The following is a 55716-nucleotide window of genomic DNA, read 5'->3' as shown; positions in this document are numbered from 1 at the left end:
GGCGCGGCTGCGCGTGCGTCGTGATCGCCCACCGGCTGTCCACGGTGCGCGACAGCGACGAGATCGTGGTCCTGGACCACGGCAGGGTCGTCGAACGCGGGCGCCACGAGGACCTGATCGCCGCCGCGGGCGCCTACGCCGCACTCGTACGGGAGCGCTGACGTGTCCCTTTCCCCGACGACCCGGCAGGATCCCGTCGTCCACGCCCTCGGCGGCCTCGGCACACCCGTCGACTGCACCGGGCTGCGCAGCGTGCCCCTGGAGGGGCCGCACGTCCTGTGGCTGGTCGCCGCCGGCGGACTGGACCTGTTCGCGGTCGACGCGGCACGGCAGGGCAACTGGCACTTCCTCGGCCGTCTGGAGGCGGGCAGTCTGCTGCTGGGCCCGGTGGAGGGCCCGCAGCACACCCTGGTGGGCCGGCCGGCCCAGGACTGCGCCCTGCGCCGGATCGCCCTGCGGGAGCTGTCCGGCACCGCCGCGTCCCCGCCGTACGAGGGGTACGGCGAGGACGACGCGTACCACTCCCCCGGTGCCGGGGCCGGCCCTCTGGAGCACGCCTTCGCGCTCGGTACGGCCCGCAGCCTCGGCGTGCTGTTCGAGGCGCCGCTCGACGGACGCGCCTCGGACGACGGGGCGCCGGCGGAGGCCGCCGACGACATGCTGTGGATGCCGGTCCCGCCGGGCAGCGTCCGGTACGGCGCCGACTGGGGCGCGGACGCGGCGGCCGACCTGCTGGTGGACGGTGCGCTGTGGCAGCGGATGGTCAACCAGCAGTACCGGCTGCTGTCGGCGGTCGACCGCTGGATCGAGCGGGCGGAGCGGGCGCACGAGGACCGGGCGGCCGCCGGCATCAAGGCGGGCGAGGCCGTCCGCGCCCAGGCCGACCAGGCGCTGCTGGCGTCCATCGGCGGCCCGGACCGGGCGGGGCGCAGGACCGGCGGCGGGGCCGCGGGGGACGACGCCACGTTCGCGGTGTGCCGGCGGGTGGCGCGGGCGGCCGGGATCACGCTGGTGGAGCCGGCGAGGAACGGTCCGGCGGCCGACGAGCGCACCGGCCCGGTGGAGCGCATCGCCGTCGCGTCACGGGTCCGCACGCGCGCGGTCCGGCTCGACGGGCGCTGGTGGCGCACGGACTGCGGACCGCTGGTCGGCCGCTGGGCCAGGTCGGGCGCGCCGGTGGCCCTGCTGTGGCGGCGCGGCCGGTACGAGGCGGTGAACCCCGCCTCGGGGCTGCGGATCCGCCTGGACGCGGAGAAGGCGGCGGAACTGGAGCCGCGGGGTGTGATGTTCTACCGCCCGCTGCCCGAGCGGCCCCTGTCCGCGTGGGGGCTGCTGCGGTTCGGCATGCGCGGCACGGCCGGCGACGTCCGCCGCCTCGCGCTGGCCGGCCTGGTGACGGTCTGCCTCGGCGCGCTGGTGCCGGTCGCGACCGGGCAGGTCCTCGGCGCGTACGTACCGGCGGCGGAGAAGAGCCTGATCGTGCAGGTGTCCCTGGCCGTCATGGTCTCCGGTGTGGTGGCCGCGGCGTTCATGCTGATGCAGAACCTCACGCTCGTGCGGATGGAGGGGCGTGTCGAGAGCGTGCTCCAGCCGGCCGTGTGGGACAGGCTGCTGCGGCTGCCGGTGCGGTTCTTCACCGAGCGCTCCACCGGGGAGCTGGCGAGCGCGGCCCTGGGCATCAGCGCGATCCGCCGGGTGATGACCGGGGTGGCCCCGGTGGCCGTGCAGGCGACGACGATCGGCGCGGTGAACCTCGTCCTGCTGCTGTGCTACAGCGTGCCGCTGGCGCTGGCGGCGATCGCCATGCTGCTGGTCATCGGGGCGGTCTTCCTCGGCCTCGGGCTGTGGCAGGTGCGCTGGCAGCGGCGGCTGGTGGAGCTCTCGAACAAGCTCGCCAACCAGGCGTTCCAGACGCTGCGGGGCCTGCCCAAGCTGCGCGTGGCGGCGGCGGAGAGCTTCGCGTACGCGGCGTGGGCGCGCGAGTTCGCGCGCTCGCGGGAGCTGCAGCAGCGGGCCGGCCGGATCCGGAACATCACCACGGTGCTGGACGCGGTGTACCTGCCGCTCTGCTCGCTCATCATGTTCATGCTGCTGGCGGGTCCCGCGCGGGGCTCGATGTCGGCGGGTGCGTTCCTGACGTTCAGCACGTCGGTGACGATGCTGCTGACGTCGGTCACGCAGCTGACAGGGGCGCTGGTGTCGGCGGCGGCCGCGCTGCCCCTGTTCGAACAGATCAAGCCGGTCCTGGACGAGGCGCCCGAGGTGCGGGGCGCCACGGCCCAGCCCGGCACGCTGTCCGGGGCCATCGAGGCGCGCCGGCTGTCGTTCCGGTACGCCGACGACGCGCCGCTGGTCCTCGACGACGTCTCGGTCGACATCCGGCCGGGCGAATTCGTGGCGGTGGTCGGGCCGAGCGGCTGCGGCAAGTCCACCCTGCTGCGCCTGCTCATCGGCTTCGAGAAGCCCGCCTCCGGCAGCGTCCTCTACGACGGCCAGGACCTCGCCGCCCTCGACCAGGCGGCGGTGCGCCGCCAGTGCGGGGTGGTCCTGCAGAACGCGCAGCCGCTGACCGGCTCGATCCTGGACTGCATCTGCGGGGCGGAGACCTTCCCGCAGGAGGAGGTCTGGGCCGCCGCGGAGATGGCGGGTCTGGCGGAGGACATCAGGCGCATGCCGATGGGCCTGCACACCATGATCGCCGGTGGCGGCGCGATCTCGGGCGGACAGCGCCAGCGCCTGATGATCGCCCAGGCACTGATCCGCCGCCCGCGGATCCTGTTCTTCGACGAGGCGACCAGCGCGCTGGACAACGAGACGCAGCGGACCGTCATCGAGTCCACCCGGCGCCTGAACGCCACCCGCCTGGTCATCGCCCACCGGCTGTCGACGGTGTTGGACGCCGACCGGGTGATCGTCATGTCGGCCGGCCGCGTCGTCGAGCAGGGCCCGCCGGCGACTTTGCTGGGGACCCCCGGCGGCCATCTGCGTGAATTGGTATACCGCCAGATGAGCTGACCGGACCGCCCTCGAAAGGGTGGGCTTCCGCCTGCCACGCGCACGGAAGTGAAGGCACAGGGGAACCCCTGTCTCCGAATCCCGCCCGGAGAATCCGGTGCGGATCATGCGATCCGGAGGAACAGATGCTCAAGAAGGCCCTCGCCTGCGCGGCTCTCGTCGCCGCCGCCACGGCACTCGGCACGGTCCCCGCCGCCGCGCACGGAACCGACGACGACAAGAAATGCAACAGCACCTGCCAGGCCGGATTCTTCGGCGCCGACTGGAGGGGCGGCAGCTTCCACGGCCTGGAGCACGACAGCGGTGACCGCGTCTTCAGCGGCGACTTCTACGAGGGCAGCGTGATCGGCGCCCGCTGGTAGTCCCGCACCACAGGAAGCCGCCGGGCGCCAGGCCCCGCCCCGCCCCCGGCGGCTCCCGGCCGGACCCCTGCGGGGGCGGGCCGGGCACAGGAGGGGTACGGGGTGACATGGCGACAGCAACGCGAAGCGCCGGCCGGGATCTCTCCCGACCGGCGCTCGATGGTGTCCGAGGGGGGACTTGAACCCCCACGCCCGATAAAGGGCACTAGCACCTCAAGCTAGCGCGTCTGCCATTCCGCCACCCGGACAAGGTGTCTGCCGCTCCGCGGGGTGTTCCCCGCGGCGACATGGATAACTCTACCAGGGGTTCCAGGTGCCCTTCACCCGCATATCCCGTGGTCAGGGGGCCGGCGCGGGGGATCGGGGAGACCCCGGGGCCGGCGGCCCCGACGACACACGCGGGCCGTCACCGCGCCCGCGCGGAGCGTGAGGACGACGTGCCGACGTGAGCTTTATGCCGGAATCGCGCAGACCGCGCATGCTGTCACCGCTGCGGGAGCACCTGCGCGAGACCTTCTGGTTCGCGCCCACCGCCGGGCTCGTCGGTGTGTTCGCGGTCTGGCTCGCGGCGGCGGCTCTGGACACGGCGATCGTGGACGAGCTGCGCGGCCGCGGGCAGTACGCCGAGCTGGGCGCCCTGTCCACGATCACCGAGGACGCCAGGACCATCGTCACCACCGTCAGCCAGGCGATGATGACGTTCATCGGCGTGGTGTTCAGCATCTCCCTGGTGGCCGTGCAGATGGCGAGCGGCCAGCTCACCCCTCGCGTGGTGCGCCTCTTCGTCCGCCGCAGGATCAACAAGCTGACGCTGACGGTGTTCCTCGCGACGTTCCTCTTCTCGCTCCTGGTGCTCACCTCGTACGAAAGCGAGACGGACCCGCAGCGGATCGTGTCCGTGCCCCTGGTGCAGTCGGTGGTCACGCTGCTGCTCGTGGCGCTGAGTCTGCTGCTGTTCATCGCGTACGTGACGACCATGCTGCGCCTGATGCAGGTGGGGCCCGTGGTCGACCGCATCGTCCGGGAGGCACTGCGGGTGGTGCACCGGCGGCCGGCGGGCGAGCGCCATCCGGCCGGGCTGCCCCCGGAGACCGGGCGGGTGGTGCACCGCGGCCGGGCCGGGGTTCTCAGGGACGTGCACGTGGCGCGGCTGGTGCGGGCCGCCGGGCGGGAGGGCGTGGTGCTGCGGCTGATCCCGCGCGTGGGCGACTACCTGGTGCCGGGCACGCCGGTGCTCGCGGTGCACGGGGAAGCACTTCCGCGCCCCGGCGCACCGGCCGGGGGGCCGCGCTCCGGCGTGCTGCGGTCGGCGGTGTCGGTGGGGTCGGACCGGACGTTCCACCAGGATCTGGGGCTGGGACTGCGCCAGCTCGTGGACATCGCGCTGCGGGCGCTGTCGCCCGCGGTGAACGATCCGACGACCGCGGTGCAGTGTCTGGACCGCATCGTGCAGTTCCTCGCGGTCGTCGCGGACCGGCCGCTCGGGGTCGTGCACCACCGGGACCGGCACGGCGCGGTACGCCTCGTGGAGGACGCGCCCGGGTGGGAGGACCTCGTCGATCTGGCGTTCACCGAGCTGCGGGGCGCCGCCGTTGCCGGCCCCCAGGTCACGCGGCGCATGCTCGCCGGGATCGACGACCTGCTTCCGCTCGCTCCCGAGGAGCGCAGGGAGCCGCTGCTGCGGCACCGGGCGCTCCTCGCGCACGCCGTGGAGTACACCGCGCCGGAGCCCGCCGACCGCGCCTTCGCGCTGGAGCCCGACCGGCAGGGCATCGGCCGGTCGGGCCGTCGGCGCACGAGGGGGTAGCCGGCGGCCGCTGGGGCGGACGGGTGCTTGGTGCGGCTCGGCCAGCCGGGTTGCCGCGGACCTGGTCCGCGGCAACCGCGCTCCGTCAGGACAGCTGGCCGTAGTCGGGCAGCTTGAACGTCTTCTCCGCGTGGCCGCCCACGAGGTCGCTCTCCTTGTTGCCGATGTTGGCGATGATCGTGTACCCCTTCGCCTCGATCGCGGCGCGCTCGGCCGTCTTGTACACGCTCACCTCCTGGAAGAGGTCGGGCAGGTCCCGCACGTGCAGCCCGTCGACCGGGTAGCCGGCCTTCCTCAGGTTGTAGTGCGTGAGGGAGTAGATGATCCCGGGCCTGGCGGTGACGAAGAAGACGTCGACGCCACGGGAGTCGGCGAAGCGCGCGAGGTCGAGCACCGGCTTGACGGCGGCGGTCGGGTACTCCCAGAAGGGGTGGAAGTCCGTCTCCAGCGAGGTGTTGTCGATGTCGAGGACGATCGCCCTCTTCTCGGCGGAGGGTTCGGACGTGCGCTGGTCGAGGTAGGGGCGGGCGACCGCGATGACGGCCGCCACGTCGCGCTGCCAGGTGGCGTAGTCGACGGAGGCCGTGGTCGCCACGCCGGCGGAGTGGAGCTGCGGCGCGCTGTCGGTGGGCCCGGCGGTGGCGGAGGCCGCCGGGGCCGCGGTCGTGAGGAGCGCCGCGGTGAGGACCGCTGCCGTGGCCGATCTGCGGATGCGTGCATGCATGGGGGGTCTCCTGGGTGTCGGGAGGTACTCAGGGCAGCCGGGCCTCGGGGACACGGCTTTGGCATGCTCGCGCTCAATGATGGACGGAGGGCCACATTCCCTCTACCGGTCGGTAGCGGAAAGTTTGTCGGGAAGCGGACGCCCGGCCTCGGGCCGTCGGAGGGCAGGAGACCGGGCGCGGTACGGACGGATCGTCAGCAGTCCCTCTCCCGCAGGGAGTGGAGGTGGGCGCTCGCCTTGCGGGCGAACGTGAAGGAGTCGGCCGGGTTGTCGTGTTCGGCCTGCCAGTGGTGGTCGCGGCGGCCGCCGTGGGTGCGGGTGACCGCCGAGATGAACCGCTGGTAGTCGATGTCCCCGTCCCCGACGTCGACCATCCGGTAGCCGTCGCGGGCGGAGTCGTCGCGTTCGCCGTCCTTGACGTGGAACAGCGGGTACCGGTCCGGCTGCCGCAGCACGTAGTCGAGCGGGTCGAAAGGGGCGGGCGTGCCGTCGGCGCGCTTGCCGAAACGGAATCGGCCCACGTAGGCCCAGTAGATGTCCATTTCCAGGTGGACCAGGTCGGGGTCGGTCTCGGCGAGCAGGACGTCGTAGAGGCGGACGTCCGGGCGGTCGGTGGCGAAGGAGAACTCCTCGGCGTGGTTGTGCTGGTAGAACTTCATGCCGCGTTTCTTCGCCTCGGCGCCGTAGTGGTTGAACTCCTCGGCGCAGCGCTTCCAGCCGTCGACGGTCGGGCCGTAGCGCCAGGGACCGGACGCGGTGCCGATGTGCCGCAGTCCGAGGGCCTGGGCGTCGTCGAGGACCTGGGTGAGGTTCTGCGCGAAGGTGTACGCCTTGGGGTCGGAGGAGTAGTAGCCGACGTGGCTGCCGATGGCGCGCAGGCCGTGGTCGCGGGTGAGACGCTTGAGCTGGGCGAGCGTGATGGGGCCCGCCGATCCCTGTGTGTAGCCGGCGTACTCGACCTCGTCGTAGCCGTGGCGCCGGAGTTCCTCGAAGACGGCGGCGAAGCCGAGCGTGGAGACCTTGTCGCGCAGGGAGTACAGCTGGATGCCGAGGCGGCCGGGGGGCAGGACGGGGCGGCCGCGGCCCGGGCTGCCTGATCCGGCGGCGGCGGGGGTGGCTGCGGCGGGGGCGGCCGTCACGCCGAGGAGGGCCGCGGCGGTGGCCCCCGCGGCGACGCCGAGCATGCCGCGTCTGCTGAGGCGGTGGGCGAGCTCCGGGTCGGCGTCGTGCGCCGTTTTCCTGGCCGTGCGGGACATGTGGATAACTCCTCGTTGTCAGTGGAGTGTGCTTCAGTGGATGTCAGTGGAGACCGGCGAGCCGGAGCAGCAGGGACTTCACATCGGTGGCCGCGACGCGGCCCTGTACGGCGCGGGGGGTGGAGCACACGATGAGCGGACCTTCGTCATCGCTCGTGGGGAGGCGGCCATGGCTGCCGCGAATAGGTGAGGGGTCGAGGGGCACGACCGCCAGGCGGTAGCGCATGCCCAGTTTCTTGCGGGCGATCGCCGTGGCCGCCTTCAGACGCACATAGGGGTCGAGCGGGTCCATGAACAGTTCGACGGGGTCGTAACCGGGCTTGCGGTGGATCTCGACGAGCTGGGCGAAGTCCGGGGCGCGGGCGTCGTCGAGCCAGTAGTAGTACGTGAACCAGGCGTCGGGCTCGGCGACGGCGACGAGTTCCCCGGAGCGGGGGTGGTCGAGGCCGTGCGCCTTCTTCCCCTCGTCGTCGAGGAGCCGCTCGACGCCCGGCAGACCGGTGAGGGCCTGCCGGGTGGCGCCGAGGTCCTCCGGGCGCCGCACGTACACATGGGCGATCTGGTGGTCGGCGACGGCGAAGGCCCGGGAGGCCATGGGATCGAGGTACTCCATGCCGTCCTGGGTGTGCACCTCCAGCAGACCGGCGCGGCGCAGGGCGCGGTTGATGTCGACGTGCCGGTTCACCCGGGTGATGCCGTACTCGGACAGGGCGACGACCGTGCGGCCTTCAGCCGCGGCGTCGTCGAGGAGGGGGGCCATGGTGGCGTCGAGGTCGGCCGCCGCCCGGTGGGCGCGCGGGTCGTCGGGGCCGTAGCGCTGGAGGTCGTAGTCGAGGTGCGGGAGGTAGCAGAGGGCGAGGTCGGGGGTGCGGGTGCGCAGGATGTGGCGGGTGGCGTCGACGATCCACCGGCTGGAGACGATGCCGGCGCCCGGGCCCCAGAAGTGGAACAGGGGGAACGTGCCGAGCCGGTCCGTGAGTTCGTCATGGAGCGCCGGGGGCCGGGTGTAGCAGTCGGGCTCCTTGCGTCCGTCGGCGTAGTAGACGGGCCGGGGCGTGACGGTGATGTCGGTGTCGGCGCCCATGGCGTACCACCAGCAGATGTTGGCGACGGTGTAGCCGGGGTGGGCGCGGCGGGCGGCGTCCCAGAGTTTGTCGCCGGAGACGAGGCCGTTGTGCTGGCGCCACAGCAGGACCTCGCCCAGGTCGCGGAAGTACCAGCCGTTGGCGACGATGCCGTGCTCGGAAGGGAGGGTGCCGGTGAGGAAGGTGGACTGCGCCGCGCACGTCACGGCGGGCAGGACGGTGCTGAGGGGGGCGTGTGAGCCGGACCGGGCGAGCTCCTGCAGCCGCGGCATGTGATCGAGGAGACGGGGGGTGAGGCCGACGACGTCCAGGACCAGGAGGGGGGTGGGGGCGGTCATGGCAGTTCCTTGAGGCCTAGGTCGGTGAGGAGGTCGCGGGCGAGGGTCAGCTCGGCGGCGATGCCGTCGGCGAGCCGGCCGCGCGTACGGGGGCGCAGCTCCGGCGGCAGGGCCTGCCACGTGTAGGTCTCGACCTCGAGGTGGCGGGTGTGCGGGACCGGGCCGCCGACGAGCCGGGCCAGGGCGTCGCGGAGGACGTGCAGCGTGGAAGTGAGCGGCGGGGCGGGCGGGCTGTGGAGGGGGACGTGGAAGTGGGCGCGCCACGGGCTGGTGTCGGGGAGCGCGCCACCGGCGGACGCGCCACCCGAAAGCGCTTGGCCGTCGGACGCCTGGCGGTTCGAGGTGCCGGTGGGCGGCCGGGCGGTGCGCGGGGCGTCGGTGCGCAGGGCTTCCGCGAGGTCGTCGGTGCCGCGCAGGCCGGCGGGGGTGCTGGTGCGGGTCTGGTGGAGGAAGCGGGGTTCGGCGAAGGCGGCGAGTGCCGCCCGTACCTCGGGGAGGTGGGGGTGTTCGGCGTGCAGGGCCGCGGACAACTGGGCCTTGGGGATGGCGATGCCTGCGGCGACGAGAGCGTCCAGGGCGGTGTGCGGATCTTCGAAGGAGGTGGCGAGGTGGCAGGTGTCGACACAGATGCCGATGCGGGGACTGGACACGTCGGTGAGCGGGCCGATGGCGTCGGCGGTGGTCTCGATGACGCAGCCGGGCTCCGGTTCGAGGCCGATGCGCACGCACTTGCCCGTCAGTTCCTCGAGGGCGTCGAGCCGTTCGGCGAGGGTCCTGAGGGCGTGCCGGGCGGTGTCGGCCGCGGCGGCGTCGAAGGGCGCGCGCCAGGCGATCGGGAGCGTGGAGACGGACCCTTCGGTGGTGTCGTCCGGCAGGAGCGCGGCGAGGAGGCGGGCCAGGTCGGTGGTGTGGGCCAGGCGTTCGGGGCGGGTCCAGTCGGGACGGTAGACGCGGTACTTGACCTCCTGGGCGCCGAAGCCCTCGTACGGGAAGCCGTTGAGAGTGACCACTTCCAGGCCGCGGCGGTCCAGTTCGGCGCGCAGCCGGCGCAGCGCCGAGGGATCGGCGACGAGAGCGTTCGCGGCGTCCCTGGCCAGCCAGAGGCCGATCCCGAGGCGGTCGCGGCCGAGGCGCCTGCGGACGGGTTCGCAGTGGTCGCGCAGCTGGGTGAGGACGCCGTCGAGGGTTTCGGCGGGGTGGACGTTGGTGCAGTAGGCGAGGTGGACGACGGAACCGTCCGGGTGGCGGAAGCGCATGGCCGGGTCCTCTCATTCCCCGCCGCGGAGGATGGAGTTGCCCTCATGGAGCGGTCCCGGTTCGGGGAGGTCGAGTCGGAGTCGTCCGCTGAGGCCGTAGAAGGCGACGGGGTTGCGCCACAGGACCCGGTCGACGTCGTCGTCCGTGAACCCGGCCGCGAGCATGGCGTCGCCGACCTTGCGGGTCTTGAGCGGGTCGCTCCTGCCCCAGTCGGCGGCCGAGTTCACGAGGACCCGCTCGGTGCCATAGGTCTTGAGCAGGGCGACCATGCGGTCCTCGTCCATCTTGGTGTCGGGGTAGATGGAGAAACCGAGCCATGCTCCGCTGTCGGCGGCCTCCTTCACGGTGGTCTCGTTGAGGTGGTCGAGCAGGACCCGCTCCGGGGGGAGGGGGGATTCGCGGACGACGTCGAGGGTGCGGCGCAGGCCGGCCGCCTTGTCGCGGTGCGGCGTGTGGACGAGCGCGGGCAGGCCGTGGGCGGCGGCCAGCTGGAGCTGCGCGGCGAGGGCGGTGTCCTCGGCGGGGGTCATGGAGTCGTAGCCGATCTCGCCGACGGCGACGACCGGATCCTTGACGAGATACCGGGGCAGGGCGTCGAGGACGGGGGTGCAGCGGGGGTCGTTGGCCTCCTTGGGGTTGAGGGCCAGGGTGCAGTGGTGCGCGATGCCGTACTGGGCGGCGCGGAAGGGCTCCCAGCCGAGCAGCGCGTCGAAGTAGTCGAAGAAGCTGGCGGGCGAGGTGCGCGGCTGCCCGAGCCAGAAGGACGGTTCGACGACGGCGCGGACCCCGGCGTCGTACATCGCCTGGTAGTCGTCCGTGGTGCGGGAGGTCATGTGGATGTGCGGGTCGAAGATGCGCATCAGGACTCCTCCGGAGGGACGGTCAGCGCGAGGACGCGGTGGAGGTCCGGGGGGACGGGACGGCCGGCGGCGGTGCGTTCGGCGGCGTGGTCGCCGAGCATCCGGGCCAGCTCGGCGTCGCCGCGGGCACGCCGGCCGAGGGCGGCGACGGCGTCGACCGGAACACCGGTGAACAGGCACTTGAGGACGGCGTGGCGCCAGGAGTGCGCGTCGAGGTGCTCCGCCGCGTACGGGCCGACGGCGGCGGCGACCAGCCGGGTGTCGTGGGTGCGCAGCGCGTCCTCGACCAGGGGCAGCGCCTCCGGTCCCGGTACGAGTGAGGGGAGGGCGAGCAGGACGGCGCGCCGTTCGGCGGCGGTGCCGTGGCGGTAGAGGCGGGTGAGGGTGTCCGTGTCGGCACGGGCCTCGTGGAGGAGGAGGGTGCGCACGGAGTCGGCGTGTTCCTGGCCGCAGTGGCGGCCGGCGGAGGCGAACCTCAGCTCCCAGGGGGGCGGTGCGGTGTACGGGCCGGTGCCGGGTGGGGCGTCGGCGGCGTGGGCCGCTTCGGCGAGGGCCTCGTCGAGCCAGGCGCGGGCGGGGCCGTCGAGCCGGTCGTCCAGTTCCTTGCGAATCGGCGTCACGGTGCCGTCGCTCCCTTCGTGCGGAGGAACTCGATCGAGGTGCGGGCGAGTTCGGGGCCCGCGTGGGAGTGGCGGGGCAGTTCGACGACGGTGAGGCCCTGGTAACCGGTGGCGGCGAGGGCGTCCAGGACCGGCGGGAAGTCGATCTCGCCCGAGCCGAACGGCAGGTGTTCGTGGACGCCGCGGCGCATGTCCTCGATCTGGACGTGGTGCAGCCAGGGCGCGGCGGCGCGGACGCAGTCGGCGGGCGGTACGGGCTCCAGGCACTGGCAGTGGCCGATGTCCAGGGTGAGGCCGAGGAGGTGGGCACCAGGGTCGCCGAGGGTGCGGCGCAGGTGGTGGAAGTCGTCGAGGGTGGCGAGGAGGTGGCCGGGTTCGGGTTCGACGGCGAGGGGGACACCTGCGGCGGCCGCGGCGTCCAGGACGGGGGCGAGTGCCTCTTCATACCGCTTCCAGGCGGTGGCGGTGTCCGTGCCGTCGGGCGTGGTGCCGCTGAAGCAGTGCACGGCGTGGGCGCCGAGGTCGGCGGCGACCCGCACGGCACGCACCAGCAGCGCGGTGCGGGCGGCCCGCGCGTCGGGATCGGCGTCGAGGAGGGAGGGGCCGTGCTTGCGGCGCGGGTCGAGGACGTAGCGGGCGCCGGTTTCGACGGTGACACCGAGGCCCAGTTCGCCCAGGCGGCGGGCGACCCGGGCCGTGCGGTCGGCGAGGTCCGGGGCGAGGGGGTCGAGGTGCATGTGGTCGAGGGTGAGGCCGACGCCGTCGTAGCCGAGGTCGGCGAGGAGGGCCAGGGCGTCGTCGAGCCGGAGGTCGGTGAGGCCGTTGGTGCCGTAGCCGTAACGCAGCCGTGTGGGAGCGGAAGGGGAGGTCGTCGGGTGCGGGAACGTCATGTGGGGCTCACCTTCCGGGCGAGTGCGCGGGCGAGCGGGGCCAGTCCCAGGACGGCGAGTCCGGTGCCGAGGGCGCCCCCGGTACCGCCGCGGGCGGCCAGGGCGGCCTGGAGCGGAATCATGGCGCGGATGCCGCCGCCGACGGCCCGCTGGGTGAGCGGTGCCGAGGGGTTGAGCGCGGCGTGGAAGAGGGGGACGCCCGCGGTGCGGACATACGCCGCGGCGGCGAGGGCGGCGCCCGCTCGGCTCCTGCCGGCGACCGGCCCGGGGCGCACTCCTCCGGGCGCGTTGCCGGTCGAGCTTGCGGGGAGGATGCCGGGCCGGTTGCCGGGCGCGCCCCTGGGCGGGCTGCCGGTTGAGCTCGCGGGCAGGCTGCCGCTTGAGCTCCGGGGCGGGGCGAACCGGCTGCCGGGCACGCTGCCGGTTGAGCTGCCGGGCCGGTTGCCGTCCCCGCCGTACGGGGCCGTGACGGGGCGGGAGACGACGGCGCCGAGGGCGGCGGTGGCCACGAGCGCGGCGAGCGGGGCCATCGCGGAGCCGCCCTGCGCCTCGTGCCGGGAGACCGCGGTGACCGCGTAGGTGTGGGCGCCCAGCGCGGCGGCGGACGGCAGCGCGGCCAGCGCGCCTCGTGCGGCCGACCGGACGGCCCCGGCCGGTGTCGCGTTGCGTTCCGCGGGGCCGCCGCGCCGGGCGCCGGGGCTCCGGAACACCCGCGGACCCGCCGGTGAGGCCCGGCCCGCCGGTGACGCCGAAGGAGCGGTCCCGGGCGCGCGGGTCGCCGTGGCCGTCGCCGTGGCGGTGGCGCCGAGGAGGAGGTCGAGGGCGCGGGCGGCGGCCATGGTGGCGGGTGCCGCGCGGGTGTGCTTGAGGCTCAGGTCGTAGGCCCAGACCGTGGTGGCGAGGGCGGAGGCCACGGTGAGCGGGACGCGGCCCGCGCGGGCGGCGAGCGCGAGGCCGGCGGCGGTCAGGGTGGCGGAGGCGGCCAGGGCCGCGCGGGGGGTGATGCGGCCGGAGGGGAGGGGGCGGTGCGGGCGGTCGACGGCGTCCTCGTGGCGGTCGGCCCAGTCGTTGAGGGCCATGCCCGCCTCGTACAGGCACAGCGACGAGCCGATGGCGAACGCCGTGCGCCGGTTGGGGACCAGTCCGGCGGCCGCCGCGCCGGTGAGCGCGTCGCCCGGCACGGTGAAGAGGGCGGACACCCGCAGGAGTTCCGCCCATGCCCGCAGGCGCGTCCCACCCGGGCGCTTCTCCACCCCGGCCGGCAGCACCCCGGCCGACGGCACCCGCACGCCTTCGCCACGGCCGCGCCGGCCGAGCCACACCGGCAGCGGCGGTCGCAGGCGCCGCCGGGCAGCGGGACCGGCAGATCCCGACGGCATCCCGGCCCCCTGCCCCGGCGCGGGCGTCACCGGGCGTCCCGCAGGCGTGCGGCGAAGGAGAGGAGCGCCGCGTACTGGTCCGGGAGGGCCGCGGGACCCGCGTCGGGGTCCTTGAAGTAGAAGGCGAGTTCGGGCAGCGGCCCGCCGAGGCCGGCCTCGTGGGCACGGGCGAGCAGCCGGGCCAGGTCCAGGACGAGAGGGGCGGCGAGCGCCGAGTCGCAGCCCTGCCAGATGGTCTGGAGGACCATCCGGGAGCCGAGGAAGCCGTCGAAGGCGATGTGGTCCCATGCGGTCTTCCAGTCGCCGAGCGCGGGGACGTCGTCGATGTGGACCTCGCCCTCGGGGACGTGGCCCAGCACGTCGGCCAGGACGCGTTCCTTGCCGGCGTTCTTGGCGGCGGCAGCGGCGGGGTCGGCGAGCGCCGCCCCGTCGCCGCCGCCCAGGAGGTTGGTGCCGGACCAGGCGCGTACGGCCAGGGCGCGCTGCACGAACATCGGGGCGAGCACGGAGCGGAGCAGGGTCTGGCCGGTCTTGCCGTCCCGTCCGGCGTGCGGAAGGCCGCAGGTGGCGGCGGTCCCGGCGAGGGCGTCGGCGCGCAGCCCGGTGGAGGGGGTGAAGTTGGCGTAGGGGCAGCCGGCGCGGAGCGCGGCGGCCGCGTAGAGGGAGCTGGGCGGCAGCCGTACCGCGTCCGGGGCCGGCGCGGGCTCCGTGGAGGCGACGTTGATCACGACCGTGCGGGCGAGGTCGTGGCGGCGGGTGAAGGCGGTGATGTCGGAGGTGAAGGCGGTGATGAGTGCTTCGTCGGTGCGGCTGTCTCCGGGGACGGGGCCGCCGGGGCGGATCTCCGTGTCCGCCGCGGCGAGTTCCGCGCGGACGGCGGCGGCCAGGCCGTGCGGCAGGACGCCCGCCGCCGTCAGTTCCTCCGCGCGCTTCGGCAGCGGGCAGGCCGCCGTGTCGTGGCCGCCGAAGACGAGGGAGGCCGTGGGCGGGAGCCCGGAGGAGGCGAAGGGGGGTGTTTCGGTGACCATGCCCGTCGGTGGGTACAGCCCGGCGGCGACCGCCGCGCACCCCGCCACCGCGGTCGTGGCGACGGAGCCCCGCGCTCCGATGAACCAGACCCCGACCCGTCGATCAGCACGAGGTTCAGCGAACATGGCCAGCCTCCCTGGGTGTGGTGCGTTCGAGACGGCGGGCGGGGGTACGGCGCCTCCCCGCCCGCCGCCGGCTTGAGGAGCGCGGCCCTACGAGGACGAGGGCAGCTCCTTGAGTCGGATGTTGCGGAAGGACACCTGGTCGTCGGCGCCGTGGTTCTGCAGGCCGATGAAGCCGTCCTTCAGGCTCCGGGCCGGGTCGGTGTTGGTGAAGTCGTTGATTTTCACTCCGTTGAGGAAGACCTGGAGCCGCCCCCCCCGGACCCGGATCTCGTAGCTGTTCCACTGGCCGGGGGGCCGCAGCACCCGGTCCCGGGCCTTGAGGTCGGCCGACGCGAAGCCGTAGACGGCGCCGGTGGTGCGGTCGGGTGCGTCGGTGGCGTCGATCTGTATCTCGTACCCCCGGTGCACCGCCGACCACGGGTCGTCGGAGGCCGGGAAGCCGACGAAGACTCCGGAGTTGTCGTCGCCGGCCAGCTTCCAGTCGAGCTGCAGCGAGTAGGACGAGAGCTCCTTCGCCTGGTACCACATCAGCCCCATGCCGCCCTCGGTGCGCAGTTCGCCGTCCACGACGGTGAACCTGCCCGGGCCGGCCTGCTTCCAGCCCTCCGTCGAGTGCCCGTTGAAGAGGTCCCGGTAGCCGGTCCGCGGCGTGCAGTCGGCGCGGACCTGACCGGTGGCGTACCGCAGGCCGCCGAGCAGGTGCCGGCGGAAGGCGGGCTCGTCATAGGACGCGGCGGTGTGGCCGCCGCCGGTGTAGAAGGCGCGTCCGCCCTCGTAGCTCCGGCACCAGGCGATCGGGTGGTCGCCCCTCATGGTGCCGCCCTCGTAGGTGGTCTCGTCGAGGGTGGCGAGGATCCGGGCCTGGCCGCGCGGATTGGTGCGGTAGTTGTACCACTCGTCCGTGCGCTGCCAGCCGGCGGACGGCAGGTGCGCGGTCGCCGGGTGGTCGTGATCCTCGACGCGCACGGTCGCGGACTGGATGTGCGGGTGGGAGGCGAAGCGGGCGCCGACCAGCCCGCCGTAGAACTCCCAGTCGTACTCGGTGTCGGCGGCCGCGTGGACGCCCACGTACCCGCCGCCGGTGGCGACGTAGTTCTCGAACGCCTTCTGCTGGTCCGCGTCGAGGACGTCACCGGTGGTGGACAGGAAGACGACGGCGTCGTACCGGGCGAGGTTGCCGGTGGTGAACTGGCGGGGCTCCTCGGTCGCGTCGACGGTGATGTTGCTCGACGCGCCCAGCTCCTTGAGCGCGGCGGTCCCCGCCGGGATGGAGTCGTGGCGGAAGCCGGCCGTCCGGGAGAAGACCAGTACGCGTTTGGCGGTGCGGTCCACCGGCGTGCTCGACAGCTCGAAGTCGTCGATGTCGTACAGGGCGCCGCTGCCGCCCTTGAACACCAGGAACAGCTCGGTGGTCCGCCGGGGGACGGCCCGCAGCGGTACGTCGACGTCCTGGAAGGTCTCCCAGCCGCCGGTCACCGGCACCGGGGCCGAGCCCAGGAGCGTGCCGGTGGCCGAGCCGGTGCGCACCTCCAGGAAGCCGCCCGCGCCACCGGACGAGATGCGGGCGGTGAGCTTCGTCGAGCCGGTCAGGTGGTAGGGCGTGAAGGAAATCCAGTCGCCGTCGTCGATGTCACCGACGGTCCTGCCGCCGTGGGCGGTGGGCTTGTCGTACGTACGGACGCCGGACTGCGACGAGAAGTGCTCGGCCTGCCGGTGGCGGGGCTGGAGCTGTGCCTGGTCGTGGCTGGTCAGTGCGGCCTGGCCGCCGCCACCGCCGTCGGTGTACTCGGCGTCGAAGACGCCGAAGATGTTGGCGTTCGGGTCGTGCCCGCCGTCGGCGGACGTCTTGATGGTGCCGGTGCAGCCGTTGGCGGAGGTGACCGGGTGGCCGTGGCTGTCGTGGCCGAGGATGTACGTGACCTTGACCTTGGCGCAGTCGATCGTGCCGTCCTCCGGGTCGGTCACGGTCACCTTGAACGGGATCTCGTCGCCGAAGCTGAACAGCGCGCCGTTCTCCGGCAGGTTCAGCGTCACCGTGGGCGCCGTGTTGCCGACGACGACGTGCACGCCGGCCGAGCCGGTCCGCCCGGTCGGGTCCTTGGCGGTCACGGTGGCGGTGTAGGTGCCGTTCCTCCGGTAGGTGTGCGTCGGGTGGGCGGCCGTGGAGGGTGGCGTGCCGTCGCCGAAGTCCCAGGTGTAGGTGAGGGTGTCGCCGTCGGCGTCCGTGGTGCCGGCCGAGGAGAAGGCGACCCGCAGCGGCGCCTTGCCGGAAGTCCTGTTCGCCGAGGCCTCCGCGATCGGGGAGCGGCCGCCGGTGGCGTTCTCGATGCGGTACAGACCGGAGTTCTCGTCGCCGCCGAACCAGGCGGTGCCGTAGTCGAGGACGTACAGCGCGCCGTCGGGGCCGAAGGCCATGTCCATCACCTGGGTGCCGGTCCACGGCACCGGGTTGATGGACCGGACGGCGCCGTCGGCGCCGTGCTCGATGCGCTTGATCCAGCGGCGTCCGAACTCACCGGCGAAGAAGTCGCCGTCGTACGCCTCGGGGAACTTCACGGGAGAGGTGTTCGCGGGGTCGTAGCGGTAGACGGGTCCGCCCATCGGCGACTCGGAGCCGGAGCCGAACTCGGGCACCGACCCGCCGTCGTACGGGATCCACGCGGGCTCGGCCGGCGGCAGGTCCACCAGGCCGGTGTTGAGCGCGGAGTCGTTCCTGGGAGCCGCGCAGTCGAAGGCGGCGCCGGAGACCTCGGTGGCGAAGTCGTAGTCGACGTAGGGCTCGTTGGCGCCGGTGCAGAAGGGCCAGCCGAAGTTGCCCGGCTTGGTGACGCGGGCGAACTCGACCTGTCCCGCCGGACCGCGCCGGGGGTCGGCCGCGCCCGCGTCGGGCCCGTAGTCGCCGACGTACAGGACGCCCGTCTTCTTGTCGACGCTGAAGCGGAAGGGGTTGCGGAAGCCCATCGCGTAGATCTCGGGCCGCGTCCTGGCCGTTCCGGGTGCGAAGAGGTTGCCGTCGGGGACGGTGTACGAGCCGTCGTCGGCGACCTTGATGCGCAGGATCTTGCCGCGCAGGTCGTTGGTGTTGCCCGAGGTCCGCCGGGCGTCGTAGGCGGGGTTGCGGCCGGGGCGGTCGTCGATGGGGGTGTAGCCGTCGGAGGCGAACGGGTTGGAGTCGTCGCCGGTGGAGAGGTAGAGGTTGCCCTGCGCGTCGAAGTCGATGTCACCGCCGACGTGGCAGCAGATGCCGCGCGTGGCCGGGATGTCGATGACCTTCTTCTCGCTGGCGTTGTCGAGGGTGCCGTCGGCCTTGAGGACGAAGCGGGAGAGCCGGTTGACGCCTTCGTACCGGGCGAGGTCGGCGGCCGTGCCGTCGGTGGGCGCGTCACCGGCCGGGGTGTCGAGCGGCGGCGCGTAGTAGAGGAAGACGGCCCGGTTCCGCTCGAAGGCGGGGTCGAGGGCGATGCCCTGGAGTCCTTCCTCGTCGTGCGAGTAGACCGGTACGGTGCCGATGACCTTGGTGTTCCCGGCCGCGTCGGTGCGGCGCAGTTCGCCGTTCCGGGAGGTGTGCAGCACGCTGCGGTCGGGCAGTACGGCCAGCGACATCGGTTCGCCGACCTCCTCGCCGCCCTTGGCGAGGGTGACCTGCTGGAACTGCTCCTCGGCGGCGGCTGCCGCCTCGGAGGAAGCCGGTGCGGCGGGTGCGGCTGCGGCGCCCTGCCCGGCGCCCAGGGCGAACGACGTCATGGCGAGCAGGCCACCGGTGAGGAGTGCGAGCGCGTTGCGCCCGCGGAGCCGTTGTCTGTGCACGAGTGTCCTCCGGAAAAGGCCGGCCGTGAGCCGGTCGTACGGGGGCGGGATGTCCGGATGTCCGGGGACCGGCGTGCGCCGTCACGCTGGTCTGTCCTGTACACCTCAGGGACCGTAGCCGGGTTGGTCCGGTGCCGAAAGCCCTTGCGCCGCAGTTCGGTTGAACTTTTTCCCGGCGCAGGACAAAGCCGTGCAGGGGCAGGCCGGACCGGCCCGGCAGCCCCCTGGCCACCGGGCCTCGACCTGCGGTGATGCTCTAGTCGCCACCCCCGAAGGCGGCGTCGAAGGACGCGGACGGCGGGTCGAAGTCGTACCGCTTGAGGGTGGCAAGCGCTTCCGGAGCACCCGTCAGCCGGTCCATGCCGGCGTCCTCCCACTCCACCGACACCGGCCCGTCGTAGCCGATCGACCGCAGCATCCGGAACACGTCCTCCCACGGCACCTCGCCGTGCCCGGCCGACACGAAGTCCCAGCCGCGCCGCGGGTCGCCCCACGGCAGGTGGGAGCCCAGCCGGCCGTTGCGGCCGTCCAGGCGCCGCCGTGCCTCCTTGCAGTCGACGTGGTAGATCCGGTCCCGGAAGTCGTACAGGAAACCGACGGGGTCGATGTCCTGCCACACGAAGTGGCTGGGGTCGAAGTTCAGCCCGAAGGCCGGGCGCCGGTCCACCGCCTCCAGGGCGCGCTGCGTCGTCCAGTAGTCGTACGCGATCTCGCTCGGGTGCACCTCGTGGGCGAAGCGCACGCCTTCCGCGTCGAAGACGTCCAGGACCGGGTTCCAGCGCTCGGCGAAGTCCTCGTACCCCCGCTCGATCATCCGCTCGGGGACCGGCGGGAACATCGCCACCAGGTGCCAGATGGAGGAGCCCGTGAAGCCGATGACGGTCTGGACGCCGAAGGCGGCGGCCGCCCGCGCGGTGTCCGCGAGCTCCCGCGCCGCCCGCTGCCGGACGCCCTCGGGGTCTCCGTCGCCCCAGACGCGCGGCGGCACGATGGCCCGGTGGCGCTCGTCGATGGGGTGGTCGCAGACGGCCTGGCCCACCAGGTGGTTGGAGATCGCCCAGCACCGCAGCCCGTACGTGTCGAGCAGGGCGCGCCGCCCGTCGAGGTACGACGGATCGGCGAGGGCCCTGTCGACCTCGAAGTGGTCGCCCCAGCAGGCGAGTTCCAGCCCGTCGTAGCCGAAGTCACGGGCGAGCCGGCAGACCTCCTCCAGGGGCAGGTCGGCCCACTGGCCGGTGAAGAGGGTGAAGGGACGTGGCACGGCTGCGGCCTCCTAGACGGTGACGGGGGTGTAGACGGCGTTCTTCTCCGCGCTCTCCTCCACGGCCGCCAGCACCCTCTGCACCTGGAGCCCGTCCTCGAAGGACGGGGCCGGCTCGGTGCCCGAGGCGATGGCGTCCACCAGGTCGCGCGCCTGGTGGGTGAAGGTGTGCTCGTAGCCGAGGGCGTGGCCCGGCGGCCACCATGCCTCCAGGTACGGGTGGTCCTGTTCGGTGACGAGGATCCGGCGGAAGCCGGCCGACCGGGCGGGCTCGGTCTGGTCGTGGAACGACAGTTCGTTCAGCCGCTCGAGGTCGAAGGAGAGCGAACCGCGCTCGCCGTTGATCTCCAGGCGCAGGGCGTTCTTGCGGCCCGCCGCCATCCGGGTCGTCTCGAAGGTGGCCAGCGCTCCGGAAGCCAGCCGTCCGGTGAACACCGCGGCGTCGTCGACCGTGACCGCACCGCGCTCGGCACCCCCCGGCGCCGACAGCCCCGCGGACGCCCCGGCGGGCAGGGGCCGTTCCCGTACGAACGTCTCGGTGAGCGCGGAGACGCCCACCAGCCGCTCCCCCGCCAGGTACTGGGCGAGGTCCACGATGTGCGCGCCGAGGTCGCCGAGCGCGCCCGACCCGGCGTGCGCGCGCTGCAACCTCCACGTCAGGGGGAAGGCGGGGTCCACCAGCCAGTCCTGGAGGTACGCCACCCGCACGTGCCGCAGCACGCCCAGCCGCCCTTCGGCGATCATCCGCCGCGCGTACGTCATGGCCGGTACGCGACGGTAGTTGAACCCGACCATCGCCACCTGGCCGCGCGCACGGGCCCGCGCGGCGGCCGCCGCCATGGCCTCCGCCTCGGCGACCGTGTTCGCCAGGGGCTTCTCGCACAGCACGTGCTTGCCCGCCTCCAGCGCGGCGATCGCGATCTCGGCATGGCTGTCGCCGGGCGTGCAGATGTCGACCAGTTGGACGTCGTCCCGGGCGACGAGGTCCCGCCAGTCGGTCTCGGCGGCGGCCCAGCCGTGCCGGTTTGCGGCGGCCCGCACGGCGGCCGGGTCGCGTCCGCAGACCGCCGCGAGCCGGGGCCGCACGGGCAGGTCGAAGACCCGGCCCACGGTGCGCCACCCCTGCGAGTGCGCGGCGCCCATGAAGGCGTACCCGACCATGCCGATTCCCAGTGCGGGTGCCGCCTCCTGACGGTCCGCCGCTCTCTTCTGCGCCTGCGCCATACGGGTTCCTCCTCGTCGGTTGCTCGGTGGGGACGGGCCGACCGGGGTCAGCTGAAGCCCGTGGGCAGGTACTCGTCGACGTTCTCCTTGGTGACCACCGCCGAGTACAGGGTGATCGAGGCGGGGATCTCCAGCTCGGACATGCCGCCGATGCCCTTCTTCCGGCCCAGTGCCCGGGCCAGGTCGATGGCGGACGCGGCCATGGTCGGCGGGTAGAGCACCGTCGCCTTGAGGACGCCCTTGTCGGCCTTGATGGCGTCCATCGCCGACCTGGCGCCCGCACCGCCGACCATGACGAAGTCGTCGCGGCCCGCCTGCTGGATGGCCCGCAGGGCGCCCACGCCCTGGTCGTCGTCGTGGTTCCACAACGCGTCGAACCGCTGCTGGGCCTGGAGGAGCTGCGCCATCCTGGCCTGCCCGGACTCGACGGTGAACTCGGCCGCCTGCCGCGCCACCTTCCGGATGTTCGGGTAGTTCTTCAGTGCGTCGTCGAAGCCCTGGGTGCGCTGCTTGGTGAGCTCCAGGTTGTCCATCCCGGCGAGTTCGACGACTTTGGCGTCAGGCTTGTCCTTGAGCCGTTCGCCGATCCAGCGGCCGGCGTTGAGGCCCATGCCGTAGTTGTCGCCGCCGATCCAGCAGCGGTAGGCCTGGGGGGAGGCGAAGACCCGGTCGAGGTTGATCACCGGGATGCCGGCCTTCATGGCCTGGAGTCCGACCTGTGTGAGGGCCTTGCCGTCGGCCGGCAGGATCACCAGCACGTCGACCTTCTTGTTGATGAGCGTCTGGATCTGGCCGATCTGGGTGGCGGTGTCGTTCGACCCCTCCGTGATCTCCAGCGTCACCTCGGAGTACTTCTTCGCCCGCTCCTTGGCGTTGACGTTGATGGCGTTGAGCCACCCGTGGTCGGCCTGCGGGCCGGCGAAACCGATGGTGACGGGCGTGCCGGGCTTGTCGTCGGCGGCCGGGGCGCCGCCGGCGGCCGGGCCGGCGTTCTTCGGCTCGTTGCTGGTGCAGGCGGACAGCAGGGCGCCGGCGGAGGCGGCGGCGGTGAGGGTCAGCAGTCCTCTGCGGCTGGTTTCGGGCATGGTGGTGGAACCCTTTCCGTAGGGCGGTCGTGCGGAGGTGCCGGGGCGTCAGGCCCCGTCGGCGTCGCGCGCGGTACGGCGCTGGACCAGGACGGCGGCGACGATGATCGCGCCCTTGGCGATCTGCTGGACGTCGCTCTGGAGATTGTTGAGGGCGAAGATGTTGGTGATCGTGGTGAAGACGAGGACACCGAGCACGGAGCCGGCGATGGTGCCGCGTCCGCCGCTGAGCAGGGTGCCTCCGATGATGGCGGCGGCGATCGCGTCGAGCTCGTACAGGTTGCCGTTGGTGTTCTGGCCGGAACCCGCGAGGACGATCAGCAGGAAGGCCGCGATGCCGCAGCACAGGCCCGACAGTAGGTACAGATGGAGGCGCTGGCGGCGTACGTCGATTCCGGCGAGCCGGGCGGCTTCCGCGTTGCCGCCGACGGCGACGGTCCGCCGGCCGAAGGTGGTCCGGTTCAGCAGCAGCCAGCCGACGACGGTGACGGCGGCGAAGACCAGCACCAGCGGCGGTACGCCGAGGAGGTACGCGTCGGGGACGCCGAGGTCGAGGACCGACTGCACGGTGACGATCTGCGTCCTGCCGTCGGTGATCTGCAGGGCGAGCCCGCGTGCCGAGGCCAGCATGGCCAGGGTCGCGATGAAGGGCACCAGCCCGCCGTACGCGATGAGCAGCCCGTTCACCAGTCCGCAGCCCAGCCCGACGACGACCGCGGTGAAGAGGATGCCGGCGAAGCCGTACTCCTGGGTGGCGACCGTGGTGGCCCACACGGACGCGAGGGCGACGATCGCCCCGACCGACAGGTCGATGCCGCCGCTGGTGATGACGAAGGTCATGCCGACGGTGACGACCCCGATGACGGACGCCTGGGTGAGGACCAGCTGGAGGTTGGAGGTGTCGAGGAACTGGTCCGGCTTGGTGATCCCGCCGACCGCGACCAGCACGGCGAGGACACCGAGCAGGGTCAGGTTGCGGACGTCGGCCCGCCGGCCCGGCGGCCGCCCGGAGGCTCTGGCGAGGGGTGGTTCGGCGGTCGTGGCCGGCGCGGGCTGCGTCATGGCGTCGGGCTCCCTTCCATCACGAGGTCGAGTACGCGGTGTTCGTCGAGCTCCCGGGCCGGCGCCGTGTGGACGACGCGCCCTTCCCGGAGCACCAGCACCCGGTCGGCGAGGCCCAGCACCTCGGGGACCTCGCTGGAGACGAGGAGGACGGCCAGCCCCTCGTCGGCGAGGCGCCGGATGACGGCGTACAGCTCGGCGCGTGCCCCGACGTCCACCCCGCGCGTGGGCTCGTCGAGGAGCAGCACACGGCAGCCGCGGAGCAGCCAGCGGGCGAGGACGGCCTTCTGCTGGTTGCCGCCGGAGAGCGTGCGGACCGGGGCGTCGGGGTTGTCGGGGCGCAGCGACAGCTCGCGGGTGGCGCGGCGCGCGGCGTCGCGCTCGGCGGTCCGGTCGAGCCAGCCGGCGCGCGAGAAGCGGGCCAGGGACGACACGGAGACGTTGCGGGTGACCGATTCGAGCATCAGCAGGCCCTGGGCCTTGCGCTCCTCGGGCGCGAGGCCGATCCCCGCGCGGACGGCGGCACGCACGCTGCCCGGCCGCAGGGGCCGGCCGTCGACGAGGACGCGCCCGGCGGTGGGGCGGCGGGCGCCGTACACGGTCTCCAGGATCTCGGAGCGCCCGGAGCCGACGAGGCCGGCCAGGCCGACGATCTCGCCGGGCCGCAGTTCGAGGTCGACGGGCGCGAACTCGCCGTCCCGCGCCAGCCCTTCGACCGTCAGGACGGGCCGGGCGGTGGGTGCGCCCGCGGCGGGGCGGGGCTCGGGGAAGACGTACTCGACATTCCGACCGGTCATCATGGCAACGATGTCCCGGGTCGGGGTGGCCGCCGCCGGCAGTCCGCCGGCGACGGCCCGCCCGTCCTTCAGGACCGTGACGCGGTGGCCGATGCGCCGGATCTCCTCCAGCCGGTGGGAGATGTACACGACGGCCACCCCCGCCGCCGTGAGGTCGGCGACGATCCGGAAGAGGTTGGCCGTCTCGTCCGGATCGAGCGCGGCGGACGGTTCGTCCATCACGATGAGCCGGACGTCGTGGGAGAGCGCACGGGCCATGGAGACGATCTGCCGCTGGGCCGCGGACAACTCGGCCACGGGCCGGCCGGGGTCGATCTCCGCGTGGCCGAGGCGGCGCAGCAGTCCGGCGGTGGCGGCGCGGGCGCGCCTGCCGCGCACCACGAAACCGGCGGTGGTCGGCTCGTGCCCGAGGAAGACGTTCTCGGCGACCGACAGGCCCTCCACCAGATCGAGTTCCTGGTAGATGGTGGCGATGCCGAGCCGCATGGCGGCGATCGGCGACCTGAGGGTGACGGGTGCGCCGCGCCAGGTGATCTCGCCGGCGTCGGGCTGGTGGGCCCCGGCGAGCACCTTGATGAGGGTGGACTTGCCGGCCCCGTTCTGCCCCAGCAGGCAGTGGACCTCGCCGGACCTCACCTCCAGGTCGACGCCGTCGAGGGCCCGGACACCGGGGAACGCCTTGGTGATCCCGGACATGGTGAGCAGCGGTGGTTCTGGTGTTGCCATGACGAATCCCCTCGGCGGGCGGTGTGCGGTGCCGGTGAGCGGACAGGGCGGAGGATCAGGAACGGGTGCGCGTGCCGGTACGGGGGCGCGCACCCATGGCTGTGCGGGGGCGGTACGGCACCGGGTGCGGGTGCCGTCCCGTGCGGGCGGTGCCGGTGGGGTGCGGGGCGCCGGTGCGGTCGTAGGGGCGGTCGCAGGTGCTGGTGCCGGTGGTGGTACGAGGACGGGTACGGCTGAACGGCTGTGCGCTGGACGGCGGTACGGGTGCGGTGCGGTGATGCGCGGGTGCAGTCCCCGGTCCCGAGCCCGGGCCCGGGGCGGTCGGCGTCAGGCCGGGGAGAACAGGTGGTCGCTGATGAGCCGCGCGGCGCCGATGACTCCGGCGGCCGCGCCCAGCTCCCCCAGCACGATGGGCAGATTGCCCGTCGCCAGGGGAAGTGACGTGCGGTAGACCTGGGTACGGACGCTGGCGAGCAGGTTGTGGCCGAGGCCGGTGACGCCACCGCCGATCACCACCAGGCCCGGGTTGAAGAAGCTGACGAGCCCGGCGATGACCTGGCCGACCCGGTTGCCGCCCTCCCGGATCAGCGCGAGGGACGTGGCGTCACCGGCCGCCGCGGCCGCGGCGACGTCCACGGCGGTGAGCCGCCCCGCGCCCTCCAGGCGGCGGGCGAGTTCCTCCGACCGGCCGGCGCGCGCCGCGTCCTCGGCGTCCCGGGCGAGCGCGGCGCCGCTGAAGTGCGCCTCCAGGCAGCCCCGGTTGCCGCACGCGCAGGCGCGGCCGTCCGGGACGACCTGGATGTGCCCGATGTCGCCGGCGCTGCCGGTCGTACCGCGGTAGACCTCGCCACCGACGACGATGCCGCAGCCGATGCCGGTACCGATCTTGACGCAGAGGAAGTCGCCGACCGAGCGGGCGACGCCCGCGTGCTGCTCCCCCATCGCCATCAGGTTCACGTCGTTGTCCACCATGACCGGGCAGCCGAGCTCCTGGCTGAGCGCCTCGCGCACCGGGAAGCCGTCCCAGCCGGGCATGATCGGCGGCGCCACCGGTACGCCCTCGGGGAAGCGGACCGGTCCCGGTACGCCGATCCCGGCGCCGTCGAAACCCTCGGCGAGGCCGGACGCCTTGAGCTTGGCGGCCATGGCGAGGACCTGTTCGAAGACCGCGACGGGGCCCTCGCGCACGTCCATGGGGTGGTTGAGGTGGCCGAGGACCTCCAGCTCCGCGTTGGTGACCGCCACGTCGACCGAAGTGGCGCCGATGTCGACACCGAGGAAGCGCAGGGCGGGCGCGAGGCGGATGTTGTGCGAGCGGCGCCCGCCGCGCGAGGCGGCCAGGCCGTCCGCCACCACCAGGCCGGTCTCCAGGAGACGGTCGACCTCGACGGCGAGCTTGGAGCGGGAGAGGTCGACCTGGTCGCCCAGTTGGGCCCGGGAGTTGGGTCCGCCGTCACGCAGCAGCCGCAGCAGCCGCGCCTGGTGCGCATTGGCGGGTCGAGCCGTCATACGTCTCACGCGCCCCTCCCCGCCTCCATGGCTCGGCGTTGCCTCACGGACCGGCGGACAGCCGCCGTGTCCGACCGGGCTTTCGCAGGGGAACGTAGCAGCGCTTTGCCACAGGGGGAAGAAGTTGCGCAGCAATCCGCGCCGACTTTCTCCTCACCGAGGACAAAGGGGGGCGGCGGCCCGAACGACGGCCGGCAGCAGGCCGGTTCGCACAGCGCCGCTGGTCCGCGGTCGGCGTGGCGGCGGTGCGGGCCGTCGCCCCGGAGGGACCGGGCCCCGGACCGGCCCGGGTGCCCTCACGGAATGCGGACGACCTGGCCGGCGTACGACAGGTTGCCGCCGAAGCCGAAGAGCAGGGCCGGCGCACCGGAGGTGACCTCGCCGCGTTCGACGAGCTTGGAGAAGGCCATCGGGATCGAGGCGGCCGAGGTGTTCCCCGACTCGGTCACGTCCCGGGCGATGACGGCGTTGACCGCGCCGATCCGCTGCGCGATCGGCTCGATGATGCGCAGGTTGGCCTGGTGCAGGACGACCGCGGCGAGCTCCTCGGGCGCGACGCCGGCCCGCTCGCACACCCGGCGGGCGATGGGCGGGAGCTGGGTGGTGGCCCAGCGGTAGACCGACTGGCCCTCCTGGGCGAAGCGCGGCGGGGTGCCCTCGATGCGGACGGCGTGCCCCATCTCGGGCACCGAGCCCCACAGCACCGGGCCGATCCCGGCGCCCGCGGAGTCCGGCGCGGCCTCGACGACCGCCGCGCCCGCGCCGTCGCCGACCAGGACGCAGGTGGTCCGGTCCGTCCAGTCGGCGACCTCGGTCATCTTGTCGGCGCCGATGACGAGGACGCGGCTCGCGGACCCGGCGCGCACGGCGTGGTCGGCGGTGGCCAGCGCGTGCGTGAAACCGGCGCACACCACGTTGAGGTCCATGGTGGCGGGGGACACCATGCCGAGCCGGGCGGCGACCCGGGCGGCGGTGTTCGGGGAGCGGTCGATCGCCGTGGAGGTGGCGACGAGGACCAGGTCGACGTCGGCTGGGGTGAGCCCGGCCGAGGCGAGGGCCTTGGCCCCCGCGTGCGCGGCCATCTCGTCGACCGGTTCGTCCGGGCCCGCCACGTGCCGGGTACGGATGCCGACCCGGCTGCTGATCCACGCGTCGCTGGTGTCGACCAGCGCGGCCAGATCGTCGTTGGTGAGCACCTTGGCGGGCTGGTAGTGCCCGAGCGCGGCGATACGAGTGCCCGTCATGCCCGGGACCCCCTTGGGTGAGCGAATCGTACGAGGTGGAGGGCGCGCGGGAAGGGCGCGCACGAGTTCCCCAGTCTGGCCAGCGACTCACCGGTAACAGGGCAGCTGATCCGACAGGATTCCCGGCCGCCGATTGGAGACTCCGCAACATCTCCCGGGGCACCGGCCGTCTGCCGAAGGGCCGCCAACCTGGGTGTGGACCGGGGCCGCGCCGCGTCCGGCAGCCCAGGCGTACCGCCGCCCTCACCGCGGCGCGGCGGACGGGGACGGCCACGGTCCGCGCCTCCCGCCCGGCCGGCTGCGACCTCGTCCCGCGCGTGCAGGACAATGAGACGGTCGAGGTCGCCTTCACCGCACGACAGCCCGGTGGCCCACGGCACCCTCCGCGCCAACGGCCGGTGCGGCCACCAGCAGGACAGACAGCACGTACAGCACCTCCGGAACCGGGACTGAGGAGTCATGGGACGGGTCACCGAGCGCCGCCGCGTCATCCGCATCCGGGACGGAGCCGTCTCCGCCCGCCCCGACACCCTCGTCGCGGAGGAGCCCCTGGAGATCCGGCTGAACGGCCGGCCCCTCGCCATCACCATGCGCACGCCGGGCGACGACTTCGCGCTCGCGGCGGGTTTCCTCGTCAGCGAGGGCGTCCTCGGCTCGGCGTCGGACGTGCGCTCCGTCGTGTACTGCGCCGGCGCCACGGAGGACGGCTCGAACACGTACAACGTGGTGGACGTCCAGCTCGCCCCGGGCGTCCCGGTGCCGGACATCACGCTGGAGCGCAACGTCTACACGACGTCGTCGTGCGGGCTGTGCGGCAAGGCCAGCCTCGACGCCGTACGCACCACCGCGCGCTTCCCCATCGCCGACACTCCCCCGCTGCGGCTGGAGCCGGGGCTGCTGGCGGAACTGCCGGAGCGGCTGCGCGGGGCGCAGCGGGTCTTCGACCGGACCGGCGGGCTGCACGCGGCCGCGCTGTTCTCGGAGGACGGCGAGCTGCTGGACGTACGGGAGGACGTCGGCCGCCACAACGCGGTGGACAAGCTGGTGGGGCGCGCGCTGCGCGAGGACCGGCTGCCGCTGGACCGGGCGGTGCTGCTGGTGTCGGGGCGCGCCTCCTTCGAGCTGGCCCAGAAGGCGGTGATGGCGGGCATCCCGGTGCTGGCGGCGGTGTCGGCGCCGTCGTCGCTCGCGGTGGACCTGGCGGCCGAGACGGGCCTGACACTGGTGGGCTTCCTGCGCGGCCGGAACATGAACGTGTACGCGGGCGAGGACCGCATCGCCCTGCCGGCCGCGGCCTCGCGGGGCTGAGCGGCGGCTGTCCGGCCCGCGGCACCATGGCCCGGGCCGCGACACCAGGCCCGGGCCGCGGAAAGCGCGGGGAGGCGGCGGACCGGCCCGCGATGCGCCCCCGCGCCGGCCGGCGGCACGCCCGAGCGCTACGCCCGCGGCGGGTCGATCATCTGGAGCGTGAGCGTGTCCGGGGGCTGCGCGACACCCGGCCCGCCCGCCTCGACCCACGCCAGGATGTCGTCGAGGCAGTCGTCGTCCAGCGCCCAGCCGACCCACGCGGCACGGGCGCCCCGCCGGCGACCCTCCGTGGAAGGCTGTACGACCACGACATTGGCCTGGCCGCACGGGCCGAGGCAGTCGCTGGTGCGGACGGCGAGCCGCCCGCCGGAGGCGGCCGCGGCCTCCTGCAGCCGCCGCAGCTGACCGGCGTGGTCGGTGCCGGGGTGCTTGCGGGCGTCGCCGCAGCAGCAGCCCCGGCAGACCACGAGGCTGCAGGGGCGGGACGCGCCGGGGCGTATCCAGGAGCGGGCGGCGGGGTCGCGGTTCAGCGGGTCGCGGTTCACCGGGCGGCGTCCGGCGTCAGGGCGGCAGCCCGCGTGACGGTCCCGAGGCGCGGGAAGTTCAGCTCGACGGCCGCCCGGTGCTCCTCGGGGGTGAGGGCCGTCAGGGCGTCCTCGGCGAAGTACAGGTCGTAGCCCAGGTCGGCGGCGGAGCGGGCGGTGGACTCGACGCCGAGGTTGGTGGCGATGCCGCCGAACACGAGGGTCGTGACACCGCGCTCGGTGAGCAGGTCGTGCAGCGCGGTGCCGTGGAAGCCGCCGATGGTGCGCTTGACGACGACGAGGTCGCCGTCCTGGACCAGACCGGGGACGAAGCCGCTGCCCGGGGGCTGGGGGTCGGTGCCCGGGCGCTCGGCGCGGATGAGGACGACGGGCGCGCCCGCCGCGCGGAACGCCGCCGCGAGACCGGTGGCGGTGGCGACGACCTCGCCCCCGGGGCGGGGGGCGAGCGGCAGGGCGACGATGCGCTCCATCAGGTCGACCAGGACGAGCGCGGCGCGGCTGGCATCGAATGCGGGCATGGCGTCACGGTAGCCGCCGGGATGATCACCCCCGGCCGGTGGGGTCGCGATCCGGCCCGCCGGCGGGCGGGCGGTACGGACGCGGTCCACCCCCCGCCCGGATCCGCCCCCGTGACGGATCCGCCCCCCGCCGGGTCCGGCACGGGGCTCGGTCCGGCACGGTTGGCCCGCTCCGGGACCGGGCGGTTCAGTCGTCGATGAAATCGGTGAGGACGCAGTGGTCGACCAGCGCCGGATGCTTCTGGTAGCCGCTGGGGGTCGCGAAGCTCGGGTGGCAGTTGAGGATCAGCATGCCGGACTGGGTCATGCCCCGCGCCGCCCGGGTGCTGTGCATGACGTGCTGTTCCCCCGAGTGCGCATGTATGTGATCTCGAGCGCCGCGACCAGGGGGCGCTTAACGTGTCCATGCCAAACGAGTGGGCGCGCGTGTGCGCGGCGTACAGATTCGGTGGAGATTCGCCTCCGCCCTCCTTACTCGTAAGTCAGGATCCTTCGCCGCGCACCCCCCGTGGCCGGGCACGGAGCGTCTGACCTGTGACGATGCGTCATGTGCGGGCTTCCCGAAGCACCTCCCGCCGCGCCTGCCGGTGGGGTACCGTCACCCTCCGCTGTGCGGAGCGTCACAAGGAGCAGGCCCTTGCGCGAGTTCACCGTCCCACCCATGGCGACAGCTCCCCTGGTCGGCGGGCTGGCCGACGCCGTGTTCGACCATGCCCGGGACGACCCGGACCGGGTCGCGCTCGGCCGCAAGGGCGCGGACGGGCAATGGCACGACGTCACCTCGGCACAGTTCCGCGACGAGGTACTGGCGCTCGCGAAGGGGCTGCTCTCCCAGGGCGTGCGGTTCGGGGACCGCGTCGCGATCATGTCCCGCACGCGCTACGAGTGGACGCTGTTCGACTTCGCGCTGTGGACGGTGGGCGCCCAGCCGGTGCCGGTCTACCCCACCTCCTCCGCCGACCAGGTGCACTGGATGCTGTACGACGCCGAGGTGACCGCGTGCGTGGTCGAGCACGAGGACGACGCCATGACCATCGGCTCGGTGATCGACCGGCTGCCGCGGCTCCAGCGGCTGTGGCAGCTGGACGCGGGCGCGGTCGACGAGCTGGTGGCGGCGGGCGCGGACATCGACGAGGAGGTCGTGCACCGCCACCGGCGGGCGGTCACCCCGGAATCGGTCGCCACCGTGATCTACACGTCCGGGACGACCGGCCGCCCCAAGGGCTGCGTCCTCACCCACGCCAACTTCATGTTCGAGGCGGACACCCTGGTCGACCGCTGGGAGACGGTGTTCCGCTCCAAACCGGGCGACGAGGCGTCGACGCTGCTGTTCCTGCCGCTCGCGCACGTCTTCGGGCGGATGGTGGAGGTGTCGGCGATCCGCAAGCGGGTGAAGATCGGGCACCAGCCGGTGCTGGCGGCGAGCGCGCTGCTGCCGGACCTGGCGGCGTTCCGGCCGACGTTCGTCCTGGCCGTGCCGTACATCTTCGAGAAGGTCTTCCACGCGGCGCGGCGCGCGGCGGAGGCGGCCGGCAAGGCGGGCCCCTTCGACAAGGCGGTCGAGGTGGCGGTGCGCTACGCCGAGGCGCTGGAGCTCAAGGCGTTCGGCCTCGGCCCCGGCCCGTCCGCGGCGCTGCGCATGCAGCACCAGTTCTTCGACAAGGTCGTCTACGGCAAGGTCCGCGACGCCCTCGGCGGCCGGGTGCGGCACGCCATGTCCGGCGGCTCGGCCATGTCCCGGCGCCTCGGCCTGTTCTTCGAGGGCGCGGGCGTGACGGTGTACGAGGGGTACGGCCTGACCGAGTCGTCGGCGGCCGCGACCGCGAACCCGCCCGAGCGCACGAAGTACGGCACCGTGGGCCAGCCGATCCCGGGCACGACGGTGCACATCGCCGACGACGGCGAGATCTGGCTGCGCGGCGGGCATGTCTTCTCCGGCTACCTCAACGACCCCGCCGCGACCGACACCGTCCTCAAGGACGGCTGGCTGGCCACCGGCGACCTCGGCGCACTGGACGCCGAGGGGTACCTGACCATCACCGGGCGGAAGAAGGACATCCTGGTGACGTCGGGCGGCAAGAGCGTCGCCCCGGCCACCCTGGAGGAGCGGGTGCGGGCGCATCCCCTGGTGGCGCAGTGCATCGTCGTCGGCAACGACCGCCCGTACATCGCGGCGCTGGTCACCATCGACCAGGAGGCGGTCGCACACTGGCTGGCGATGCAGAACCGGGCTCCCCTGCCGCCGGCCGAGCTGGTGCGCGACCCGTCGCTGGAGATGGAGATACGACGGGCGGTGGTGTCCGCGAACACGACGGTGTCGCAGGCCGAGTCCATCCGGACGTTCCGCATACTGGCGCATCCGTTCACCGAGGAGCACGGCCTGCTGACACCGTCGCTGAAGCTGAAGCGCAAGGCGATCGAGACGGTGTACGCGGCCGAGGTCGACGCGCTGTACCGGTGACGGACCACGGTCAATAGGTGCCTCGGGGAACAGGTCGGGGTAGGTGCTCGTTGACCATCGGAGTACGCAAGGAACACGACGTAAGGATCGACCGCTCGTGAGCAAGGTCCCCTCCATCACCCTCAACAACGGCGTCACCATGCCGCAGCTCGGCTTCGGCGTCTGGCAGGTCCCCGACGACGAGGCGGCGAAGGCGGTGGGCACGGCCCTCGACGCCGGTTACCGCAGCATCGACACCGCCGCGGTCTACGAGAACGAGAAGGGCACCGGCGAGGCCATCGCCGCCTCCGGCATCGCGCGCGAGGAGCTCTTCGTCACCACCAAGCTCTGGAACAGCGAGCAGGGCTACGACTCGACGCTGCGGGCGTTCGACGCTTCGCTGGGCCGGCTCGGCCTCGACTACGTCGACCTCTACCTGATCCACTGGCCGCTGCCCTCCAAGGACCTGTACGTCGACACGTACAAGGCCTTCGAGAAGATCCACGCGGACGGCCGCGCCCGGGCGATCGGCGTCTCCAACTTCCTCCCGGACCACCTGGAGCGCCTCATCGGCGAGACCTCGGTCGTGCCGGTGCTCAACCAGATCGAGCTGCACCCGCAGCTCCAGCAGGCCGAGTCCCGGGCGTACCACGCCCGGCACGACATCCACACCGAGGCGTGGTCGCCGCTGGGGCAGGGCAAGGGCCTGCTGGAGGTGCCCACCGTCGTGGCCATCGCCCGCAAGCACGACCGCACCCCGGCGCAGGTGGTGCTGCGCTGGCACCTGCAGATCGGCAACGTGGTGATCCCGAAGTCCGTGACACCCTCGCGGATCCAGGAGAACATCGACGTCTTCGACTTCGAGCTGGACGCCGACGACCTGGCGGCCTTCGCGGCCCTCGACGAGGGCAAGCGGCTGGGCCCGGACCCGGCCACGTTCGACTACAGCTGACCGTCCTCGGCGCGGCGGGCGATGCCCGCTCAGCAGGCGATGCCCTGGGAGCGGAGCCAGTCGCACTGCGTCTCGCCGGAGGTCCTGCCGCCGTCGTACGCGCGCGGGTCCCGGTACCCGGGGCCCACGGGCTCGTGGTCCTCGAACACGCCGTCGCCGTCCACGTCGCCGCCGTCGGGGTGGATCCGCCCGTCCGGGTTGCGGCAGGCCGCCCGGTCGGCCGGGTCGGTGGTGCAGACGCCGCGGCCCTCGTCGCCGGTGCCGGGCGCAACGGCTTGCTGCGCCGCCCCGGCCTGGCCGGCGAGCGCGGCGACGACGGGGGTGCTGTCGAACGCCAGCCGCACGGCGGCGGGCTGCTGGGCGGGCCGCTGTGCGGCCGGGGCCGAATCCGCGCCGCAGGCGGTAAGGGTGAACGGCAGGGTCATGGCCAGGAGCACCGAGCCGACGAGAGCGGCGGTCCGGCGGCGGGGAGCCGAGTCGAGTTCCATCATGCGCCCGCTGTCTGTGGTCCGGATGGGCGGTCCACGGTACGGCGCCCATGGGGACGGGTCAACGGCCGCCCGTCCCCGGGGCGCCCGGGCGCGTCGTGACGCGGCTGCGTCCCGGTGCCCCGATGCCACGGTCCCCGGGGGCCTCGCTGCCGCGCGTCAGGTGGTGAGCAGACGGTTGAAGAACGACCGGTACTTGTGCAGCGCCATCCGCAGGTCCTCGGTGTTCGCCTCCTCACCGCGGTTCCACTGACCTTCCAGGTCCCTCTTGTGGTCGGCGAAGTTCGACGCCAGCTGCTGCATGACGTCGGCGACCAGGGCGTCGGCCTTGTGCACGGCCTCGCGCGGATCGTCGACGAACTCGTTCTGGATCGACTGCCAGCGCTCGCGGAAGCGGTCCTGGTCGTCCGAGTCGAGCAGCTGCGGCGCGTCCTCCTGCTGGTCGGACTCCGCCCCGCCGGCGGAGGGGGTCGGCGAGCTCTCACCGGGGTAGGCGGGGACGTCAGGCCCTGCCGCGTCCCCGGCGCCCGGCCCGGGCTCCGGCTCGGGTGCGGCCCCTCGTCCGGTCTCCGCCCCCGGCTCCGGCTCGGGCTCCGGCGCGGAAGCGGGTTCCCACGCCGGCTCCGACGGCGGTTCCGTCATCGCGGTCCCTTCGCCTTCCCCGGCGCCGGTGTCACGGGGCCGCGCCAGGTCCTCGGTGGACAGGCGGCGTTCGACGGGTTCCGGCATGTCCTCGCGTTGCATCTCTCCTCCTCCCACCGGCGTCAGGCCCGGGCGTGACGAGCCTGCCCGCCGTCGGACAGCAACTCGTCGAAGAGGGCGCGGTAGTGCACCATGGCCCCCCGCAACTGCTCGGTCGTCGCCTGGTGTTTCATGCTCAGCTGGTTGACCTCGTGCGCCGCGCGGTAGTGGTCGATCGTGCGGCCGTGCTCGACGGAGAGGTCCCGCAGTCGCTGGTCGAGATCCTCGGTCGGATAGCCGCGGTCGCGCATGAGGGACGTCACCAGGAGGTCCGCGTCCTGTACGGCGTCCTCCGGGCGGTCCACGAATGTGCCCTGCACGTTCGCCCAGTCCCGGGAGTAGCGGTCCCGGGCGTCGTCCGGCAGTGGCCTGATGTCCAGCGCGTCGTGGCGTTTCTCCCGCTCGCTCAGATCGCGCTCGGCGGCGCGCCTGCTGCCGGCGTCCTCGACGGTCCGTTCGTACTCCGGACCGAAGCGTTCGCGCAGGTGCCGACGGCGGGAGGCGATGAAGACCGCTGCGGCCACGACGGCGAGGATCACCACGACCGGGATGATGATCGCCAGGAGAGTCCCTGTTGACATGGGACCGACCCCCTCACTCTTGGCCGGTATGCCCTGGTTAAAAAGTATATCCACCCCCCTTCCCGGGTCCGCCGTCGTGATCCGGACCGACACCGACCGATCCGATGAAATGATTGTCATTCGCACACCGTTAAGGTGGGGCGCCATGACGCCGACCGCTTCCGCGCGCGAGCGCCCGCGCGGCGCGACGCCGCCGTCCGTCCTCCTCACGGGCGGTGTGTCGCTGCTCCTGATCGCCCTGCTCGCGCTGCCCGTCCTGACCCATCCGGGCTTCCGGGCGTGGCAGACGGTGTGCGTGGCGCTCACCGTGCAGGCGCTGCCGTTCCTGCTGCTCGGCACCCTGGTGTCGGGAGCGGTGAACGCCTTCGTGCCCGCGCACGTCTTCAGCCGGCTCCTGCCGCGCAACCCGGCGCTCGCGGTGCCCGTCGCCGGAGCGGCCGGCGTGGTCCTGCCGGGCTGCGAATGCGCCTCGGTACCGGTCGCCGGCAGCCTCATCAGGCGCGGGGTCACTCCGGCGGCGGCGTTCGCCTTTCTGCTCTCGGCCCCCGCGGTGAACCCCGTGGTCCTGGTGTCGACCGCCGTCGCCTTCCCGGGGCAGCCGCAGATGGTCGCCGCCCGGCTCGTCGCCTCCCTGGCGACGGCGGCGGCGATGGGGTGGCTCTGGCTGAAGTGGGGCAGGGCGGAGTGGCTCCGGATGCCCGCGCGGCACACCGGGCACCGCGCCGGGCACAGCCGTCTGGAGGAGTTCCGCACCGGCTTCCAGCACGACTTCCTGCACGCGGGGGGCTTCCTGGTGGTCGGCGCCATGGCGGCCGCCACCTTCAACGTCCTCGTCCCCCGCTCGGTGCTGGAGCTGTTCGCCGACTCTCCCTGGCTGTCGGTGCTCTTCCTCGCGGCGCTCGCCGTCGTGCTCGCCGTCTGCTCGGAGGCCGACGCCTTCGTCGCCGCGTCGCTCACCGGCTTCTCGCCCACCGCCCGGCTGGCTTTCATGGTGGTGGGCCCCATGGTCGACCTGAAACTGATCGCCCTTCAGGCGGGGACGTTCGGCCGCGCCTTCGCCATGCGGTTCTCCGCCGCGACCGCGGTGGTCGCCGTGGTGTGCACGTGCCTGACGGGATGGTGGCTGCTGTGAGACGGCACGTCCAGGCGGTGCTGCTGCTCCTCGCGGGAACCGCCGTCCTGCACATCACGCTCTTCAGCCGGCTCTACCTGCGGTACGTGAAGGAGGAGCTGCGGCCGTTCCTGATCGCCTCCGGGGCGCTGCTGCTCGTCCTCGGCGCCGTGGGGGCCGTACGGGACGGGCTGCCGTTCGCGTCCCGGCGGCGCGCTCACGGGCCGGGGCACGACGGCGGGGACGGGAACGAGGACGGGCACGAGGACGGGGACGGACATGGACACGGGCACGGCGACGGGCCGCGGGTCGCGTGGGTGCTGTTCCTGCCGGTGCTCGCCCTGCTGCTGTACGCCCCGCCCGCCCTCGGCTCGTACACCGCCTCGCGCGGGTCGGACAACGCGATCGCTCCGGTGGAGGAGTTCCGTCCCCTGCCGGACGCGGACCCCGTGCCCCTCGCGCTCACGGGCTTCATCGCCCGGGTGCAGCAGGACCGAGAGCGGAGCCTGGCCGGCCGTACCGTCCTGATGTCCGGGTTCGTCACGCCCGCCCCGCGGGAGGGGAAGGGCGCCTGGTACCTGACCCGGCTCGTCGTGAGCTGTTGCGCGGCCGACACCCAGCGGCTGCGCGTCCGCGTCCACGGCGTGCCGTCCCCGCCCGCCGACACGTGGGTGACGGTGACGGGGACCTGGCGCCCGGGCGGGGATTCGGGCACGGCCACCGACGCCGTGGCGCTCGACGCGCGGTCGGTGCGGCGGATACCGGAGCCGGTCGACCCGTACCAGGACGCCGCTCCCCCGCTCTGAGGCCCCTCAGGCGCGGCGGGCCGTGTGGACCGTACGGGCTCCGAGGACGAACACATCCGGCCGCCGGTGCACGCTCCGCGGATCCGCCGGGTCCAGGAGCCGGTCCAGCGCGGCGCGGTCGTCGGCGGCGAGGCGCTCGCCGAGGGAGTCGCGCTGCCAGGTGAAGTGGGAGACGACGTAATCGCGTACGGCGTCGGTGACCGGAGCCGGGACGTCGTGGAGGAAGGAGCGCGTACCGCTCGGGGTGAGACCGGCCCCGGTCAGCAGGGTCCGCCAGTCGTCGACCTCCTCCTTGGCGCCGGGCAGCGCGGCCCTCATCCCGGAGAACCAGTCGGCGTTCGCCGCGTCGATGCGGGCCTCCAGGCCGGGGCGCCCGACACCGGTGTGCTGCGGCAGGTGGCGGGACTGCAGGCCGCCCTCGACGAGGACGAGCAGGCCGCCGGGGCGCAGCAGGCCGGCGAGGGCGGCGAGGGCGGCGCGCTGATCGCCCAGGTGGTGCAGGGAGCCGGCCGCCCAGATGACGTCCGCCGGACCCAGGTCCGCGGTGTCGGCGGGGAGTTCGGCGTGCCGGGTGGTGACGCGGGTCAGGCCGAGAGACGCGGCCCGGTCCCGCGCGCGCTGCAGGAGCTCCGGACCGGAGTCCACGGCGACGACCTCCGCGTACGGGAAGGCCTCGGCGAGCAGGCACGACAGCACCCCCGGGCCGCTGCCGACGTCGAGGACGCGGCGCACGCCGGCCGTCGGCACGAGGTCGCCGAGCCAGGCGGTGACCCGCCGGTACAGGGGGGTCTGGAGCTCGGCGCCGCGCTCCAGCAGCGGCAGCAACTCGTTCCAGTCGATGTCGGTGCCGGAGTCGGTGCCGGTGCTCCGGTGGCCGTGATGGTGGTGGTGTGCGCTCATGGGGAACAGCGTGCGGGGGCCGGGCCGGGAGAGCGAGCTCTGTTGCCGTTTCCGCAACACGGGCACGCCGTACGCGGGGTGGCCCGACGGGCGCCGCTCCCCCGGCCGGCGGTGGTGTGCGGCGCGCCGCCGACCGCCGCGTTGCCGGGTTGCCGGGTTGCTGCGTCCCCTGCGTCCGTGCGTCCCCGCGTCCGTGCGTCCCCGCGTCCCTGCGTCCCTGCGTCCCTGCGTCCCTGCGTCCCTGCGTCCGTGCGTCCGTGCGTCCGTGCGTCCGTGCGTCCGTGCGTCCGTGCGTCCGTGCGTCCCTGCGTCCCTGCGTCCCTGCGTCCCTGCGTCCCTGCGTCCCTGCGTCCCTGCGTCCCTGCGTCCCTGCGTCCCTGCGTCCCTGCGTCCCTGCGTTCAGTGTTCCGGCGTCCGGTGATCGTGCGTTCCGCGTTCCCGCATGCGGTGTTCCTGCGGGCTGATGCCGCGGACGCGCTTGAAGGCCGCACTCAGCGCGAACGAACCGCTGTAGCCGACCTGCCGGGCCACCGCCTCCACCGTCGCGTCCGTCTCGTGCAGCAGATCCGCGGCGAGCGCGAGACGCCAGCCGGTGAGGTGCGTCATGGGCGGCTCCCCCACCAGTCCGGTGAAGCGGCGCGCCAGCCCGGCCCGGGACACCCCCGCCTTCGCGGCGAGCGAGGCGACCGTCCAGGGGTGGGCCGGGTCGTTCTGCATGAGCCGCAGCGCCGCGCCGACGACCGGGTCCGCCATCGCCCGGTACCACGCGGGGGCCGCGGTGTCGGGCCGGGCGAACCAGTCCCGCAGGACGGCGATCAGCAGCAGGTCCAGCACGCGGTCGAGGACCACGCTCTGGCCCGGTTCGTCCCGGCCGATCTCCTCCTCCAGCACGGGCATCACCGGGCAGTTCCATGCGCCGGCGGAGAGGTGCAGCAGCGGTGGCAGGGCGTCCAGGAGCCTGCGGCTGACCTCGCCGCGCATCTGCTGGTACGTCCCGACGAGCAGGGTGTGCCGCCCGTCGGGCGCGTTGCCCCATGTCCGCACGCCCAGCCGCATGCTCTCCTCCAGCGGCTCGCCCCGGAGGGTGTGGCAGGTGCCGCCGGGCCCGATGCGGGCGTGCGGGGCGGTGCCGGGCGCGTCGGCGACCGTGTACGGCTCCGGGCCACGGGCGATGGCGATGTCGCCGGGGCGCAACAGGACCGGGGCGGCGGCGCCTTCGGGAACGATCCACGCCTCGCCCTCGCTGACGCACATCAGGCACAGGGGCGCACGGTCCTCGACGCAGACCGACCACGGCGGCTCCATCACCATGCGGAGGAGGAAGGCGCCACGCGCCCGTGGCCCGTCGAGGAGTCCGGCGAGTGCGTCCATGCCCGCGAGCTTAGACGTACGCGTATGGCATTGAGCCTTTCACGCATGGGAAGTCCAGGCGCTGCACCTGAACCTGGAGTCATGACAACGACGACGCAGGACACGGGGACGGTGCTGGTGACGGCGGCGACGGGCAAGACCGGACGCCGGGTGGCGGAGCGCCTCGCGGCCCGGGGGGCGACGGTCCGGGCCGGGTCGCGCACCGGCACGACGGCCTTCGACTGGGAGGCGCCCGTTACCTGGGCGGACGCCCTGCGCGGTGCGGACGCGGCGTACGTGGCGTACTACCCGGACCTGGCCGCGCCGGGCGCGCCCGAGGCGATGCGGGCCTTCGGGCGGCTGGCGGCGGAGCTCGGGGTGCGGCGGCTGGTGCTGCTGTCCGGGCGGGGCGAGCCCGCGGCGGTGGGGGCGGAGGACGCGCTGCGGGCGGCGTGGGGGCCCGGACTCACCGTCGTACGGGCCGCGTTCTTCGCGCAGAACTTCACCGAGGGCGCGATGGCGGAGGGCGTGGCGGCCGGTGAGGTGGCGTTTCCCGCGGGCGGCACGGCGGAGCCGTTCATCGACGCGGACGACGTGGCGGACGTGGTCGTCGCGGCGCTGACGGAGAACGGGCACGACGGCCTCGTGCACGAGCTGACGGGGCCCCGGCCGCTGACCTTCGCCGAGGTGGCGGCCGTCCTGTCCCGGGCGGCGGGGCGCGAGGTGCGGTACGTACCGGTGAGGGAGGCGGAGTACGCCGGGATGCTGCGCGACCACGGGTTGCCGGCGCCGGAGGCCGCATGGCTCGCGGCGCTGTTCGCGATGCTGCTGGACGGCCACAACGCGTCGGTGACGGACGGCGTGCGGCGGGTGCTGGGGCGCGAGCCGCGGGACTTCGGCGCGTTCGCGCGGGAGGCGTTCGGGACGTGGGCGTTCGGGACGTAGGGCCCGCGAGCCGCGAGACGTTCGGGACGTAAGCGTTCCGGGCGTGAGGCGTTCGAGGCGAAGGCCCTCACTCAGGAGCATCTCGGGGCGCGGCGCACCCGCTCCCCTCCGCGGCCGCCCGCGGACGGCGGGTCCAAGCGGAGCGGGACGCGGCGGTCACCCCCGTCCCCGTCCGTGTCCGCGTCCGTGTACCCGGCCCCGTACCGCTGCGCCAGCATGCGGGCGGTGCGGGCCAGCCGGGCGCGGAGCTCCGGCGGTTCCAGCACCTCCGCGTCGGCGCCGAGGGCGAGGAACCGGGCGTGGGCGTCATCCGGTGACTCGACCGGGACGCGGGCGCGCGTCCAGCCGTCGGGCTCCGGCGTGCCGCTCCCGGCGACGGCTCGCGCGGCCGCGCCCGTCAACCGCGTCACGCCCCGGGGCGAGAGCCGGACGAGCACCTCGTCCCGGTGCAGCCGGGCGTGGAAGTCCCGCTGGTACGCCTGCCAGTGGGCGGCCAGGCCGAAGGCCCACTTCGTACGCCTGGAGAAGCCGTGGATCGGCTGCGTTCACGAACTGCCGCCGCTCGCCCACGAACGCGACGCCTGGGTCCGCCACGTGCTGTCCCCGGACCGCCCCGACCTCGACGCCTACCTCGCCGACTCGCTTCCGGCCTCACCAGGGGCGGGCGTCCCTGCCTGACCGGGCGCGGACGGCCCGGGGTCGTCCGGACGGGCGGGCGCCGGGGCAGGGGGGTCAGCCGGCGCCGTGGGAGGGGGCGATGGACTCCACGCGGGCGGCGAGCTCGAAGTCCTTCTCCGTGATGGCGCCGCCCGCGGAGTGGGTGTTCACCGTGAGGTTCACCGTGTTGTAGCCGAGCGTGAGATCGGAGTGGTGGTCCAGCTCGTCCTGGATCCGTGCCACGTGCACGACCAGCGCGGTCGCGGCGAAGTGGGTGCCGAGGCGGTAGGTGCGGGCGATGCGGTCCCCCTCCTGGGACCAGCCGGGCAGCTCGCGCAGCCGGTCCTCGATCTCCTTCTGCGACAGCGGCTCTGTGGGCATGTCCCGTGCTCCCTCCGGGTCGGTACGGACACTGACGGCGTGCCCGTGACGATACGGTCCGACGCCCCGGACCGGTGGTCAACACGTGGGTTACCGTCTGCGGTATGACAACTGTCGCCACCGGTACCGGAGTAGGGCCCCTGCTGCGCGGCTGGCGCGAGCGGCGACGGCTGAGCCAGCTGGAGCTGGCGCTGCGCGCCGACTCGTCGTCCCGGCACATCTCGTTCATCGAGACGGGCCGCTCGCGGCCCAGCGAGGAGATGGTCCTGCGGCTGGCGGAGCACCTGGACGTCCCGGTACGGGAGCGCAACGCCCTGCTGCTGGCGGCCGGTTACGCCCCCCGGTACGCCGAGACGCCGCTGGACGACCCGTCGCTGGGCGCCCTGCGGGAGGGGATCGAGCAGCTGCTGGCCGGGTACGACCCGTACCCGGCGGTCGTCGTGGACGGCTCGTACACGGTGGTGGCCGCCAACCGGGGCATCACGATGCTGCTGGACGGGCTGCCGGAGCACCTGCTGACCCCGCCGCTGAACGCCATGCGCCTCACCCTGCACCCGCAGGGCCTCGCCCCGAGGATCCGCAACCTGCGGGAGTGGCGCGGGCACCTGCTGGCCCAGATGGAGCGCCAGATCGCCCTGGCCCGCTCGGAGCCGCTGCGGCGGCTGTACGAGGAGGTCGCGGCGTATCCGGTGCCGGAGCCGGGCGGCGACCCGGGGGACCGCGAGGACCCGACGCCGTACCCGTACTTCGCCCTGCCGCTGCGGATCGAGCACCAGGGGCGGGTGCTGTCGTTCGTGTCGTCGATCTCGACGTTCAACACGCCCATGGACGTGACGGTCGCCGAGCTGGCCATCGAGACACTGCTCCCGGCCGACCCGGCCACGGTCGAGTACCTCCGGTCCCTCCAGGGTCCTGCTGTCGAGGATCCTCGCCCTTCGTGACGGTCCGCGCGTCGGGCGGGCGCCGGGCGGGGAGAGCCGGAGAGGATCGCGCGCGTCGCGAGGCCCTGCGGCGTCCGGCGGTCGTACGGTCGAATCCGTTGCCGAGGAGGATCTCCGATGCGCAGGGTGACCTATTCGATGGGCGTCTCGCTCGACGGCTACATCGTCGGGCCGGACGGCGACTTCCACTGGACGGCGCCCGGCGACGAGGTCTTCCGCTTCGTCACCGACGAGCTGCGCGGCATCGGCGTCCACCTCCTGGGGCGGCGGCTGTACGAGACGATGCTGTACTGGGAGACCGCCGACCAGGATCCCTCGCTCGACGACTCCGAGCTCGAATGGGCCGCGCTCTGGAAGCCGCTGCCGAAGGTGGTGTTCTCGACCACGCTGTCGGCGGTGCGTGGTAACGCCCGTCTGGCCTCCGGCGGGCTGGCGGAGGAGATCGAGCGGTTGCGGGCCGAGCCCGGGGAGGGCGACATCGCCATCGGCGGTGCGACGCTCGCCGCCGAGGCCGCCGCGCTCGACCTGATCGACGAGTACCGGGCCAGGGTCCACCCGGTGCTGGTCGGCGGTGGCATCCCGTTCTTCCCCCAGCACGCGCGCCGGGTGGATCTCGACCTCGTGGAGACCCGCACCTTCGGCTCGAAGGTCGTGTACCTCCGCCACCGGGTGGCGCGCCGGGGCCCCTCTCAGGGACGTTGACGTGCGGGGCCGGCCTTGCGGTGGCATGCCGGGCGGCCCGTCCACCGGTCGACCGTGCCGGCCACGCTCCGGGCCGCTGCACCTGGGGCCTGTCGTCCGGCTCCTGCTGGGCTCGTGACGCCGGACGGCAGGACCCTAGCGGCGAGCCGCAGCCGTCCGCAGGGCGGTCCACTGCAGGGCGGCGAAGCCGGCCACGGTGGCGGCCTGCATCGGGATCCACAGCGTCCCGGCTGTGGTCGGCGACAGCCACGCGAGGAGCGCGGCGACGCTCAGCACGGCCCACAGCACGTTGGCGTCGACGACCAGGGTGACCGCGGCGGCCGGCGGCTGCGGCCGGGAGGCGAGGTACCCGACACCGGCGGCGAAGGCGGTGAGGAAGACGCCCAGTCCGAGCAGGAGCGGGGCGTCGACGCCGAGGAGCCGGCCGAGGGGGCCGGAGGCGAGGGCGTACGCCAGCCCGTTCGCGCCGGTGACGACGGCGTCGAGGGCGAGGAAGCGGCGCAGCATGGTCCGCGGCTCGGTGGTGCGCGAGATTCCGGCGAGCAGGGCCTGGGACATGGCGGATCAGCCTCCGTGGAAGGTGGTCGGGCTCCCCGCGCCGCAGGTGCGGGGCGGGACCGGGGCCCGGGGGTCGCGGTCCGGGGGGAGCGCTCCGTCCGGGCTCCGGTGGGACCACCCTGCCGGGACGGGTGGACACGGGTCGATTACCGCGGGGGTAATGACGGCCGGGGCCGCGCCGCCCCGCCCGGGACCGCCCGCCCCGGGGGCTCGCGGCCTCAGGGGCCGATCAGGTCCAGGATCCGGCGGGCGGTCCAGTGGCCGGACGCGCCCGGGCAGGAGGAGAGGTAGGCGGCGACCGTGGGGGCGTCCCAGGCGCCGGTGGCGAGGAGACCGGCGGCGAGGTGGCGGACGTAGCCGGCGGACGGCGCGTTCCAGGCGATGTCGTGCATGCCCCAGGGGGCCGTGAAGGTGAGGAGGGGACGGCCGTCGAGGCGGCCCGCGCACACCAGCGTTTCGTAGCGGCCCTCCCCCTGTACGGAGCGGCCCTCCCGCAGCACCTCCGTCAGGTCGAGGTCCGTCCCGGGGCCCGGCTCGCGGTACATCTCCTGGGCGGCGATGTCCGAGAACTGCTCGGCGGTCACCAGGTGCGCCCGGGCGAGGACGCGCCCTGGGGCGTCCGGGTCGTAGAACGCGCGGCCGCCCGTCCACACCGGTGACTCGGTGGCGAAGTACAGGGCGCCGCGCAGCTCCACCGGCCGGGACGCGGCCGGCAGGCGCGGGTCCCGGCAGCCGGGGTAGGTGCGCGCGGCGTCCGGGGGGCAGCCGCCGACCAGGTAGTACGCCAGGCGGTCGACGTGCATGTTCGAGCCGTAGGACGTGTACCAGACCCGCGTCGTCATGCCGCGACCGTAACGGGCGTGGCGCGTGAAGTTCTGCTGTTGACCCGCTTAAGAAAACCTCGATGGACGCCATGGGCGTGACCTGGGCAGATTGGTGACCGTTCACGATCTCCACCCGTACCTCCCCGGGAGCCGCACCCTATGAAGGCGCTTGTCAAGCAGAAGGCCGAGCCCGGTCTCTGGCTCATGGATGTGCCGGAGCCCGAGACGGGGCCCGGGGACGTGCTGATCCGGGTGCTGCGCACCGGCATCTGCGGCACGGACCTGCACATCCGGTCGTGGGACGGCTGGGCCCGGCAGACCATCCGCACGCCGCTGGTGCTCGGACACGAATTCGTCGGCGAGGTCGCGGCCGTCGGAGCGGACGTGCGGGACATCGCCGTCGGTGACCTGGTCAGCGGCGAGGGGCACCTGGTGTGCGGCAAGTGCCGCAACTGCCTGGCGGGGCGCCGGCACCTGTGCCGGGCCACGGTCGGTCTCGGCGTGGGCCGGGACGGGGCGTTCGCCGAGTACGTGGCGCTGCCCGCGACGAACGTGTGGGTGCACCGTACGAAGGTGGACCTGGACGTGGCCGCGATCTTCGACCCGTTCGGGAACGCCGTGCACACCGCGCTGTCCTTCCCGCTCGTCGGGGAGGACGTGCTGATCACGGGCGCCGGGCCGATCGGGATCATGGCGGCCGCGGTCGCCCGGCACGCGGGTGCCCGCAACGTGGTGATCACCGATGTGAGCGAGCCGCGGCTGGAGCTGGCCCGAAAGGCCGGCGCGACGCTGGCGGTCAACGTCGCCGAGACGACCATCGGCGAGGCGCAGCGGCAGCTGGGGCTGCGCGAGGGGTTCGACATCGGACTGGAGATGTCCGGGCGACCCGAGGCGGTCCGCGACATGGTCGCGAACATGACGCACGGCGGCCGGATCGCCATGCTGGGCTTGCCCTCCGAGGAGTTCGCCGTCGACTGGTCGAAGATCGTCACCTCGATGATCACGATCAAGGGGATCTACGGCCGTGAGATGTTCGAGACCTGGTACGCGATGACCGTGCTGCTGGAGGGCGGTCTCGACCTCGGCCCCGTGATCACCGGCAGCTACGGCTACCAGGACTTCGACGCCGCGTTCGACGAGGCGGCCACCGCCCGCAGCGGCAAGATCATCCTCGACTGGACCTCTTGATCCCCGGCTCGGTCCGCCCCGCACCGCAGTGACCTCTCTAAGGAGCACCCCTCATGTACGCGTCCGTCCGCGACGAGCTGCGCGCCACCCTCGACGAGATCCGGGACGCCGGGCTCTTCAAGCCGGAGCGGGTCATCGGCACCCCGCAGAGCGCGAAGGTGTCCGTCCCCTCCGGTGACGTGCTGAACTTCTGCGCCAACAACTACCTGGGCCTGGCCGACCACCCCGAGGTGGTCGCCGCCGCCAAGGAAGCCCTGGACCGCTGGGGCTACGGCATGGCCTCGGTCCGCTTCATCTGCGGTACCCAGGAGATCCACAAGGAGCTGGAGCAGCGGTTGTCGGCGTTCCTCGGCCAGGAGGACACGATCCTGTACTCCTCCTGCTTCGACGCCAACGGCGGCGTCTTCGAGACGCTGCTCGGCCCCGAGGACGCGGTCATCTCCGACGCCCTCAACCACGCCTCGATCATCGACGGCATCCGGCTGTCCAAGGCCCGCCGCCACCGGTACGCGAACCGGGACATGGCCGAGTTGGAGAAGCAGCTCCAGGAGACGCAGGACGCGCGGCGCCGGCTCATCGTCACCGACGGCGTCTTCTCGATGGACGGGTACGTCGCGCCGCTGCCGGAGATCTGCGACCTCGCCGACCGGTACGACGCGATGGTGATGGTCGACGACTCGCACGCGGTCGGGTTCGTGGGGCCGGGCGGGCGCGGCACGCCCGAACTGCACGGCGTGATGGACCGCGTCGACATCATCACCGGCACGCTCGGCAAGGCGCTGGGCGGCGCGTCCGGGGGGTACGTGGCGGCGCGCGCGGAGATCGTCGCGCTGCTGCGCCAGCGCTCGCGCCCGTACCTCTTCTCCAACTCCCTCGCGCCGGTGATCACCGCGGCGTCGCTGAAGGTGCTGGACCTGCTGGAGTCCGCCGGTGAGCTGCGGGAGCGGCTGGACGCCAACACCAAGCTGTTCCGGACGAAAATGACGGAGGCGGGCTTCGAGATCCTGCCCGGCGACCACCCGATCGCGCCGGTGATGATCGGTGACGCCGCGGAGGCGGGCCGGATGGCCGAGCTGCTGCTGGAGCGGGGCGTGTACGTGATCGGCTTCTCGTACCCCGTGGTGCCGATGGGGCAGGCCCGGATCCGGGTGCAGCTGTCGGCGGCGCACTCCGCCCGGGACGTGGAGCGGGCGGTGGCCGCGTTCGTCGACGCACGAGCGACAATGGCTGGGTGATCGACCCCCGGCGGCTGCGCATCCTGCGCGCCGCGGCGGACCACCGTACGGTGACCGCCGCGGCCGCGGCGCTGTACCTGACCCCGTCCGCCGTCTCCCAGCAGCTGGCCGCGCTGGAGCAGGAGACGGGGCACACCCTGCTGACGCGCAGCGGCAAGGGCGTGCGGCTCACCGCGGCCGGCGAGATCCTGCTGGAGCACGCCAACGAGGTGCTGGCCCAGCTCGAACGGGCGGAGGCGGAGCTCGCGGCGTACGCGGGCGGGACGTCCGGCGACGTGACGGTGGCCGCCTTCGCCACCGGGATCGCGGAGGTCCTGGCGCCCGCGATCGGACGGCTCGCCGAGCTGCACCCCGGCATACGGGTACGGGTGCGGGACGCCGAGGGCGACGAGTCGCTGCCGCTGGTCCTGGACGGCGAGGCGGATGTGGCGCTGGCCGTGGAGTACCGGGGCGCGCCGCGCGAGGGCGACCGGCGGCTGGCGCGCGTGCCGCTGTACGCGGAGCCGTTCGACGCGGTGCTGCACGCGGGGCACCCGCTGGGGCAGGAGCCCGAGGTGCCGCTGGCGGCGCTCGCCGGAAGCGACTGGATCGGGCCGTACCCGGGCAACCCGTGCCACGACATGGTGCTGCTCGCCTGCGAGCTGGCGGGCTTCGACCCGCGGCTCGTGCACTCCTCCGACGACTTCCGCGCGGTGGTCGCCCTGGCGGGCGCCGGCGCGGGGGTGGCTCTGGTGCCGCGGTCGGCCCTGCGGGGCATGGAGCTCAAGGACGTGGTGGTGCGTCCGGTGGCGGGCCCGGCGGCGTTCCGCCGCGTCTTCGCGGCGGTCCGTCGCGGCGCGGAGGACCATCCGCTCATCCGCCCGGTCCTGGACGCGCTGGCCGGCGCGGCGGCCGGCCTGTCGGCGCCGGAGGTCTGACCGGGCCCGGACCGCGGGGTCCGCGGTTCGCGGCGCACGCGTGGCCCGTTCCCGCATGTGGGTCGGGAACGGGCTACCCCCCGTGTGCTGCCGCCTACCGGTCCCCCGGTCGGGTCAGCGGCCGGCCCACGCCTCCACGCGGGTGTCCTTCGAGCCGTTGAGGACGAGCTCCACGGTCTGGCCGCGCTTGTACGCGATGGTCGCGTAGTGCTTCTTGGTGGTGGACTTGCCGGTGTCCAGGATCAGCACCTTCAGCTTGGCGTTGCCGCCGCCCCAGCAGGTGAAGACGCCGCGCGTCATGTTGGTGCCGCGGGGCAGCTTGTAGCCCTGCGAGACCCACTTCTTGCCGTGGCTCTTGAGGTGGTCCCCGCTGATGCCGGCGTTCCAGACGTTGGTCCAGCTCGCCTTGGCGGCGGCCGGGGCCGGGGCCGCCGGAGCGGCGGAGACGGCCGGGGCGGCGCCCAGGGCGAGGCCGCCGCCGAGCATCACGGTCGCCGTGGAGAGCGCGGGCTCCTGCGCAGGTTCATGGTCGTTTTCCCTCCGTTGGGTGGGCCGGGGGCTCGCGGGCCGCACCGGCTGCAGCCGCTCGTCCTGGGAGCGCTACCTCAACGGCAAGCAGCCGGTGCCGCGCCGGGCGGTGGAGGAGCTCGCCCAGCGTTACCTCAACGGCAAGCAGCCGGTGCCGCGCCAGGCCGTCGAGGCGCTGTGCGCGATGGCGGGGGAACCACCCGGCCGGCTCCTGGCGCTGTGGGAGCTGGCCGACGCTGCGTGGAGCGGCCGGCCCGCGCCGCCCGGGCCCGTCCGGCGGGTGGCCGCCCCCGCGTGCCACGGCGGCCCGCCGCCGGCCCGGCACCCGGCGCGCGCGGGCGCCGGACCGGTGCCGCTGCGCCGGCGGGGGCGGGCAGCGGCCGCGGCCGGCGCGGTGGTGCTGCTCGGCCTGGGCGCGCTGATCCTGGCGCCCCGGGGTGACGACTCCCCCGCGGGCGGCTTGGGCACCGGCGAGGCGGCCATCCGCAACCCCGGCTGCACGGGCGTGACGTGCGAGGGCAAGGACCCGAAGACGATGGGGTGCGGCGGCACCGGAATGGTCTCCACCGTCGCCGCCCGCACCGGCGCGGCCGGACAGCGCATGGAGCTGCGGCGGGGCGAGGACTGCCGGGCGGTGTGGGTGCGCGCCTCGGGCCTCAGGCCCGGCGACCGCGTGGAGTTGCGGATGCCGGACGGCCGGACGCAGCGCCTCGCCGCGACCGGCCGGCAGGGCGTGGGGACCTACGTCGCCACGCCGATGGCCGCGGCCGACGGCCCCGGGGCGTCGGGCGCGCGGGTCTGCCTGGTGCCGGCGCGCGGGGAGCGGGAGTGCTTCGGCTGAGCGCCCCGGCGCGGGCCGGTCCCGCGCCGCGGAGCCCCACCTCGACCGGTCCCGTGCCTCAGGAGCCTGGCGCCGCCGGGCCCCGCCTCGACCGGTCCCGTACCCCAGGGGCAGCGTGCCGCGGGGTGCCGTCTCGACCGGTCCCGTGCCCCAAGGGCACGCGCCACCAGGCCGCCGCCCCACCGGGGCCGGCGCGCGCACCGGTCGGCGCGCCCGTGCGTCAGCGCGCCGCGCGCTCCTTGCGGGCCGACATCCACGCGTACACCAGGACGCCCGCGAAGAGGAACAGCACGCCCTGGTAGACGGCCGCGTAACCGGAGCCGGCGACCAGCCAGAGGGAGAAGCCGGCCGCGAGGGCGGCGAGCAGGGCGTCGCGGACCAGACGGCCGCGGTGGACGCGGTCGGCCCGGCCGGAGGCGAGGAAGTAGATCTGCGCGGCGGTGGACAGGAGGTACGGGACCGTCGCCGTGAACGTGGTGACGAGGACCAGGATCTCGAAGACGCCACCCGGGCCGGCCGTGTAGTTGTACACCGTCAGCAGCGAGGCGAGGACGACGGTGACGAGGACGCCTGCCGTCGGCACGCCGCGCTTCCTGCGGGCGAAGACCCGGGGGAACAGCCCGTCCTGGGCCGCGGCGTACGGGGTCTGGGCGCTGAGCAGCGTCCAGCCGTTGAGGGCGCCGGCCATGGAGACGACGGCCATGCAGGCGACGGCGGTGCCGCCCCAGGTGCCTCCGAACATGGTGTTGACGGCGTCGGAGAAGGGGGCGTCGGAGGCGATGAGGGTGTCGTGCGGGACAGTGCCGAAGACCGAGAGCGTGCCGAGCAGGTAGATCACGGCGGCGCCCAGGGTGCCCAGGATGGTCGCACGGCCGACGTTGCGCTCGGGGTCGCGGACCTCGCCCGCGCTGACGGCGGCCGACTCGACGCCCAGGTAGCTGAAGAGGAGGATCGCGGCGGAGGCGGAGACAGCGCCGACGGCCCCGGAGTCACCGGCCTGGAACGGTCCGAGGTTGCCGCTGTCGAAGAAGAACAGCCCTCCGACGGCGACGAGCAGCAGCGGCACGAACTTGAGGACGGTCGCGACGAGCTGGACGGCGCCGACGTAGCGCGTCCCGGCCAGGTTGGCGAGCGCGGGCAGCCACTGGAGGAACAGTGCCGCGGCGATCGTCGAGGCGATGGAGGTGTGCACCGGGACCAGGACGTCGAGGTAGCCGACGGCGGCGACGGCGAGTGCGGCGTTGGAGACCCAGGTGGTGATCCAGTACGACCAGGCGGCGAGGAAGCCGGCGAAGTCGCCGAAGGCCTCGCGGGCGTAGACGTAGGGTCCGCCGGTGCGGGGGTGGCGCCGGGCGAGGCGGCCGAACACGAGCGCGAGGGCGATGGCGCCGGCCGTGAGGAGGGCGAAGGCGACCAGGCTGATGGTGCCGTAGGGGGCGACGGACGCCGGGAGCAGGAAGATTCCGCCGCCGATGATGTTGCCCATGACCAGCGCGGTGGCGACCGGGAGGCCGAACCGGCGCGCGTGCTTGTCCTGCGACCGCCCTTCCTCGACGGAAGGGCCTTGCTTTTGCTGGTGAGAGGGGGTCGTGACCGTGGCCATGGGGGGTGCGATGCGCCTTTCTCCGTGAAAACCACGACCATGCTCCGTGACGGAGAGCGGCGCGCCAAATCACCCGCTTTTGTCCGGCGCGAGCCCGCCGGGAACCGGAAATACTCCTTCCGGCCGGGGGCGCGGCGGGGATTCCTGCACGGCGGCCGGGGCAGGACCGAGCGGGACCTGCGGCCCCTGCGACTCGCGCAGCCAGCGGGCGAGCACCCGGTGGACCTCCTCCGCGCCGGCCGGGCGGCCGCCGTCCGCCACCGGCGGGGACAGGCTCAGCGGGGAGAGGAGGAAGGCGTGCGACTGCTCGCCCCCGAGGCCGCCGTGCGAGCCGATCTGCTCCTCGAAGGCGTGCACGCGGCCGGTCGCCGGGTCGTACACGGAGTTCACCATGATGTCCGCGACGTGCGGGAAGGAGTCCGTACGGCGTATCGCGTCGGCCGCGCCCGGCCCGTAAGCGGCGATGGGTCCCTCGCCGTCGGCGAGCTCGTCCACCGGCGTCTCCTGCCCCCCGGCGCCGAGCACCACCGAGCCGTGCGCCTCGCTGCGGACCAGCAGGAAGCCGATGCCCGGGTGGTCGGCGAGGGTGCGCAGCAGGCCGGGGTGGCGGCGCTCGATCTCCTCGCGGGACATCCGGTAGGGCACGTCGGGGAACGAGACCAGCCCCAGGTTCCCCGAGGCCAGAACGATCGGGCCCGAGCCGCGTGCCGGACGCTCCTCGCGGCCCTCCTCCACCGGCAGGTGCACGGCGCTGCGCAGCGCGCCGCGCGCTTCGGCGCCGCTGCGGGTGTGCCGGGCGCGGCGCGGCACGGGCAGGCCGCACCCGGCCCGGACCAGATCCCTGAGCGTCAGCCCGTAGGCGCCCTCGAAGGTCTCGCCGGGGCTCTGGCCGTGGTCGGAGAGGAGCACGATCCGGTACGGGCGGGGCGCGTGCTCGGCGACCTTCGCCATCAGGGCGATGGACCGGTCGAGCCGCTCCAGCACCTTGGCCGCGTCACGGCTGTGGGGCCCCGAGTGGTGGGCCACCTCGTCGTACGCGACGAGGTCGGCGTACACGGCGGTGCGGCCGGACAGCATGTCGCCCATCACGGCGGCCACGACGACGTCCCGCTCCACGACGGTGGCGAAGGCGCGGATGAACGGGTACAGCCCGCCGCGGCCGACCCGGGGTGTGTCGCCGCGGAGGCGGGCCCGGGTGGACTGGCCGATCTCCCGGCACACCTCCGCCACGTACGACAGGGCGGTGCGGACGGCGTTGGCGGGGTCGCGGAAGTAGGCGAAGTAGCCGGCGCGGGAGCGGGTGCGGTGGCCGCGGCGTGCGGAGACCGACAGGACGAGGGCGAGTTGGCCGGCGCCGCCGCCGAAGAGGTTGCCGCGGCTCGCGCCGTCCTCCGTGAGCAGCCCGCCGTGGCCGGTCCGCTCGACGGCGCGGCGCTGCAGTTCCGCGGCGGCGGCGGGGCGGTTGCACACCATCAGCCGGCCGGTGTCCTTCTCGTACCAGCGGAAGGCGGGCACGTCGTGGCTGGAGCCGTGCAGGATGCCGAGCTGGGCGGCGCCGGTCTGGCTCGACCAGTCGGTGTACCAGGGGGTGAGGCGGTGGGTGGAGCCCAGCCAGGCGGCGACGGTCGGCATGAGGCCCTCGGCCACGGCGTCCCGCAGCACCCGGTGGCCCACGCCGTCGAGCTGGAGGAAGACCGTGCCGGGCGGACTTCCGGGGCCGGGCCGGGCCGTGGCGCCGCGGCGCCGTCCGGAGAGCCGGCGCAGGCGGCGGCGGTAGGCGTTGTCGTCGCGCACGGCGAGGGCGGTGGAGGTGGCGGAGGCGACGGCGGACATCATGGCGGCGACCACGACGGCGTCCCGCGGGTCGGCCTCGCCCCGGCCGTCGGGGATGAGCCACAGCGCGACGAGCAGCAGCGAGCCGTTGAGGAAGAACGCGAGCAGACCGAGGACGAGGGCGGGGACGAGCAGCAGCGCGCGGACGGCCAGCGGCCACACGAGCGCACCGAGCAGACCGAAGGCCCCGGCGCCCCAGGCGGCGGTGACGGCGGTGCGGGTGATGCTGTCGCCGTCGTCGGACTGGAGCTGGACGTCGGGCAGCAGGCCGGCGAGCGCGAGCAGCGTGAGGGTGGACACCGCCCATACGACCGTGATCCGCAGCAGGGCACCGACGGCCCCGCGCCATCGCCCCTCGACCACGACCGTCAGCCTTTCACCGTTGCGGATCCCGAGCCCGGCATCCAGCCTGGCACACACCGGTGGCATGCCCGGGGCGGATGTGCCGCAGTCGTCGCGGCCTGCGGCCCGCGGACGGTACGGCGGGCGGCACGGTGGACGGCGGACCGACTGCGGACGGACGGACAGCGGATGGGCGGGCGGTGGAGGGGCGGCGAAGGGACGGCGGACCGACGGGCGACGGACGGACGGCGGACCGGCGGCGGTCAGCAGCCGTCGTATCCGGCCGTCGGCATGGAGAGCCTGCGGTGGACGTGGGCCTTCATCGCGGAGTCGTACGCCGGCTCGTCCAGGCCCGCGGTCTCCAGCCGCACGCCCCGGCGCTCGCATTCCGCGGTGAAGTCGCGGGCGGAGGTCACGGCCCGTTCCAGCACCCGGTGGTTGGGGGCGACGAACAGGTCGACGGCGCCGGCCTCGACGTCCGCCCAGAGCATCCGGTGATCGGGCCGCAGCCCGTAGAAGAGCAACTGCCGGATGACGACATAGCCCTGGTCGGCGGCCCACCGCTCGCACATCGCGTGCTGGCTGCGGGTGTCGACCAGGAACGGGTCGGCGTCGAGCTCCTCGAGCGGCGTCAGGCTGGCGATCGCCGCCACGCGTACGTCGTCCATGGGCCGACCCTACTCCGGACCCCTCCGCGCGAGGAGGTGCGCATCTACGCTCGGAGGAGCAGCGCGGGAGGAGGGTGTGTGCCGTGGAGGTCACCTGGTGGGGTCATGCCACCTGTACGGTCGAGGACTCCGGCGTACGGGTGCTGACCGACCCGCTGTTCGCGCCGCGCCTGGCGCATCTGCGCCGCAGGCGCGGGGCGCTGCCGCCGGCGGAGGCCGCGCGGGCGGACGTGGCGCTCGTGTCGCACCTGCACGCCGACCACCTGCACCCGCCGTCGCTGGCGCGGCTGGCGCCGGGCACGCGCTTGGTCGTGCCGCGGGGCGCCCTGCGCGCGGTGGCGGGGCTGCGGCGGCTGGCCGGGCCGCTGCGCATCACGGAGGTGGAGCCCGGCGACGAGCTGAAGGTCGGCGGGGTCGTCGTCCGTGCGGTGCCGGCGGCGCACGACGGGCGCCGGCTGCCGTGGGGTCCGCACCGCTCCCCCGCCCTGGGGTACGTCGTCCGCGGCACGGCACGCACCTACTTCGCCGGGGACACGGGGCTGTTCGACGGGATGGCGGACGCCGTGGGCGAGGTGGAGCTGGCCCTGCTGCCGGTGGGGGGCTGGGGACCGTACCTGGGCCACGGGCACCTGGACGCCCGGCGCGCGGCGCAGGTCCTCGCCGCGCTCGCGCCGCGCGCCGCCGTGCCGGTGCACTACGGCACGTACTGGCCGATCGGGATGGACGCGGTGCGGCCGCACGAGTTCCACGCGCCGGGCGACGAGTTCGTGCGGCAGGCGGCGCGGATCGCGCCCCGGGTGGTGGTGCACCGGCTCGGGCACGGCGAGCGGGTGCGGCCGGAGGTGACCGGTGATCGGTGAGGTGGTGGGGCGGCTGCCGCCCGAGTCCACCCAGCAGGCGGTCGGATACCCGTCGCTGTTCCTGCTGGTGGCGCTGGGTGCGCTGGTGCCGGTGCTGCCGACCGGGGCGATCGTCAGCTCGGCGGCCGTGGTGGCCTTCCACCAGACGGCGCCGCTCGCGCTGCTCGCGGTGTTCGTGCTGGCGGCGGGCGCGGCGTTCACCGGGGACGCCGCCCTGTACTGGCTGGGTCAGCGGGGGGTGCACTCCGAGAACGGCTCGCGCTGGCTGGCGGCGCTGCGCGACCGGGCGACGCCGGACCGGCTGGAACAGGCCCAGGAGAAGCTGCGCACGCACCGCGTGTCGGTGCTGGTGCTGTCGCGACTGGTGCCGGCGGGCCGGATACCGGTCATGCTGGCGTGCCTGCTCTCCGGGATGCGCCTGGGCCGCTTCCTGCGCGGTGACGTGCCGGCCTGCCTGGCGTGGGCGGCGACGTACCAGCTGATCGGCATCCTCGGCGGCTCGCTGTTCGCCCGCCCGTGGCAGGGCGTGCTGGCCGCGGTCGCGCTGACCCTGCTGATCAGCGCGGTGCCCGGCGCGTGGCGGCGGATGCGCCGCCGCCACACGGCCTGACCACCGGTGCGCCGGGGCGCCCCGGCCACCCCGCCTCCTGCCTAGGAGAAGGTGCGCGACCCGCCCACCGGCAGGTCCCAGAGGCGGTCGCGGGGCAGGCCCGCCGCCTCCCAGGCGGCGTGGAGGCGGGTCAGGGGCTCCATGACCGGTTCGGAGGACAGGACGAACGTCGCCCAGTGCATGGGGGCCATGGCGTGCGCACCGAGGTCCAGGAAGGCCTGGACCGCTTCCTCGGGGTCCGTGTGGACGTCGCGGAGCCACCAGCGGGGGTCGTACGCGCCGATGGGGAGCAGCGTGAGGTCGATGCCGGGGTGGCGGCGGCCGATCTCGCCGAACCAGTGGCCGTAGCCGGTGTCCCCCGCGAAGTGGACGCGCAGGCCGTGCGGGTCGGTGAGGATCCAGCCGCCCCACAGGGAGCGGCACGTGTCGGTGAGGGAGCGCTTGGACCAGTGGTGCGACGGTACGAAGTCGAAGCGGACGCCCTCCAGTTCGGCGGCCTCCCACCAGTCGAGCTCGGTGACGCGGGTGAACTCCCGGCGGCGGAACCAGCGGGCGAGGCCGGCGGGGACGAAGACCGGGGTGTCGCGCGGGAGTCGTTTGAGCGTGGGGGCGTCGAGGTGGTCGTAGTGGTTGTGGCTGATCACCACGGCGTCGACGCGGGGCAGGTCCTCCCAGCGCACCCCGACGGGGGTGATGCGGGCGGGGGTGCCGAGGATGCGGCGGGACCAGACGGGGTCGGTGAGGACGGTGAGTCCGCCGATCCGGACGACCCAGCTGGCGTGGCCGGCCCAGGTGACGGCGACCGTGCCGGGGGCGGCGGCGGGCAGGGGGCCGGGGGCGAACGGCAGGTTCGGGATGTCCCGCAGCCCTTCCGGGCCGGG

At 73.9% G+C, this 55716-nt stretch carries 51 protein-coding genes, 1 tRNA gene and 2 pseudogenes (2 of these 54 only partly in view); 18 read left to right on the top strand and 36 right to left on the bottom strand.

What is annotated here, in order from left to right:
• From ACIA79_RS14140 to ACIA79_RS14130, 3 genes are all read left to right on the top strand, one after another.
• On the top strand, window positions 1-161 hold the 3' end of the coding sequence (locus ACIA79_RS14140; protein ID WP_399428495.1) for an NHLP family bacteriocin export ABC transporter peptidase/permease/ATPase subunit. The gene continues 2047 nt to the left of window position 1, outside the view; only the last 161 of its 2208 coding nucleotides appear in the window; its start codon lies beyond the left edge, outside the window; it ends in the stop codon at window positions 159-161.
• A 1-nt stretch (window position 162) separates the two neighbouring features.
• Window positions 163-3015 (top strand): NHLP bacteriocin export ABC transporter permease/ATPase subunit, encoded by a 2853-nt coding sequence (locus tag ACIA79_RS14135; RefSeq protein WP_399428494.1) that lies wholly within the window; start codon window positions 163-165, stop codon window positions 3013-3015.
• A gap of 125 nt (window positions 3016-3140) precedes the next feature.
• Window positions 3141-3377 (top strand): hypothetical protein, encoded by a 237-nt coding sequence (locus tag ACIA79_RS14130; RefSeq protein WP_399428493.1) that lies wholly within the window; start codon window positions 3141-3143, stop codon window positions 3375-3377.
• A 160-nt stretch (window positions 3378-3537) separates the two neighbouring features.
• Here ACIA79_RS14130 and ACIA79_RS14125 read toward each other — a convergent pair.
• Window positions 3538-3625 (bottom strand) — tRNA-Leu (locus ACIA79_RS14125).
• Window positions 3626-3831: 206 nt separating this feature from the next.
• On the opposite strand from ACIA79_RS14125, the gene ACIA79_RS14120 reads away from it, so the two are divergent.
• Window positions 3832-5184, top strand: coding sequence for a DUF2254 domain-containing protein (locus tag ACIA79_RS14120; RefSeq protein ID WP_399428639.1), 1353 nt, complete (start codon window positions 3832-3834; stop codon window positions 5182-5184).
• Window positions 5185-5269: 85 nt separating this feature from the next.
• Here the strand turns inward: ACIA79_RS14120 and ACIA79_RS14115 are convergent, their stop codons facing one another.
• From ACIA79_RS14115 to ACIA79_RS14030, 18 genes and pseudogenes are all read right to left on the bottom strand, one after another.
• Window positions 5270-5908, bottom strand: coding sequence for an HAD family acid phosphatase (locus ACIA79_RS14115; RefSeq protein ID WP_399428492.1), 639 nt, complete (start codon window positions 5906-5908; stop codon window positions 5270-5272).
• Between the two features lie 194 nt (window positions 5909-6102).
• Window positions 6103-7164 carry a sugar phosphate isomerase/epimerase family protein gene (locus ACIA79_RS14110; RefSeq protein WP_399428491.1) on the bottom strand — a complete coding sequence of 354 codons (1062 nt, stop codon included), beginning with the start codon at window positions 7162-7164 and terminating at the stop codon, window positions 6103-6105.
• 43 nt (window positions 7165-7207) lie between these two features.
• Window positions 7208-8587, bottom strand: coding sequence for a nucleotide pyrophosphatase/phosphodiesterase family protein (locus ACIA79_RS14105; protein WP_399428490.1), 1380 nt, complete (start codon window positions 8585-8587; stop codon window positions 7208-7210).
• Window positions 8584-8880 (bottom strand): annotated as a pseudogene (locus ACIA79_RS14100) (xylose isomerase); the annotation flags it as partial. The pseudogene ACIA79_RS14100 and the gene ACIA79_RS14105, both read right to left, overlap by 4 nt.
• Window positions 8881-8972: 92 nt before the next feature.
• Window positions 8973-9843: pseudogene (gene eboE / locus ACIA79_RS14095) on the bottom strand (metabolite traffic protein EboE); the annotation flags it as partial.
• Between the two features lie 12 nt (window positions 9844-9855).
• Complete coding sequence (locus ACIA79_RS14090; protein ID WP_399428489.1) at window positions 9856-10704, bottom strand: TatD family hydrolase; 849 nt, start codon at window positions 10702-10704, stop codon at window positions 9856-9858.
• Entirely contained in the window at window positions 10704-11324 is a 621-nt protein-coding gene (locus tag ACIA79_RS14085; protein WP_399428488.1) for an EboA domain-containing protein, read from the bottom strand. The genes ACIA79_RS14090 and ACIA79_RS14085 overlap by 1 nt, the downstream gene beginning before the upstream one ends.
• Window positions 11321-12214, bottom strand: coding sequence for a sugar phosphate isomerase/epimerase family protein (locus ACIA79_RS14080; RefSeq protein WP_399428487.1), 894 nt, complete (start codon window positions 12212-12214; stop codon window positions 11321-11323). Before ACIA79_RS14080 ends, ACIA79_RS14085 begins: the two co-directional genes overlap by 4 nt.
• A complete protein-coding gene (locus tag ACIA79_RS14075; protein ID WP_399428486.1) occupies window positions 12211-13593 on the bottom strand; it encodes an SCO3242 family prenyltransferase in 1383 nt (460 codons plus the stop codon). The genes ACIA79_RS14080 and ACIA79_RS14075 overlap by 4 nt, the downstream gene beginning before the upstream one ends.
• Window positions 13594-13619: 26 nt before the next feature.
• Entirely contained in the window at window positions 13620-14747 is a 1128-nt protein-coding gene (locus ACIA79_RS14070) for an inositol-3-phosphate synthase (RefSeq protein WP_399428485.1), read from the bottom strand.
• An 87-nt stretch (window positions 14748-14834) separates the two neighbouring features.
• Entirely contained in the window at window positions 14835-18554 is a 3720-nt protein-coding gene (locus ACIA79_RS14065; RefSeq protein WP_399428484.1) for a ThuA domain-containing protein, read from the bottom strand.
• Window positions 18555-18810: 256 nt separating this feature from the next.
• Window positions 18811-19815: a sugar phosphate isomerase/epimerase family protein gene (locus ACIA79_RS14060; protein ID WP_399428483.1), complete on the bottom strand. Its 1005-nt coding sequence runs from the start codon at window positions 19813-19815 to the stop codon at window positions 18811-18813.
• Between the two features lie 12 nt (window positions 19816-19827).
• Window positions 19828-21039: a Gfo/Idh/MocA family protein gene (locus ACIA79_RS14055; RefSeq protein WP_399428482.1), complete on the bottom strand. Its 1212-nt coding sequence runs from the start codon at window positions 21037-21039 to the stop codon at window positions 19828-19830.
• 47 nt (window positions 21040-21086) lie between these two features.
• Complete coding sequence (locus ACIA79_RS14050; protein ID WP_399428481.1) at window positions 21087-22124, bottom strand: substrate-binding domain-containing protein; 1038 nt, start codon at window positions 22122-22124, stop codon at window positions 21087-21089.
• Window positions 22125-22172: 48 nt separating this feature from the next.
• Complete coding sequence (locus ACIA79_RS14045; protein WP_399428480.1) at window positions 22173-23186, bottom strand: ABC transporter permease; 1014 nt, start codon at window positions 23184-23186, stop codon at window positions 22173-22175.
• Window positions 23183-24709, bottom strand: coding sequence for a sugar ABC transporter ATP-binding protein (locus ACIA79_RS14040; protein ID WP_399428479.1), 1527 nt, complete (start codon window positions 24707-24709; stop codon window positions 23183-23185). Before ACIA79_RS14040 ends, ACIA79_RS14045 begins: the two co-directional genes overlap by 4 nt.
• A gap of 327 nt (window positions 24710-25036) precedes the next feature.
• Window positions 25037-26218: an ROK family protein gene (locus ACIA79_RS14035; protein ID WP_399428638.1), complete on the bottom strand. Its 1182-nt coding sequence runs from the start codon at window positions 26216-26218 to the stop codon at window positions 25037-25039.
• 296 nt (window positions 26219-26514) lie between these two features.
• Window positions 26515-27462: a beta-ketoacyl-ACP synthase III gene (locus tag ACIA79_RS14030; protein ID WP_399428478.1), complete on the bottom strand. Its 948-nt coding sequence runs from the start codon at window positions 27460-27462 to the stop codon at window positions 26515-26517.
• A 459-nt stretch (window positions 27463-27921) separates the two neighbouring features.
• Between ACIA79_RS14030 and fdhD the strand changes: the two genes are divergently transcribed.
• Window positions 27922-28770, top strand: coding sequence for a formate dehydrogenase accessory sulfurtransferase FdhD (fdhD, locus tag ACIA79_RS14025; RefSeq protein ID WP_399428477.1), 849 nt, complete (start codon window positions 27922-27924; stop codon window positions 28768-28770).
• Window positions 28771-28898: 128 nt separating this feature from the next.
• Here fdhD and ACIA79_RS14020 read toward each other — a convergent pair whose 3' ends face one another.
• From ACIA79_RS14020 to ACIA79_RS14010, 3 genes are all read right to left on the bottom strand, one after another.
• Window positions 28899-29315, bottom strand: coding sequence for a (2Fe-2S) ferredoxin domain-containing protein (locus ACIA79_RS14020; RefSeq protein WP_399428476.1), 417 nt, complete (start codon window positions 29313-29315; stop codon window positions 28899-28901).
• Window positions 29312-29833, bottom strand: coding sequence for an isochorismatase family protein (locus ACIA79_RS14015; protein ID WP_399428475.1), 522 nt, complete (start codon window positions 29831-29833; stop codon window positions 29312-29314). Before ACIA79_RS14015 ends, ACIA79_RS14020 begins: the two co-directional genes overlap by 4 nt.
• A 187-nt stretch (window positions 29834-30020) precedes the next feature.
• Window positions 30021-30167, bottom strand: coding sequence for a hypothetical protein (locus ACIA79_RS14010; protein ID WP_399428474.1), 147 nt, complete (start codon window positions 30165-30167; stop codon window positions 30021-30023).
• A gap of 327 nt (window positions 30168-30494) precedes the next feature.
• Between ACIA79_RS14010 and ACIA79_RS14005 the strand changes: the two genes are divergently transcribed.
• Both ACIA79_RS14005 and ACIA79_RS14000 read left to right on the top strand, forming a co-directional pair.
• Window positions 30495-32294: an AMP-dependent synthetase/ligase gene (locus ACIA79_RS14005; RefSeq protein WP_399428473.1), complete on the top strand. Its 1800-nt coding sequence runs from the start codon at window positions 30495-30497 to the stop codon at window positions 32292-32294.
• A gap of 97 nt (window positions 32295-32391) precedes the next feature.
• Window positions 32392-33225, top strand: a complete 834-nt coding sequence (locus ACIA79_RS14000; protein WP_399428472.1) for an aldo/keto reductase — start codon at window positions 32392-32394, stop codon at window positions 33223-33225.
• A gap of 29 nt (window positions 33226-33254) precedes the next feature.
• Here ACIA79_RS14000 and ACIA79_RS13995 read toward each other — a convergent pair whose 3' ends face one another.
• From ACIA79_RS13995 to ACIA79_RS13985, 3 genes are all read right to left on the bottom strand, one after another.
• Window positions 33255-33716, bottom strand: coding sequence for a hypothetical protein (locus ACIA79_RS13995; RefSeq protein WP_399428471.1), 462 nt, complete (start codon window positions 33714-33716; stop codon window positions 33255-33257).
• A 156-nt stretch (window positions 33717-33872) separates the two neighbouring features.
• A complete protein-coding gene (locus ACIA79_RS13990; protein WP_399428470.1) occupies window positions 33873-34457 on the bottom strand; it encodes a hypothetical protein in 585 nt (194 codons plus the stop codon).
• 20 nt (window positions 34458-34477) lie between these two features.
• Entirely contained in the window at window positions 34478-35035 is a 558-nt protein-coding gene (locus ACIA79_RS13985) for a hypothetical protein (RefSeq protein WP_399428469.1), read from the bottom strand.
• Between the two features lie 145 nt (window positions 35036-35180).
• On the opposite strand from ACIA79_RS13985, the gene ACIA79_RS13980 reads away from it, so the two are divergent.
• Both ACIA79_RS13980 and ACIA79_RS13975 read left to right on the top strand, forming a co-directional pair.
• Window positions 35181-36167, top strand: a complete 987-nt coding sequence (locus ACIA79_RS13980) for a permease (protein ID WP_399428468.1) — start codon at window positions 35181-35183, stop codon at window positions 36165-36167.
• Window positions 36164-36952, top strand: coding sequence for a TIGR03943 family putative permease subunit (locus ACIA79_RS13975; RefSeq protein WP_399428467.1), 789 nt, complete (start codon window positions 36164-36166; stop codon window positions 36950-36952). The genes ACIA79_RS13980 and ACIA79_RS13975 overlap by 4 nt, the downstream gene beginning before the upstream one ends.
• A 6-nt stretch (window positions 36953-36958) precedes the next feature.
• Here ACIA79_RS13975 and ACIA79_RS13970 read toward each other — a convergent pair whose 3' ends face one another.
• Together ACIA79_RS13970 and ACIA79_RS13965 are read right to left on the bottom strand one after the other, a co-directional pair.
• Window positions 36959-37852 (bottom strand): class I SAM-dependent methyltransferase, encoded by an 894-nt coding sequence (locus tag ACIA79_RS13970; protein ID WP_399428465.1) that lies wholly within the window; start codon window positions 37850-37852, stop codon window positions 36959-36961.
• Window positions 37853-38251: 399 nt separating this feature from the next.
• Window positions 38252-39223 (bottom strand): cupin domain-containing protein, encoded by a 972-nt coding sequence (locus ACIA79_RS13965; RefSeq protein WP_399428464.1) that lies wholly within the window; start codon window positions 39221-39223, stop codon window positions 38252-38254.
• Between the two features lie 81 nt (window positions 39224-39304).
• On the opposite strand from ACIA79_RS13965, the gene ACIA79_RS13960 reads away from it, so the two are divergent.
• Entirely contained in the window at window positions 39305-40147 is an 843-nt protein-coding gene (locus ACIA79_RS13960; protein ID WP_399428463.1) for an NmrA family NAD(P)-binding protein, read from the top strand.
• Window positions 40148-40218: 71 nt separating this feature from the next.
• Here the strand turns inward: ACIA79_RS13960 and ACIA79_RS13955 are convergent, their stop codons facing one another.
• Window positions 40219-40599 carry a WYL domain-containing protein gene (locus tag ACIA79_RS13955; protein ID WP_399428637.1) on the bottom strand — a complete coding sequence of 127 codons (381 nt, stop codon included), beginning with the start codon at window positions 40597-40599 and terminating at the stop codon, window positions 40219-40221.
• Between the two features lie 280 nt (window positions 40600-40879).
• Window positions 40880-41185 carry a 4a-hydroxytetrahydrobiopterin dehydratase gene (locus tag ACIA79_RS13950; RefSeq protein WP_399428462.1) on the bottom strand — a complete coding sequence of 102 codons (306 nt, stop codon included), beginning with the start codon at window positions 41183-41185 and terminating at the stop codon, window positions 40880-40882.
• Window positions 41186-41289: 104 nt separating this feature from the next.
• On the opposite strand from ACIA79_RS13950, the gene ACIA79_RS13945 reads away from it, so the two are divergent.
• The gene (locus tag ACIA79_RS13945) at window positions 41290-42126 is read left to right on the top strand and encodes a helix-turn-helix domain-containing protein (RefSeq protein WP_399428461.1); all 837 of its coding nucleotides are present in this window, start codon (window positions 41290-41292) and stop codon (window positions 42124-42126) included.
• Window positions 42127-42243: 117 nt separating this feature from the next.
• Window positions 42244-42828, top strand: a complete 585-nt coding sequence (locus ACIA79_RS13940) for a dihydrofolate reductase family protein (protein ID WP_399428460.1) — start codon at window positions 42244-42246, stop codon at window positions 42826-42828.
• A 135-nt stretch (window positions 42829-42963) separates the two neighbouring features.
• Here the strand turns inward: ACIA79_RS13940 and ACIA79_RS13935 are convergent, their stop codons facing one another.
• Window positions 42964-43386 (bottom strand): hypothetical protein, encoded by a 423-nt coding sequence (locus tag ACIA79_RS13935; protein ID WP_399428459.1) that lies wholly within the window; start codon window positions 43384-43386, stop codon window positions 42964-42966.
• Between the two features lie 218 nt (window positions 43387-43604).
• Window positions 43605-44228: a histone deacetylase gene (locus ACIA79_RS13930; protein ID WP_399428458.1), complete on the bottom strand. Its 624-nt coding sequence runs from the start codon at window positions 44226-44228 to the stop codon at window positions 43605-43607.
• Window positions 44229-44369: 141 nt separating this feature from the next.
• Between ACIA79_RS13930 and tdh the strand changes: the two genes are divergently transcribed.
• The 3 genes from tdh to ACIA79_RS13915 are packed head-to-tail and all read left to right on the top strand — an operon-like array spanning window position 44370 to window position 47550.
• Complete coding sequence (gene tdh / locus ACIA79_RS13925) at window positions 44370-45398, top strand: L-threonine 3-dehydrogenase (RefSeq protein WP_399428457.1); 1029 nt, start codon at window positions 44370-44372, stop codon at window positions 45396-45398.
• 53 nt (window positions 45399-45451) lie between these two features.
• Entirely contained in the window at window positions 45452-46633 is a 1182-nt protein-coding gene (locus ACIA79_RS13920; RefSeq protein ID WP_399428456.1) for a glycine C-acetyltransferase, read from the top strand.
• Window positions 46630-47550 (top strand): LysR substrate-binding domain-containing protein, encoded by a 921-nt coding sequence (locus ACIA79_RS13915; RefSeq protein ID WP_399428455.1) that lies wholly within the window; start codon window positions 46630-46632, stop codon window positions 47548-47550. The genes ACIA79_RS13920 and ACIA79_RS13915 overlap by 4 nt, the downstream gene beginning before the upstream one ends.
• Before the next feature lie 114 nt (window positions 47551-47664).
• Here ACIA79_RS13915 and ACIA79_RS13910 read toward each other — a convergent pair whose 3' ends face one another.
• Window positions 47665-48036 (bottom strand): hypothetical protein, encoded by a 372-nt coding sequence (locus ACIA79_RS13910; protein ID WP_399428454.1) that lies wholly within the window; start codon window positions 48034-48036, stop codon window positions 47665-47667.
• A 61-nt stretch (window positions 48037-48097) separates the two neighbouring features.
• Between ACIA79_RS13910 and ACIA79_RS13905 the strand changes: the two genes are divergently transcribed.
• Window positions 48098-48919: a helix-turn-helix domain-containing protein gene (locus ACIA79_RS13905; RefSeq protein WP_399428452.1), complete on the top strand. Its 822-nt coding sequence runs from the start codon at window positions 48098-48100 to the stop codon at window positions 48917-48919.
• A 220-nt stretch (window positions 48920-49139) separates the two neighbouring features.
• On the opposite strand, the gene ACIA79_RS13900 is transcribed toward ACIA79_RS13905, so the two are convergent.
• The 3 genes from ACIA79_RS13900 to ACIA79_RS13890 all read right to left on the bottom strand — a co-directional run bounded on the left by ACIA79_RS13900 (window position 49140) and on the right by ACIA79_RS13890 (window position 53365).
• Entirely contained in the window at window positions 49140-50522 is a 1383-nt protein-coding gene (locus ACIA79_RS13900) for an amino acid permease (RefSeq protein ID WP_399428451.1), read from the bottom strand.
• 69 nt (window positions 50523-50591) lie between these two features.
• Window positions 50592-52718 carry a phage holin family protein gene (locus ACIA79_RS13895; protein WP_399428450.1) on the bottom strand — a complete coding sequence of 709 codons (2127 nt, stop codon included), beginning with the start codon at window positions 52716-52718 and terminating at the stop codon, window positions 50592-50594.
• 242 nt (window positions 52719-52960) lie between these two features.
• On the bottom strand, window positions 52961-53365 hold the full coding sequence (locus ACIA79_RS13890; RefSeq protein WP_399428449.1) for a hypothetical protein: 405 nt from the start codon (window positions 53363-53365) through the stop codon (window positions 52961-52963).
• A gap of 83 nt (window positions 53366-53448) precedes the next feature.
• Between ACIA79_RS13890 and ACIA79_RS13885 the strand changes: the two genes are divergently transcribed.
• Window positions 53449-54225 (top strand): MBL fold metallo-hydrolase, encoded by a 777-nt coding sequence (locus ACIA79_RS13885; RefSeq protein ID WP_399428448.1) that lies wholly within the window; start codon window positions 53449-53451, stop codon window positions 54223-54225.
• The gene (locus ACIA79_RS13880) at window positions 54215-54835 is read left to right on the top strand and encodes a DedA family protein (RefSeq protein WP_399428447.1); all 621 of its coding nucleotides are present in this window, start codon (window positions 54215-54217) and stop codon (window positions 54833-54835) included. The genes ACIA79_RS13885 and ACIA79_RS13880 overlap by 11 nt, the downstream gene beginning before the upstream one ends.
• A 41-nt stretch (window positions 54836-54876) precedes the next feature.
• On the opposite strand, the gene ACIA79_RS13875 is transcribed toward ACIA79_RS13880, so the two are convergent.
• A protein-coding gene (locus ACIA79_RS13875; RefSeq protein WP_399428446.1) for an MBL fold metallo-hydrolase crosses the window boundary here: on the bottom strand, window positions 54877-55716 show its 3' portion. It continues 276 nt past the right edge of the window; the window shows 840 of its 1116 coding nt (coding positions 277-1116); its start codon lies off the right edge, out of view; the stop codon is at window positions 54877-54879.

This window comes from Streptomyces sp. NPDC051310, from assembly GCF_044455245.1.
In the GTDB taxonomy this organism is placed as follows: Bacteria; Actinomycetota; Actinomycetes; order Streptomycetales; family Streptomycetaceae; genus Streptomyces.
Note: the sequence above shows the minus strand (reverse complement) of the source record. Positions and strands in the feature narration are given on the sequence as shown.

Excerpts from the sequence above, each read along its gene's own strand:
- ACIA79_RS13985 (WP_399428469.1), bottom strand. The coding sequence starts at position 35,035 with ATGTCAACAGGGACTCTCCTGGCGATCATCATCCCGGTCGTGGTGATC.
- ACIA79_RS14005 (WP_399428473.1), top strand. The coding sequence starts at position 30,495 with ATGGCGACAGCTCCCCTGGTCGGCGGGCTGGCCGACGCCGTGTTCGAC.
- ACIA79_RS13990 (WP_399428470.1), bottom strand. The coding sequence starts at position 34,457 with ATGCAACGCGAGGACATGCCGGAACCCGTCGAACGCCGCCTGTCCACC.
- ACIA79_RS14130 (WP_399428493.1), top strand. The coding sequence starts at position 3,141 with ATGCTCAAGAAGGCCCTCGCCTGCGCGGCTCTCGTCGCCGCCGCCACG.
- ACIA79_RS14045 (WP_399428480.1), bottom strand. The coding sequence starts at position 23,186 with ATGACGCAGCCCGCGCCGGCCACGACCGCCGAACCACCCCTCGCCAGA.
- ACIA79_RS14075 (WP_399428486.1), bottom strand. The coding sequence starts at position 13,593 with ATGCCGTCGGGATCTGCCGGTCCCGCTGCCCGGCGGCGCCTGCGACCG.
- ACIA79_RS13960 (WP_399428463.1), top strand. The coding sequence starts at position 39,305 with ATGACAACGACGACGCAGGACACGGGGACGGTGCTGGTGACGGCGGCG.
- ACIA79_RS13910 (WP_399428454.1), bottom strand. The coding sequence starts at position 48,036 with ATGCTCGGCGGCGGCCTCGCCCTGGGCGCCGCCCCGGCCGTCTCCGCC.
- ACIA79_RS13935 (WP_399428459.1), bottom strand. The coding sequence starts at position 43,386 with ATGTCCCAGGCCCTGCTCGCCGGAATCTCGCGCACCACCGAGCCGCGG.
- ACIA79_RS14010 (WP_399428474.1), bottom strand. The coding sequence starts at position 30,167 with ATGCACAGCACCCGGGCGGCGCGGGGCATGACCCAGTCCGGCATGCTG.
- ACIA79_RS14035 (WP_399428638.1), bottom strand. The coding sequence starts at position 26,218 with ATGACGGCTCGACCCGCCAATGCGCACCAGGCGCGGCTGCTGCGGCTG.
- ACIA79_RS14120 (WP_399428639.1), top strand. The coding sequence starts at position 3,832 with ATGCCGGAATCGCGCAGACCGCGCATGCTGTCACCGCTGCGGGAGCAC.
- ACIA79_RS14115 (WP_399428492.1), bottom strand. The coding sequence starts at position 5,908 with ATGCATGCACGCATCCGCAGATCGGCCACGGCAGCGGTCCTCACCGCG.
- ACIA79_RS13950 (WP_399428462.1), bottom strand. The coding sequence starts at position 41,185 with ATGCCCACAGAGCCGCTGTCGCAGAAGGAGATCGAGGACCGGCTGCGC.
- ACIA79_RS14055 (WP_399428482.1), bottom strand. The coding sequence starts at position 21,039 with ATGGCGCAGGCGCAGAAGAGAGCGGCGGACCGTCAGGAGGCGGCACCC.
- ACIA79_RS14105 (WP_399428490.1), bottom strand. The coding sequence starts at position 8,587 with ATGACCGCCCCCACCCCCCTCCTGGTCCTGGACGTCGTCGGCCTCACC.
- ACIA79_RS13995 (WP_399428471.1), bottom strand. The coding sequence starts at position 33,716 with ATGATGGAACTCGACTCGGCTCCCCGCCGCCGGACCGCCGCTCTCGTC.
- ACIA79_RS13965 (WP_399428464.1), bottom strand. The coding sequence starts at position 39,223 with ATGGACGCACTCGCCGGACTCCTCGACGGGCCACGGGCGCGTGGCGCC.
- ACIA79_RS14040 (WP_399428479.1), bottom strand. The coding sequence starts at position 24,709 with ATGGCAACACCAGAACCACCGCTGCTCACCATGTCCGGGATCACCAAG.
- ACIA79_RS13890 (WP_399428449.1), bottom strand. The coding sequence starts at position 53,365 with ATGGACGACGTACGCGTGGCGGCGATCGCCAGCCTGACGCCGCTCGAG.
- ACIA79_RS14110 (WP_399428491.1), bottom strand. The coding sequence starts at position 7,164 with ATGTCCCGCACGGCCAGGAAAACGGCGCACGACGCCGACCCGGAGCTC.
- ACIA79_RS13970 (WP_399428465.1), bottom strand. The coding sequence starts at position 37,852 with ATGAGCGCACACCACCACCATCACGGCCACCGGAGCACCGGCACCGAC.
- ACIA79_RS13900 (WP_399428451.1), bottom strand. The coding sequence starts at position 50,522 with ATGGCCACGGTCACGACCCCCTCTCACCAGCAAAAGCAAGGCCCTTCC.
- ACIA79_RS13940 (WP_399428460.1), top strand. The coding sequence starts at position 42,244 with ATGCGCAGGGTGACCTATTCGATGGGCGTCTCGCTCGACGGCTACATC.
- tdh (WP_399428457.1), top strand. The coding sequence starts at position 44,370 with ATGAAGGCGCTTGTCAAGCAGAAGGCCGAGCCCGGTCTCTGGCTCATG.
- ACIA79_RS14015 (WP_399428475.1), bottom strand. The coding sequence starts at position 29,833 with ATGCCCGCATTCGATGCCAGCCGCGCCGCGCTCGTCCTGGTCGACCTG.
- fdhD (WP_399428477.1), top strand. The coding sequence starts at position 27,922 with ATGGGACGGGTCACCGAGCGCCGCCGCGTCATCCGCATCCGGGACGGA.
- ACIA79_RS14050 (WP_399428481.1), bottom strand. The coding sequence starts at position 22,124 with ATGCCCGAAACCAGCCGCAGAGGACTGCTGACCCTCACCGCCGCCGCC.
- ACIA79_RS14090 (WP_399428489.1), bottom strand. The coding sequence starts at position 10,704 with ATGCGCATCTTCGACCCGCACATCCACATGACCTCCCGCACCACGGAC.
- ACIA79_RS14070 (WP_399428485.1), bottom strand. The coding sequence starts at position 14,747 with ATGTTCGCTGAACCTCGTGCTGATCGACGGGTCGGGGTCTGGTTCATC.
- ACIA79_RS14030 (WP_399428478.1), bottom strand. The coding sequence starts at position 27,462 with ATGACGGGCACTCGTATCGCCGCGCTCGGGCACTACCAGCCCGCCAAG.
- ACIA79_RS13945 (WP_399428461.1), top strand. The coding sequence starts at position 41,290 with ATGACAACTGTCGCCACCGGTACCGGAGTAGGGCCCCTGCTGCGCGGC.
- ACIA79_RS13920 (WP_399428456.1), top strand. The coding sequence starts at position 45,452 with ATGTACGCGTCCGTCCGCGACGAGCTGCGCGCCACCCTCGACGAGATC.
- ACIA79_RS14080 (WP_399428487.1), bottom strand. The coding sequence starts at position 12,214 with ATGACGTTCCCGCACCCGACGACCTCCCCTTCCGCTCCCACACGGCTG.
- ACIA79_RS13980 (WP_399428468.1), top strand. The coding sequence starts at position 35,181 with ATGACGCCGACCGCTTCCGCGCGCGAGCGCCCGCGCGGCGCGACGCCG.
- ACIA79_RS13930 (WP_399428458.1), bottom strand. The coding sequence starts at position 44,228 with ATGACGACGCGGGTCTGGTACACGTCCTACGGCTCGAACATGCACGTC.